The following is a 55577-nucleotide window of genomic DNA, read 5'->3' as shown; positions in this document are numbered from 1 at the left end:
GATACGCTCAACATCATTTCGCAGCCGGCCGAGCCGGACCGCTCCAAGCAGTCCGCCGCGAGCGGGCCCAGCGGCGGCGGCGCCTCTTGAACTTCTGACGCCGGCCGGCTCAGCGTTTCGCGGGCAGGCGGATGCGCGGGCCGGGTGTGGTGCGAACCAGCAGCGCTTCTTCCGCCTGGCGCAGAAACCGTTGGTTGCGCTCCGGTGTTTGCGAAGCAACGCAATCGCGGGGTGCCAGCGCTTCCAGGTCGCGCATGCCCGCATCGGCCAGCGTGGCCCAGATGCACTGGTCGCTGGCCACGCCGGTCACGATCAGCCGCCTTGCCTTCAGGTAGGCGAGCAGCAACTCGAGCGGGGTCGCGAAGAAGGCGGATTGCTTGGGCTTGAGCACAAAGTAGTCTTTTTCGCCCGGCAGCAGCGCCGATGTGATTTCGGCGCCGGCTCCGCCGGAGGCGAGCGACATCTCCACCAGTTTCGGAAAGTCGGAGCGCCAGCGTCCGCGGTTGTCGTTGACGTAGATGGTGGGCACCCCGGCGCGGGTGCATCGCGCCTTCAGGGCAGCGATGCGTCCGGCAATGGCGTGCGCGCCGGGCAATAATTTTTCCGCATCCGAAAAATCCCAGCAGCTGATCATGTCGATGATCAGCAGGGCGGTGTGACCGGCGGCGGGCGCGGAGGCGAGGGTGGGGGGCGGGGAGGAAGAAGACGAGGCCATGGGCCGGCAAAACTCCAGTCAGCGAGGAGGCCTCACGATTTCCCAAAGCGCATGGCCGAGCCCGTAGGAAAGCTGCGCGTGGCCGCGAAAGTCGCCGCCGAGTTCTCCGGTGCTTGGGCGGGCGCGTAGGAGGCCTCTTTCACAACGACGCGCGTTATCCCGCTCCGCCGGATCGCAAGGTGTTCGACCATGGGCGGGAGCTGTCGACATGCACGGTTTTGCTTCCGTGCGCCCCCGCCAATCGTTCACAAGGAGTTATTCCGATGAACACTTCCCCGATGAGCACTTCCGCTTTCACGCGGCCCTTCGCCATCGTGACCGGCGCTTCGTCCGGCATAGGGCTGGAACTGGCGCGCTGCTGCGCCAACGAGGGTTTCGATCTGCTGATTGCGGCCGATGAGCCCGAGATCGAGGACGCCGCGGTTCAATTGCGCAGATTGGGCGTGGAAGTGCAGCCCGTGCTTGCCGATCTTTCCACCACCGAGGGGGTCGACCGCCTGCTGGCGGCGGCTGGGCAGCGTCCGGTCAATGCGCTGCTCGCCAATGCCGGGCGAGGGCTCGGCCATGCCTTTCTCGACCAGAATTTTGCCGACGCGCGGCACGTGCTCGACACCAACATCACCGGCACGCTGTACCTGATTCATGCCATAGGCGGCGGGATGCGCGCGCGCGGGCAGGGGCGCATTCTCATCACCGGCTCCATTGCGGGCTTCATGCCCGGCAGCTTCCAGGCGGTCTACAACGGCACCAAGGCCTTCCTGGACTCGTTCTCCTTTGCGCTGCGCGAAGAGTTGAAGGACAGCGGCGTGACGGTGAGCTGCCTGATGCCGGGGCCGACCGACACCGAGTTTTTCGACCGTGCCGACATGCTCGACACCAAGGTGGGCCAGGACGACAAGAAGGCCGACCCGTCCAAGGTGGCGAAGATCGGCTTCGAAGCGATGATGAACGGCGAAGGCGACGTGGTCGCGGGCTGGAAGAACAAGCTCCAGGTCGCGGTTGCCAACGTCACGCCATCGGCGTTGCTGGCCAAGCAGCACCGCAGGATGGCCGAACCCGGAACGGCGGATCCACGCTAGGCCGGGAGCGCAAGCCATGGACACTTCTTTCAGCTCGGGAGTCGCCCTCGTGGACACCGTCCTCAAGAGCACCGGCGGCAGCGTGGTGGTGTGGAGCGCCGATCCGCAGGCCTACGGCAGCGAACACGAACGCGCCACGCGCAGCAACTTCGCCCAGCGCCTTGCGGCGCTGAAGCAGTTTCGCTTTGCCGGCGAATACGACGCCTCGCGCGCGCACGAGAACACGCCGCTGTACTTTGTGCCGAGCGACACCGTGCCCAGCACGCAGCAGGCGCGGTCGCTCGGCATCTCGACGCTGCACGACCTGTTCGGGGGCGTGGTTCCATACCCTTTCGTGGCCACCAAGGCCATCACGCATCCGCTGGTCGGACGGGCGGCCGCCTGCCCTGAAGGGTGGGCGCCCGGATTTGCGGCCGACATCTCGCATGCAGCGCTCGACGGGTTCTCGGCCTTCTCTGCCGAGGATGCGCGATGGGCCGGGCGCCGCCTGCTCGAGAACGGCCCGGTGCGGGTGAAGCCGGTATGCGCCACCGGCGGACGGGGGCAGACGATGGTCACCGGCGCCGATGCGCTGGACCGCAGCCTGGCCGCCATGGACGAGAGCGAGATCGCGCTGCACGGCGTGGTGATCGAAGAGAACCTCGAGCGGCCCGACACCTTCAGCGTGGGGCAGGTGATGGTCGACCACATGATCGTGAGCTATTTCGGCCGCCAGCGCATGACGACCGACAACGCAGGCCAGAGCGTGTACGGCGGTTCCGACCTGACGCTGGTGCGCGGCAACTTCGACGCGCTGCTTGCCAAGACCAGCCCCAGCCCGGCGCTGTGCCTGGCCATCGAGCAGGCGCGGCGCTACCACCAGGCGGTGATCGACTGCTTTCCCGGCTTTCTTGCGTCGCGCGTGAACTACGACGTGGCGCAGGGCGTGGGCGCCGGGGGCGCGTGGCGCTCGGGTGTGCTGGAGCAGTCGTGGCGGGTGGGGGGCGCAACCGGCGCCGAGATGATGGCGCTCGAGAGCTTCTGGCGCGACCCGGCGCTGGAGCGCCTGCGCGTCTCGTGCTTTGAGGCGTATGGCGCGGCGGCGTCCATTCCTTCGGATGCGGCGGTGCACTATCGTGGCATCGACAGCCAGATCGGCGCCCTGACCAAGTACGCATTGATCCAACCGTATGCCAGCGACACGACATAACGTTATCGATATTCCCGTAGACGGCCAGCACATTGCCGGAACGCTGGTCGCCGCTTCGACGATGGTGCCCGGCGTCCTGCTCGTGCACGGCTGGGATGGCAGCCAGGAGCAATACATTGCGCGCGCGCACGACATTGCCGCGCTCGGCTGCGTATGCCTCACCTTCGACCTGCGCGGCCACGCGCGCCACGCGGCGCTGCGCAAGGAGGTTACGCGGGAAGACAACCTGCGCGACGTGCTCGCGGCCTACGACACGCTGGTGAGCCACCCCACGGTCGATCCGAACGCAATTGCCATCGTCGGCAGCAGCTACGGGGGCTACCTGGCGGCGCTGGTCAGCGCCATGCGGCCGGTGCGCTGGCTCGCACTGCGCGCGCCGGCGCTCTACCGCGACCGCGAGTGGCTGGCGCCCAAGGGGCAGCTGAGCAGGTCCGACCTGGTGGCCTACCGCCGCACGCTGGTGGGGCCGCGCGACAACCGCGCACTGGCCGCCTGCGAGGCCTTCACGGGCGACGTGCTGATCGTCGAATCGGAGCACGACCAGATCGTGCCGCACCCCGTCATCGAGAACTACCTGGGCGCGTTCAAGCGCGTGCGTTCCGCCACCTACCGCGTCATATCGGGCGCCGACCATGCGTTGTCGAAGCAGTCGTCCCGCCAGGCGTACGGGCAGCTCCTGGTGTCCTGGATGACGGAAATGACGCTTGGCGCCAGGGCCACCGGCGCCATGACGCGGGCAGTTTCAGAAAGCCCTGCATAGAGGTTTCCACATGAACACAAGCAAACGACTCGTGCCGGTGCTGCGTACCGGCCTGATTGCCGGAACCTTCGCCAGCCTTGCCTCGACCGTCGCGCTCATGCTGTGTGGCCGGCGCGAGGCCGGCAGCGCCGTTGCGCCCACCAATGCCACCAGCCATTGGCTCTGGGGCGATCAGGCCCTGCAGGTGTACCGGCCCACGCTGCGGCACACGGCCCTGGGCTATGCCACCCACCATGCGAGCGCTATCTTCTGGGCGGTGCTCTACGCCTGGCTGCATGCCGAGCGGCGCCCGCCGCAATCGGTGCCTGCCGCGCTGGCCAGTGCCGGCGCCGCAACGGCGGTGGCCTGCACGATCGACTACACGATCACGCCGCGCCGGCTCACGCCCGGCTTCGAGCACCATCTTTCAAAAGGCTCCATGGCCGTGGTCTACGGCTTCTTCGCCCTGGGCATGGCGGCCGGATGCCTGCTCGCGCAGCGCGGGCGCGAGTAGTGGGCGCTGCTACGCGCACACAGGCAGCTTTCCTACGTCGCGGTGTTTCGAGTCCCCCCATCGTTCAGCTTCCACCAACCTTATTCGGAGCCCCACGATGCCCACCTCTACCAAGCGAGCAGCACCCGATGCATGCAGCCTTCTCGATACCGACCACCGCAACGTCAAGAAGTTGTTCAAGGAGTACGAGGAACTGACCCATTCGCGGGCCGCCAGCGCGCAGCAGAAGAAGCGCGAACTCGCAACCAAGATCTGCACCGAGCTGACCGTGCATGCGCAGATCGAAGAAGAAATTTTCTACCCCGCCTTGCGCGAGGCGCTCAGCGAGACCGATCTCCTGGATGAAGCTGAAGTCGAGCACGCCAGCGCCAAGGAACTGATTGCGCAGATCGAATCAGCCGCCGATGTGGACGACAAGTTCGACGCCAAGGTCATCGTGCTGGGTGAATACATCGACCACCACGTGAAGGAAGAGCGCAACGAGATCTTCGTCAAGGCGCGCGCCGCCAAGGGGCTCGACCTCGTGGCCATGCGCGACCAGCTTGCGGCCCGCAAGGAAGAGCTGATGGAAGAACTCACCGGCGCAACCGCCTGACCCGCCAGGGTTGCAGGCTGCCTAGCCACCTCAACGGCACCCGGCCGTCCGTCGGCCGGGTGCCACGCTTTTTCGATTGGCCTTGGAGGTCACCCATGACAAATTTAGTCTCCCGGCTTTTCCCCACGGCGACCAACATGATTCGCCTGGATCACACGCACGTGCTTTCCACCTTTCACCAGTACAAGGCGAGCGCGCCGAGCCGGGTGAAAAAGGGGCTGGTCAACACCATCTGCACGGCGCTCGAAATTCACGCGCAGCTCGAGGAAGAAATCTTCTACCCCGAGATGCGCAAGATCGACGATGAACGCATTACCGAAGCCATCCACGAGCATTCCGAAATGCGCAGGCTCATCGGCCTGCTTCGCACCATGGAGCCCGAGGCGCGCGACTATGACGAAACCCTGTCGGCGCTGATGCGCGACGTGATGCATCACGTGGCCGACGAGGAAACCATCTTGCTGCCCGCGGCCGAAAAGCACCTGGCAGACAAGCTGGGCGACCTGGGGGCGCAAATGACCAAGCGCAGGCTGCAGCTCGCAGGCCCGCGCACGGGCGAAATTGCGCTCGACATGGGGCGGGCCGCTTCGGGCAACACCGCGGCCATTGCCGTGGTCGGCCTGGCCGCGGCGGGGCTTCTGCTGGCACGGCGTTCCGGCCATCTGCGCTGGCATGCGCGCGCCTGACTTGGGGAACACGGCTTCATGCCAGAAGACACCAATATTCCGTTGCCGTCCGCGCCCGAGTCATCGCGCGCTGCTTTCCAGGCTTTGGCCGAGCGCGTGGGAGTGCTTGCGCCCGGGGCACCGCTTTCGGACGAGCTCATGAAGTTCGCCGAAGGCGTGTTGCAGCTTGCCGCCGAGGGCAAGGTTCCGCGCGGGCGCGAGGCTTCGTAGCCGGGCACCCCGGGCACCCGCCTGGGTGGATCTACAGCAGGTCGCGCATTCGGTAGTACATCATCCCCAGCACGAGCGCGGGGGTGCGAAGCAGTGTGCCGCCCGGAAAGGCCAGGTGCCCGATGCGGGCGAACAGGTCGAAGCGCTCCGCCTGCCCCGCAATGGCCTCGGCCGCCAGCTTGCCCGCCATGCCGGTCAGCGCCAGGCCATGGCCGGAAAAGCCTTGCAGGTAGTAGATGTTGCTGCCGATGCGCCCGAAGTCAGGCGCCTTGTTCATGGTGATGTCGACGAAGCCGCCCCATGCATGGTCGATGCCCAGGTCGGAGAGCTGCGGAAACACCGTGAGCATGCTCTTGCGGATTTTCTCGATCAGGTTGCGCGGGGTGCGGGCGCTGTAGCTGTCGCCCGAGCCGAACAGCAGCCGGTGGTCGGCGCTCAGGCGGAAATAGTCGAGCACGAAGTTCGTGTCCGAAGCGGCCGGCCGGCCACGCATGAGCGCATCCGCGCGCGCCTTGTCCATCGGCTCGGTCGCGATCATGTAGGTGCCCACGGGCATGATGCGCGACGACACTTCGGGCGCCACGTCGTCGCCGTATTCCGCAAGGTAGACGTTGCCCGCCAGCACCACGAAGCTGCACCGCACCTCGCCCTGCGCGGTCTTCACCACGGGCCGCGTTCCGCGCTCGATGACCTGGGCGGCCGAGTTCTCGTGCAGCTGCGCGCCAGCGGCCCGCGCCGCGGAAGCCAGGCCCAGCGAATACTTGAGCGGATGCAGGTGGCCCGAAAATGCATCGAAGGTGCCGGCGTCGAAGCGCTTGCTGTCGACCCATTGCGCGATTTCCGCGGGCCCCAGCCATTGCAGCGGATAGCCATAGACGCGGCCTACATGCTCCATCCATTCGCGAAGTGCACGCGACTTCGACGGCTTGACCGAAAGGTTCAGGTAGCCGGGCTGCCAGTCGCAATCGATGGCATGGCGGGCCATGCGGTCGCGCAGCAGGTTCAGCCCTTCGACCGAAACATTCCAGGCGCGGCGCGCGTCCTCGGGTGTGAATTGCTTCTCGATGGCCGCTTCGCCGTCGGAGCCGAAGCCGACGATGGCCTGCCCGCCATTGCGGCCCGAGGCGCCCCAGCCGACGCGCTGCGCTTCGAGCAGCACCACGGCATAGCCGCGAGAAGCCAGCTCCAGCGCCGCGGAAAGGCCCGCGAGGCCGCCACCCACCACGCAGACATCGGCGGTGGCAATGCCCTCGAGCGGGCGCGCAGCTTCGAACCGCTCGGCGCGCTGCACGCTCGCTTCGTAGTAGGAGTTCTCGACGACGCCGAGTTCTTTTCGCAGCAGCAATCAGGCCACCCGGAAGTTGAGAAACTGCCAGGGGTCTTCTTCATCCTTTTCTTCATCGAAGAGCGGGCTGCGGTCTTTGAGCGGCGTCCAGTCGCCGTACACGCCCGCCACCTCTCCCAGGTAGGGCGTTGCGGCTTCCAGAACCACGCGGTGATCGAGGTCGTCGGGCTCCACCAGCCCGGCATCGGGGTTGCGCAACGCCCAGAGCATGCCGCCCAGGATGCCGGCCACCACCTGCAGGCTGGTGGCGCTGTTGGCGGGCGCCAGTTCGCGCGCCTGATCGATGGTCAGGCGGGAGCCGTACCAGTAGACCCCCTTGGGATTGCCCATCAGCAGCACGCCGAGTTCGTCCATGCCTTCGGCGATTTCGTCGCGGATGATTTTCTGGCGGTGCTGCAGGCGCCAGTTCTTTCCGGCCACTTCGTGCAGCGAGAGCACGGCGTCGTCGCAGGGGTGATAGGCGTAGTGCACCGTGGGGCGGTACACCACCTCGCCGTCCTTGCGCAGCGTCAGGTGGTCGGCGATGGAAATCGATTCGGCATGCGTCACCAGAAAGCCGTGGTAGGGCCCTTCGAGCGGGGTCCAGCTGCGCACCCGCGTGCCGATGCCGGGCCGGCCGAGATAGATGGCCGCGTCGCTGCCGAAGCCGTGGCGCGCCGCATCGGCCGGCCAGTGCCGCTCGTGCGTGCCCCATCCCAGCTCGGCGGGTTGCAGGCCCTCGTCGACGAAGCCCCGCACCGACCAGGTGTTGACGAATTCGTTCCGCTGCTTGCGCTGCCTTGGCGCCTGGGTGTCGCGCTCGGCAATGTGAATGACCTTGATCTCCAGCTGCTTGGCGAGCGCGGCCCAGTCCTCGTAGCTCGTGGGCATCGATTCGAGCTGCGCATGCGTGTCGGCCGCGATGTTGAGCAACGCCTGCTTGAGCAGCGCGGACACCAGCCCCGGATTGGCGCCTTGCGTGATCACGGCCGTGGGCCCGCTGCGCTTGTCGAGGCGCCAGGCCAGCACTTCTTCGCGCAGGCTGTAGTTCGAGCGGCGGGAAGGCGGCACGCCGGGGTCGTCGTAGCGCCCGGGCCAGGGTTCGTTGCAGGTGTCCAGATAGAAGGCGCCGCGTTCGCGGCAGAGCTTGATGAGCGCAAGGCTCGAAACATCGACCGACAGGTTGACCAGGAAGTCGCCCTTGGCCAGCAGCGGCTCGAGCACGGCGGCGAAGTTGCCTTCTTCGAGGCGCGCAGGAATGACTTCGACGCCCAGTTCCTTTGCGAGGCCGCTTCGGTCTTCGCCCGGCTTCACGATCGTGATGTCGGAGGCCTTCAGGCCGAAATGGCGCAACAGCAGCGGCAGCAGCGCCTGGCCGATGGAGCCGAAGCCGACCATCGTGAGCCTGCCGTCGAAACGCGCCAGCAATTCATTCTTCTTGGTCATCCGCAACCTCGCTGAGTGGCACCGGCGCTGGCCGCCGGGCTGACTGCTACCTGGTTTTCCGTTCGTGTTCAAAAAATGTGGTGCCACCGGTTGCGTCCACGCGTCAGCTTGCCTTTGCCGATGGTGTAGGAGGACTCCATAAACGGTCGTTTTCCGCTGGCTCATGGTAGAAACCGGCCACCCTGCGCGCATCGCGCATCGCACCGTCCGATGGCAGAAAACTCCAACCCCAGAATTTCAGGAATTTCCGACAAGCCAGCCGGCACCGGCGTGCGCAACGCCTGGCCGCTTTGGCTGGTGCTGGGCATGGCGTTGCTGCTCCTGGGCGGCTGCGCGGGCCTGCCGTCGGGTGTGGAACGCAAGCCGTCGATGGCCATCACCAACGGCACGGACACGATGCTCGGGCGCCTTGTCACGGCGGCTTCACCGCCGGAGCGGGGCTTGAGCGGCTTTCGGCTGCTGCCCATGGCGCAGTTTTCGCTGCATGCACGCATCGAGCTGGCAAAGCGCGCGCAGCGCTCCATAGACGTTCAGTACTACCTGGTGCAGAACGACGAAACGGGCCGCTACCTGCTTCGCACATTGCGCGACGCGGCGGAGCGCGGCGTGCGCGTGCGCCTTCTGGTGGACGACCTCTACACCGCGGGTGCCGACCCACTGTTCGCTGGCCTGGCGGCGCATCCCAATGCCGAGGTGCGGATGTTCAATCCGTTTCCGGCCGGGCGCGAACGCCTGGGCACGCGCTGGGCCTCGTCGCTGCTCGACTTCGACCGCGTGCACCGCCGCATGCACAACAAGCTCTTCGTGGTGGACAACGTGATGGCGGTGATGGGCGGGCGCAACATCGCCAACGAGTACTTCCTGCGCGACGGCGGCTCCAACTTCATCGACATCGACACGCTGGTGGCCGGCACCGTGGTGCCGCGGCTTTCGTCGCTGTTCGACATGTACTGGAACAGCCCCTACGTGTACCCCGTTGAGTCGCTGGTGTCGACCGGCGGGGCCACGCCGCAGCAGTTGCGCGACCGCTTCGAGCAGCTGACCGGCGGGCCGGACACGCTGCACCCCGATCCGCTTGCATCCACCGACCTGCTGGGCAACAACGCGCTGGCCAAGGACCTGGACGAAGGCGCGCTTTCGCTCGTGTGGGCGCGCGCCGAAGCCTACGCCGACGCGCCCGCCAAGGCACTCGGTCCCACGGAGGAGGCCCGCGGGCTGCCGGCCGACGAGTCGACCGACAGCGTGCTCTACAACGTGCGGCGCTACATACGCGGCGCGGAACACGAGATCCTGCAGACCACGCCTTACCTCATTCCAGGCCGCGGCGGCATGGAGTCGATGCGCATCGTGCGGCAGAAGGGCGTGAGCTACACCATCGTGACCAATTCGCTCGCGGCCACCGACGAATCACTGGTGCACATCGGCTATCGGCGCTACCGGCCTGAGATGCTGCGGCTGGGGGTGGCGCTGTACGAACTGAGCCCCAAGCGCGTGGAAGAAACCAAGCGCTTCGGCATCTACGGTTCGGCGAGCGGAAGGCTGCACGGCAAGTCGGCCGTGATCGACCGCAACATCGTCTTCATCGGTTCGATGAACTTCGATCCGCGCTCGATGCTGCACAACACCGAGGTCGGCATTTTCATCTTCAGCCCGCAGATCGCGCAGCAGCTCACCAGCCTGATTGGCTTCATGCGGCTCGACGGTGCCTACCAGCTGCAGCTGGGGCCGCGCGGCGGCATCGAATGGGTGAGCCCGGCCTCGGGCGACGGCGCCGACACCATCCTGCACGTGGAGCCCGAAACCGATTTCTGGTCGCGCTGGAAGCTGGAGCTGTTTGCCCCGCTGGTGCCCGAGAGCCTGCTTTAGCGGCGCGCCTGCGCCGCCACCGGGTGCCTAGTGCTGCAGGCGCCCGCTCAGGTAGGGCTCGGGGTCGACGGCGGTGCCGTTCTTGCGGATTTCGAAATGCACCTTCACGCGGTCGGTGCCGCTCTTGCCCATTTCGGCAATTTTCTGGCCCTGGCGCACCACCGCGTTTTCCTTGACGACGATGTTTTCAGCGTGGGCGTATGCGGTGAGGAAGGTGTCGTTGTGCTTGACGATGACCATGTTGCCGTAGCCGCGCAGTTCGCCGCCCACGTACACCACGCGCCCGTCGGCCGAAGCCACGACCGGATCGCCAAGGTTGCCGGCAATGTCCAGCCCCTTGTTGCGCACGCCGTCGAAGCGGGCAATGGTGGTGCCGCTGGCGGGCCGGATGAACATGGCCTGCGGCTGCTGGACGGGCGGTGGCACGTTCACGCCGGCCCGGGGAGGCGGTGCGGGCGTGGTGCAGGCTGCAAGGCCGGCCGCTACGAGTAGCGCGGCGCCGGTACGGGAAACAAAAGTCTGAAGGTGCTGCATGGTTCTCTGTTGGAACGAATTCGTTGCTGAGGGTTCCTTCGGCTCGGCACGCCGGGCGAGTTACCGCCGGCATGCTAGCAAACTCGCAGGGCCGGCAGGTGCGGGCCGCGGGAGAAGGAGTGAAGGGCTGGCGGTGCCTGCTTTTTGTTACTTGAGCGGAATGGGCGTGCCGCGGTCGATCGGCACCGCCGTCACGCTGTTCTTCGGCGAGCCGTCGATCAGCAGGTCGGAGTAGGTGAGGTAGACGAGCGTATTGCGCCGGGCGTCGACCATGCGCACCACGCGCAGCCGCTTGAAGAGAATCGACAGCCGCTCGGTGTAGACCTCTTCGCGCTTGGGCAGCGGCTGCGTGATGCTCACGGGGCCGACGTGGCGGCAGGCGATGGAGGCTTCGGATTTGTCCTCGGCAACGCCGAAGGCCCCGGCCAGCCCGCCCGTCTTGGCACGCGAGACGTAGCAGGTCACGCCATTGACCTTGGGGTCGTCATACGCCTCGACCACGATCTTGTGGTCCGGGCCGATGAGCTTGAACGCGGTGTCGACGTCGCCCACTATTTCTGCCTGTGCCGCCGAGGCCAGCGCGAGGCCCAGGCCGACGGCAACGGTGGATGCGAGCGCCGCACGGAAGAGGGCAGTGGCCCGCAATGCCTGGATGGTCATGTGTTTCAAACGATGCTGAGTTCGTGCACGCGGTCGAAGCTGCCGCGCCGCCGGTCTTCGAAGAAGTGTTCCAGCGCCTCGCGCACAGTGCGAAAAGCGATTTCTTCCCAGGGAATTTCTTCCTCGGTGAAAAGCCGGGCCTCGATGGTTTCGTGGCCCGGGTCGAAGCGGTCGTCCAGCAGGCGGGCGCGGTAGAACAGGTGCACCTGCCCCACGCGCACCACGCTGATCACCGCGAAGAGGCCCTGCATTTCGTAGTGGGCGCCGGCCTCTTCGTCGGTTTCGCGCGCCGCGCCCTGGGCCGCGGTTTCGCCAAGCTCCATGAAGCCCGCGGGCAACGTCCATTTGCCCCAGCGCGGCTCGATGTTGCGCTTGCACAGCAGCACCTTGTCGCCGAGCACGGGGATGGTGCCCACCACGTTCAGCGGGTTCTCATAGTGGATGGTGCTGCAGGCGGGGCAGACGGCGCGTTCCTTGGTGTCGCCATCGTCCGGAATGCGGTAGACCACCGCGGTGCCGCAGTTCTTGCAGTGCTTGATGGGGACGCGCAGGATCATGAAGCGTGAGCGCAGGGCTTCAGACGATCTTGACCGTCAGCTTGGGCAGGCCGGCCACTTCGCCGACCAGCGTGTCGCCCGCCACCACCGCCGCCACGCCTTCGGGCGTGCCGCTGTAGATCAGGTCACCGGGCTGCAGCTCCCAGGCGGCCGAAAGATGCTCGATGGTTTCGGCCACGTTCCAGATCAGCTTGGCCACCGTGCTGCGCTGGCGATCGGTGCCGTTGACCTGCAGCGAGATTTCGGCGTTCTCGGCATCGCCGGCCTGCGCCACCGGCACGATGGGGCCGATGGGCGCGCTCTGCTCGAAGCCCTTGCCGATGTCCCATGGGCGGCCCTGCTTCTTCATCTCGCCCTGCAGGTCGCGGCGCGTCATGTCCAGGCCCACGGCGTAGCCGTAGATGTGCTTGTGCGCGTCGGCCGCCAAGATGTTCTTGCCGCCCGTGCCGATGGCCACCACGAGTTCGATCTCGTGGTGCAGGTTCTTGGTGAGCGTGGGGTAGGCCATGGTGCCGGTCTGGCCCGCATCGACCACCACGAGCGCGTCGGCCGGCTTCATGAAGAAGAACGGCGGCTCGCGGCCGGTAAAGCCCATTTCCTTGGCGTGATCTTCATAGTTGCGGCCCACGCAGTAGATGCGGTGCACCGGAAAACGGGCGGGCTGCCCGACCACCGGAACCGAAACGGTCGCGGGCGGGGCGAAAACAAACTCGGAAGCCATTGCGTCTGTCCTTTTCAGCGGAACGGAGAAAAACGGCAGTGTGCCAGAGGCAGGCCAGGGTTGTTCGCGAGCGCTATGCTTGCGCAATGATGAAGCTGCATAACTACTTCCGCTCCTCGTCGTCCTTCCGGGTGCGCATTGCGCTCAACCTGAAGGGCCTGGACTACGACTACGTGCCGGTGCACATTGCCCGCGGCGACCATCGCACGGGCCCCTATTCGGCCATTTCTGCCGACATGCTGGTGCCGCTGCTCGAAGACGAGGGCGAGCGCTTTTCGCAGTCGATGGCCATCATCGAATACCTGGACGAGACCCACCCCGAGCCGCCGCTGTTGCCACACGACCCCGTGGGCCGGGCACACGTGCGCGCGCTGGCCCAGTCGATTGCCTGCGAGATCCACCCGCTGAACAACCTGCGCGTGCTCAAGTACCTGGTGAAGGAACTCAAGCTCGACGACGAGGCCAAGAACACCTGGTACCGCCACTGGGTGCGCGACGGCATGCTGGCTTTCGAGCGGCAGCTTGCGCAGCACCCCGGCAGCACCTTCTGCTACGGCAACACGCCCACGCTGGCCGACTGCTGCCTGGTGCCGCAGATATTCAACGGCAGGCGCTTCGACTGCGACTTCAGCGGGCTCCCGCGCACCATGGCCGCCTTCGAGGCCTGCATGGCGCTCGACGCCTTCCAGCGCGCCCAGCCCTCGCAGGCGCCCGACGCGGAAGCCTGAGCGGCATGAACCCCGGCATGGACCCGCGCTGGCTCGTGCCCGACTGGCCGGCGCCGCAGAACGTGCGGGCGCTGTGCACCACACGTAGCGGCGGCGTTTCGGTGGGGCGCTATGAAAGCCTGAATCTCGGCGACCACGTGGGCGACGAGCCGGCCCACGTTGCGGCTAACCGCACGCGTCTGTGGCAGGCCATCGGCGTGCGGCCGGTCTTCCTGCAGCAGGTGCATGGCAGCGAGGTCGTGGAGCTCGAGGGCACCGGCAATTCGTTGCCGGATGGGGCCGCCGCCGACGCCTGCACCACCGGCGATAGCGGCCTGGCCTGCACGATCATGGTGGCCGATTGCCTGCCCGTACTTTTCACCGATACCTCAGGGCGCCGCGTGGCCGCCGCGCATGCGGGCTGGCGTGGCCTTGCCGGCGGCGTGCTCGAAGCAACGGCCGGGGGTTTTGCCCCGGAGCAGGGCAAGGTGCTCGCATGGCTCGGCCCCTGCATCGGGCCCAAGGCCTTCGAGGTGGGCGCCGAGGTCAAGGCCGCATTCGAGGCGCATGCGCCGGAGGCGGCGGGGTGCTTTCAGCCCTCCCAATCAGCCGGCAAATGGCTGGCCGACCTGCCGGCGCTTGCACGCCAGCGCTTGCGCGCGGCCGGCGTGGAAGCCGTGTATGGCAATGACGGCTCCGACGGCTGGTGCACCGTCGGCAACCCCTCACGGTTCTTTTCGCACCGGCGGGACGGCGTCAGCGGGCGCTTCGCCGCCCTGGTCTGGAAGGCCTGAATCCTTGCTCGCTTCCGCCGCTGCGGCGCGGCGTGCGGCCTCCTGCGCCTCGGCCTCGCGCTGCCTGATTGCGCGGCGGCGGCCGGGGGTTCCCATCAGGTAAACCACCAAGGCCACGGGCGCCAATCCGTACAAAAGAAATGTGAAGATGGCACCCAGCATGGTGCCCGTGGTGCTGGTGGCTTCGGCGACGGCCATCATCACGGCAACGTAGAGCCAGCCGATCACGATCAGGTGGATGAACACAACAAGTTTCAGTCGGTAAGTAGGTGGGCGGCGTTATGAAGGCCTTGTGAAATGCAGCATACTCAAAACACGAGCAGCCATCCGTACCGACTCAGGCGAGGACCAGGAGACACCATGAAGCAACAAGCCACGGGGGCCGATGCGTTCGCGCCCTTCCAGCAGGCACTGTCAGAGGGATGGAACAAGGCGCTGGAATCGTTCCAGCAATCCGCCGCGCAGGGGGCCTCGGCCTTCGTCGGCGGCACGCCGCTGTGGCAAATGCCGCAGGCGGCCAAGATGCCCGAGCTGCCCAAGATCTCCATCGACCCCGAAAAGCTTCAATCGATCCAGCAGCAATATGTTGCCGAGGCGACCGAGCTCTGGCGCCAGGGCTTTGCCGCCAAGCCCGAGGGCGACAAGCGCTTTGCGTCCGACGCCTGGGGCGGCAATCCGCTCGCTGCCTTCTCGGCGGCCGTGTACCTGCTCAATGGCCGCACCATGCTGAACATGGCCGACGCCATCGACGCCGACGAAAAAACCAAGGCCCGCCTGCGCTTTGCCGTGGAGCAGTGGATGGCGGCCTCGTCGCCGAGCAATTCGCTGGCGCTGAACGCCGAGGCGCAGAAAAAAGCCATCGAAACCCAGGGCGAGAGCATTGCCAAGGGCATTCAGAACCTGCTGCACGACATCAAGCAGGGCCACCTCAGCATGACCGACGAAAGCGCCTTCGAAGTGGGGCGCAACGTGGCCACCACCGAAGGCGCGGTGGTGTTCGAGAACGAGCTGTTCCAGCTGCTCGAATACAAGCCGCTCACGGCCAAGGTGTACGAGCGGCCCTTCTTGCTGGTGCCGCCCTGCATCAACAAGTTCTACATACTCGACCTGCAGCCCGAAAACTCGTTGATCCGCTATGCGAACGAGCAGGGCCACCGCGTGTTCGTGGTCAGCTGGCGCAACCCCGACGAATCGTTGGCCAACGCCACCTGGGACGACTACATCGAGAACGCCGCAATCAAGGCGATTCACACGGTGCAGGAAATCAGCGGCAGCAAGCAAGTCAATGCGCTCGGCTTCTGCGTGGGCGGCACCATCCTGAGCACCGCGCTGGCCGTGCTTGCGGCACGCGGCGAAAAGCCGGCGGCCTCGGTCACGCTGCTCACCACGTTCCTCGACTTCAGCGACACGGGCATTCTCGACATCTTTGTCGACGAGCCGATGGTGCAGTACCGCGAAATGCAGCTCGGCAAGGGCGGGCTGCTGCCGGGCGGCGACCTGGCCTCGACCTTCAGTTTTCTGCGCCCCAACGACCTGGTGTGGAACTACGTGGTCGGCAACTACCTGAAGGGCGAAACGCCGCCCCCGTTCGACCTGCTTTACTGGAACAGCGACGCCACCAACCTGCCGGGCCCGTTCTACACCTGGTACCTGCGCAACACGTACCACGAGAACAAGCTCGCCAAGCCCAATGCGCTCACGGTGTGCGGCCAGAAGGTGGACTTGAGCAAAATCGACATCCCGGCCTATATCTACGGCTCGCGCGAAGACCACATCGTGCCGATTGGCGGGGCTTATGCATCGACGCAGCTGCTGCCCGGCAAGAAGCGCTTCGTCATGGGCGCTTCAGGCCACATTGCCGGCGTGATCAACCCGCCCGCCAAGAAAAAGCGCAGCCACTGGATTCGCGAGGACGGCAAGTTTCCCAAGACGCAGGCCGAATGGCTGGCCGGCGCCACCGAGCACCCCGGCAGCTGGTGGACCGACTGGGCCCAGTGGCTCAAGGGCCATGCGGGCAAGCAGGTTCCCGCGCCGAAGACCTACGGCAACGGCAAGACGTACAAGGCCATCGAGCCGGCGCCGGGGCGCTACGTCAAGGCCCGCGCCTGACATAGCCCAAAGCAACAGCCGACAGCCGACAGCCGCACGCACAATCCCACGCACCCGCTTCATTCAAATCACTTCAACGGAGAACCTCATGGAAGACATCGTCATCGTTTCGGCTGCACGCACGGCGGTCGGCAAGTTCGGCGGCTCGCTCGCCGGCATTGCGGCCACGGAGCTGGGCGCCCTCGTGATCAAGGAAGTGATTGCACGCGCGAACCTCACGGCCGAGCAGGTTGGCGAGGCCATCATGGGCCAGGTGCTGGCAGCCGGCGCGGGCCAGAACCCCGCGCGGCAGGCGTGGCTCAAGAGCGGCGGCGCCAAGGAAACCCCCGCGCTCACCATCAATGCGGTGTGCGGCTCGGGCCTGAAGGCGGTCATGCTCGCAGCACAGGCCGTGGCCACGGGCGACAGCGAAATCGTGATTGCCGGCGGGCAAGAGAACATGAGCATGGCGCCGCACGTGTTGCCAAACTCTCGCAACGGCCAGCGCATGGGCGACTGGAAAATGGTCGACACCATGATCGTCGACGGCCTGTGGGACGTGTACAACCAGTACCACATGGGCATCACGGCCGAGAACGTGGCCAAGAAGTTCGGCATCGACCGCTCCGCGCAGGATGAGCTCGCCCTCGGCAGCCAGACCAAGGCTGCGGCTGCGCAAGATGCCGGCAAGTTCAAGGACGAAATCGTGCCGGTGAGCATTCCGCAGAAGAAGGGCGACCCGCTCGTCTTCGACAAGGACGAGTTCATCAACCGCAAGACGAGCGCCGAAGGCCTGGCGGGCCTGCGCCCCGCGTTCGACAAGGCCGGCGGCGTGACCGCCGGCAATGCCTCGGGCCTGAACGACGGCGCCGCCGCCGTGATGGTGATGACGGCCAAGAAGGCCGCCGCCCTAGGCCTGAAGCCGCTGGGCCGCATCGCAAGCTATGCCACCGCGGGCCTCGACCCGGCCATCATGGGCATGGGCCCGGTGCCCGCGTCGACCAAGGCGCTGCAGCGTGCCGGCTGGAAGGCGGCCGACCTCGACCTGCTCGAAATCAACGAAGCCTTTGCCGCGCAGGCCTGCGCTGTGAACAAGGAAATGGGCTGGGACGTGAACAAGGTGAACGTGAACGGCGGCGCCATTGCCATCGGTCACCCCATCGGCGCGTCGGGTTGCCGCATTCTTGTGACGCTGCTGCACGAAATGCAGCGGCAGAACGCCAAGAAGGGCATTGCGTCGCTGTGCATCGGCGGCGGCATGGGTGTGGCGCTGACTATCGAGCGCTGAGTTTCCTTCGGGGGTGCCTCGGTCGAGCGGGCGCTCTTGGTTTTGTGCGCTGCCTCCTGTTCGTTCAGGGCGGCGCCCCCGCTGACGGGGTACCTTTCTCCGCGAATGTCCCCCGGCCTGCGGCCTCCTCCTTTATTTCGCTGCGCAAGGCACCCCATCAGCGGGTGCGTTATGCGCGTCGGTGGTTGATCGGCGGAACACCAACAGCGTGTCCTAGTGCACAGGGCATCGGGTGCTCCCCGCAGCGAAATAAAGGAGGAGCCGAAGGCGGGGGACATTCGCGGAGGGGAGTACCCGGTGGCCTTTGCACCCGCCCTGAACGGCACCGCCCCGAACAGCAGCCCTGAACAGCAGCCCAAGCTTGTTCACCGCCCAAATTTTCAGCAAACTGACTATTTTCCTTATAAAACAACAACTTAAATCGCGTTTACAAGGAAGCACATCAGTTATCCCCAAAGTTGTCCACGGAAAATGGGGACGGCACCGGCTTCTTCACAATCCGCTTGCAAGTCCTTGTTTTATCGGCCCGCGGAGCCGGAATTCAGTCAAACAGCAGCCTCCCCCGCATAGTGCCGGCACAGCGTTTCGACCAGCGCCTGTGCATAGATCGGCAACGCCGCCCGGTCTCGCACCAGCAGGTACCGCTCCCGCACACACCACGCGTCGCTCAGGTCGATCAGTGCGAGCTGCATGCTCTCCTGATTGCGCCGTGCAGCCGACTCGGGCACCACGCCAATGCCCACGCCGCTGCCGATCATCCGGCACATCGCGTCGAAGCTCCCCAGCTGGATGCGCAGCTTCTGCCGCTTGCCGAGGTTGTCGGTAATTTGCGCAAGAAAAGTTTGCAACGTGCTGCCTTGCTGCATGCCGATCGCGTCTTCGTCCAGCGTCTCGGCAAATGAAATCTTTCGGCGCTTTGCGAAGCGGTGTTTGCGGGATGTGACGAGCACCAGCCGGTCGGTGCTGAAGTGGATGGCTTCAAGGCCCAACGTGTCGACGCGGCCGGCCACGATGCCGATGTCGGCGCGGCCGTCGAGCACGCCGCGCGGGATCTGAGCATTCGGTTTTTCCTGAAGGTCGACGTTGATGCGCGGGTTGTGCGCAAGGAAGCCGGGCAGTATTTCAGGCAGGAAGTCCGTCACCGCCGTGGTGTTGGCGAACACGCGCAGGTGGCCGCGCAGCCCGCCGCCGTATTCGAGCAGATCGGCGCGCAACTGCTCGGTCTGGTGGAGTACCAGGCGCGCGTGGTGCAGAAAGGCTTCTCCCGGCGGCAGCAAGCGGACGCCGCGTGCCTCGCGCTGCAGTAGTTGCAAGCCGGCCTGGGTTTCGAGCGCCTTGATGCGCGCACTGGCCGCCGCAAGCGACAAGTGCTGCCGCTCGGCGGCCCGCGTGAGGTTGCCGAGTTCGGCCGTGGCAACAAAAAGGCGCAGGTCGGTCAGGTCGAAAAGCATGGGCCATCGTACCCAAGCCTTCGGTAAATCAGAAGGCTGGGTTCCGAAATCGCAGATTGCGCGCGGGGGTAGGGCGGAACACCATGCGGCCATGGAGACAAAGACATGAGATTTCGCGCACTGGCCCTTCTTTCGTTCGCCGCCGCATTGATTGCCGCAGGCACTGCAACCGCGCAGCCGTACCCCTCGCGCCCCGTCACGCTCATCGTGCCGCAGGCCGCGGGCGGCACCAACGACATCGTCGGCCGCCTCGTGGGTCAGAAGATCGGCGAGGTGATGAATGCCAGTGTGGTCGTCGACAACCGACCTGGCGCCGGCGGCAACATCGGCACGCAACTGGTCGCCAAGGGCCCGAAGGACGGTTACACGCTGCTCATGACCATTAGCAGCAGCCAGGCCATCAACCCCGCGCTCTACAAGAACGCGGGCTTCGATCCGGTGCAGGATTTCAAGCCCGTGGGCCTGATTGGCGCGGTGCCCAACGTGCTGCTGGTCAACCCTTCTTTTCCGGCCAAGGACTTCAATGAGTTCCTGAAGCTCGCGCGGGAGAAGGGCGCCAACTACCAGTACGCCTCCGCCGGCAACGGCACGCTCAACCATCTGCTTGGCGAAATGCTCAACAGCATGGCCGGCATTTCCCTGCAGCACGTGCCGTACAAGGGCGTGGCGCCTGCGCTGAACGACGTGCTCGGCGGGCAACTGCCCATCGTTTTTGCCAGCCTGCCTTCAGCGCTTTCGCACATCAAGGCCGGCAAGCTGCGCGCATTGGCCGTGAGCGGCGACAAGCGTTCGCCGGTGCTGCCCGACGTGCCCACCATCGCCGAGGCGGTGCCGGGCTACAACGGCACGCTTTGGATCGGCCTGTTCGCCCCCGCGGGCGTGCCGGCTGACGTGCTGGCCACGCTGCAGGACGCCACGCGCAAGGCGCTGGCCGCCAAGGATCTGCGCGACAAGCTCGACCAGCAGGGCGTCGAAATCGCAGCGCCTACCACGCCGGAGCAGTTTTCGAAGCTGCTGCAGGACGACCTCGCCAAGTGGGCGCGCATCGTCAAGGCATCGGGCGCCGCTGTGGACTGATGGACTGACAAGAAAAGAACCATGAACAATCACGCGCCGGAAAACTCTTCTCCGCTGATCGGCGGCGACACACTCGCAAAGCTCCAGGCATGGCAAGGCCGCAGCGAAACGCTGGCCGACGAAGTCACCGCCGCGCCCGTGCGCGCACTCTCCGCCACGCTGGACCGTGACGATCCGCTTCCTGGCGCCGGCACTCGCCTGCCCGAACTCTGGCACTGGCTCTACTTTCTGCCGCACCACCGCCAATCCGAAATCGGCGAAGACGGCCATGCCAAGCGCGGCGGCTTCCTGCCGCCGGTGCCGTTGCCGCGCCGCATGTGGGCCGGCGGACGGCTGGCGTGGGAGCAGGGCAATCCGCTGCAAGTAGGTGACAAGGTCGAGCGCACTTCGACCATCGCTTCTGTCACTCACAAGTCGGGCCGTACCGGCGAACTGGTGTTCGTGCTCGTGCGTCACGAGGTGCGCAACGAACGCGGCCTCGCGCTCACCGAGGAGCACGACATCGTCTACCGCGCCGCGGCTGGGCCTGATGAGAAAACTCCGCCGCCCACACCCGCGCCCAAAGACGCCGCCTTCAGCCGCGAGCTCGTTCCCGACGACGTGCTGCTGTTCCGCTACTCGGCGCTCACCTTCAACGGCCACCGCATCCACTACGACCGCCGCTACGTGACGCAGGTCGAGGGCTACCCGGGCCTGATCGTGCACGGTCCGCTCATCGCCACGCTGCTGGTCGACCTGCTGCGCCGGAACGCACCGGGCGCGCAGCTCGCACGCTTCGAATTCCGCGCCGTGCGGCCGACCTTCGACATTGCGCCGTTCCGCGTGCATGGCAAGCCGGCCGAAGGCAGCACCGACGGCAAGACTTTCAGCCTGTGGGGCGAAGACGCCGGCGGCTGGCTCACGATGCAGGCCACGGCCGTGCTCGCATGAACACAGGGAGAACAAGCGCATGACAAGACCCCTCGACGGCATCACCGTCGTTTCGCTCGAGCACGCGATTGCGGCACCGTTCTGCACCCGGCAACTGGCCGACCTTGGCGCCCGTGTCATCAAGGTGGAGCGGCCCGGCGTGGGTGACTTTGCGCGCGCCTACGACGCTCGCGTGGGCGGCGAGGCCTCGCACTTCGTGTGGGTGAATCGCTCGAAGGAAAGCCTCACGCTCGACCTCAAGCGGCCTGCCGCTCTGGCCGTGCTGCAGGAGTTGGTGGCCGAGGCCGACGTGCTGGTGCAGAACCTCGCGCCCGGTGCCGCCGCCCGCATGGGACTGGGCGCCGAAGCGCTGCAGGCGAAGCATCCGCGGCTCATCGTGTGCGACATCTCGGGTTACGGCGAAGACGGCCCCTACCGCGACAAGAAGGCCTACGACCTCTTGATACAGAGCGAAGCGGGCTTCCTGTCGGTCACGGGCACGCCGGACGATCCGTGCAAGTCCGGCAACTCCATCGCCGATATTGCAGCGGGCATGTATGCGTACACCGGCATCCTCGCGGCGCTGCTGCAGCGTGGCAAGACCGGCAAGGGCTCGCACATCGACGTGTCCATGCTCGAGTCGCTCGCCGAGTGGATGGGCTACCCGATGTACTACGCCTACGAGGGCGCGCCACCCCCGCCGCGCAGCGCCGCATCGCACGCCACCATCTACCCCTACGGTCCGTTTCCCGCGGGCGACGGCGGCACGGTGATGCTGGGCCTGCAGAACGAGCGCGAATGGCGCGCGTTCTGCGAGAAGGTGCTGCTGCAGGCGGAGCTTGCCACCGATGCGCGCTTCGACAGCAACGCCCGGCGCAACGAGAACCGCGAAGCGCTGCGCACCATCATCGTGGAGACCTTCGCCGCGCTCGGCACCGCGCAGGTGCTCGAGCGCCTCGATGCCGCGCAGATTGCCAACGCGCGCATGAACGACATGGCCGGGCTGTGGGCGCATCCGCAATTGCAGGCGCGCGACCGGTGGCGGCAGGTGGGGTCGCCGGCCGGCGCTATTCCGGCCCTGCTGCCGGCGGGCCGCCAGAGCGCGTTCGACTACCGCATGGACCCGGTGCCCGCCGTGGGCGAGCACACTGGATCCATTCTGCGCAACCTGGGCCGGAGCGATGCCGACATTGCTGCCCTGCGAGAAGCGGGGGCGGTGTGAGCGCGATAGATGCGAACTTGCGGCTGGCGTTTGCTCGCACCTTCCTGTTCGTGCCTGCGGACCGGCCCGAGCGCCATGCGCGCGCGCTGGCCAGTGGCGCGGGCGGCGTGATCGTCGACCTGGAAGACGCCGTAGCGCCCGATCAAAAGGAGGAGGCGCGTGCGCAGTTGAGGGCTTCTTTCTCTGCCTTGAGCGCGGCGCAGCGGCAGCGCCTGCTGGTACGCATCAACGCCTGGGGAACACCGTGGCACGCCAGTGACCTCGCGGAGGTAAGCGAGCTCGCCGCCCAAGGCCTGATCGCTGGCGTGATGCTACCGAAAGCCGAACGTGCGGCGGACCTGCAGCGGCTCTCTGCCGCACTTGGACCGAAAGGCTTGCTCGTGCCGTTGATCGAATCGGCCGCGGGTCTGGAAGCCGTGCGCGAACTCGCGGAGGCGACGCAGGTGCTGCGGCTCGCCTTCGGCAATCTCGATTTCCAGGCCGACCTGGGGCTGGCCTGCGATGCGGGCGAAGCCGAGCTGGTGCCCGTGCGCCTGGCACTGGTGCTCGCCTCGCGCCGCGCCGGGCTTGCGGCGCCCATCGACGGCGTGACGCCCGATTGGCGCGATACGGCGCGGCTCGCCAACGACGCGGCACGCGCCCGGCGCGGCGGCTTCGGCGCCAAGCTTTGCATTCACCCGGACCAGGTTGCGCCCGTGCATGCCGCGCTCGGCCCAAACCCCGACGAGCTCGCATGGGCGCGCCGCGTGATGGACGCAACCCAGGCCGCGGGCGGCGGTGTCGTCAGCCTCGACGGACGCATGGTCGACGCACCCGTGGTGCGGCTCGCAGAGCGCCTGCTGGCACTCGAATCGCAAGCTCCGCCCTGAAGGCGGCGAGGCTTCGGACATACCAGATCAATAACCTCAAGGAGACAACGAAGTGAAAGCAACAAAGAACTGGAAGACACGCGCCGTAATCGCGGCATCGCTGGGCGCCTGCCTGCTGGCCGTTCAAGCGCCGGCCACCGCGCAGGCCCCCTGGCCCGACAAGCCCATCACCATGGTCGTGCCGTATTCGGCCGGCGGCCCCACCGACGTGGTGGCGCGCATGCTCGCGATTCCCATGGGCAAGTCGCTCGGGCAGACTGTCATCGTCGAGAACACCGTGGGCGCGGGCGGCACCATCGCCCCCGGGCGCGTGGCCAAGGCGGCGCCCAACGGCTACACCATCCTGATCCATCACATGGGCATGGCGACCGCGCCCGCGCTCTACAAGAAGCTCAGCTACGACCCGCTGAAAGACTTCGAATACGTCGGCCAGGTGATGGACGTGCCGATGACGCTGCTTTCGCGCAAGGACTTTCCGGCCAACAATTTTCAGGAATTGCTGGCCTACGTAAAGGCCAACAAGGACAAGGTCACGCTCGCCAACGCCGGCATCGGCGCGGTGTCGCAGCTGTGCGGCATGCTCTTTGCCCACCAGATCGGCGTGCAGCTCACCACCGTTCCCTACAAGGGCGCCGGCCCCGCGCTCAACGACCTCATGGGCGGGCAGGTCGACCTGCTGTGCGACCAGACCACGCAGACCGCCCCAGTCATCAAGGACGGCAACCGCGTCAAGGTGTTCGGCGTGACCACGCCCAAGCGGCTGTCGAGCATGCCCAACATCCCCACACTGGACGAGCAGGGCCTCAAGGGCTTCGACGTGAAGGTGTGGCACGGCATCTACGCGCCCAAGGGCACGCCGCCGGCGGTGATGCAAAAGCTCAACACGGCACTGCGTGCGGCGCTGCAGGACGACATGGTCAAGCACCGCTTCGCCGAGTTGAGCACCGAGGCCGTACCCATGGACAGGGTCACGCCCGAAGCCCTGCGCACCCACCTCGCGGCCGAGACCGAGAAGTGGGGCAAAGTGATTCGCGCGGCGGGCGTCCAGGCGGATTGACGAACGATTGATCGGCACTGGCGGGGCAGGCCGGCCCCGCAGCGTTTACGCCAGGTTGAAAGGCAGCTGGCGCAGCGGCTTGCCTGTGAGCCGCGCGAGGGCGTTGGCGAACGCCGGCGCCAGCGGCGGCAGGCCGGGCTCACCGATGCCGGTGGGCGCATCGGCGCTGGGGACCACGTGCACCTCGAACTCCGGCATGCTGGTGATGCGGGCCACGGCAAAGTCGCCGAAGTTGCTCTGCTGCACTTCACCGTCCTTCAGCGTGATGGCGCCGCCCGGCAGGCACATCGACAGGCCCATGACCGCGGCGCCCTGCACCTGTGCTTCCACGCTGCGCGGATTCACGGCCAGGTTGCAGTGCACGCCGGCGGTCGCCCGGTGCAGCACCGGCTGGCCGTCTTTCACCGAAGCCTCCACCACATAGGCCACCACCGACTCGAACGACTCGTGCACCGCCACGCCCCAGGCGCGGCCCTGTGCCAGCTGCTTCTTGCCGTAGCCGCTCTTGTCGACCGCCAGTTGCAGCGCGGCGCGATGGCGCGGATGCTTGTCGCCGAAGAGCTGCATGCGGTAGGCCACCGGGTCCTGCTTGGTGCTGTGCGCGATCTCGTCGATCAGCGTTTCCATCACGAAGGCGGTGTGCGTGGAACCCACGCTGCGCCACCACAGCACGGGCACGTTGACCTTGGGATGGTGCACGGTCAGGCGCATCGGCAGCGGATACGGCTCGCGCATGCCTTCGGTGGCCGAAGCGTCGATGCCGTCCTTGACCTGGAACGACTCAAACACCGTTCCCGTGAGGATCGACTGGCCCACGATGACGTGGTCCCACGCCAGCACCTTGCCGCGCTCGTCGAAGCCGATGCGGGCGCGGTGCAGGTGCATGGGGCGGTAGTAGCCGCCCTTGATGTCGTCTTCGCGGCTCCACAGCAGGCGCACCGGCGCGGTCAGGCCCGCGGTGCGCGCAGCCTTGGCGATCTGGCAGGCCTCGACCACGTAGTCGCTCGAGCCCACGAAGCGCCGGCCGAAGCCGCCGCCCGCCATTTGCACATGCACGCTCACCTGCTCGGGCTTGAGGCCCAGCACACGTGCCGCCGCGACGGCGTCCAGCCCGGCGCTCTGTGTGCCGACCCAGAGCTCGGCGCGGTCGGCCGACAGCTTCACCGTGCAGTTCAGCGGCTCCATGGGCGCGTGGGCCAGGTAGGGGAACACGAACTCGGCTTCGAGCTGTTTGGGCGCCTTGGCCAGCGGCGCCATGTCGGCATCGAACTTGCGCGGGCCGGGCTTGGCGGCCAGTTCGCGGTACTGCACCAGTTGCCTTTCGCTGTCGACCTTTTCGACGGCGGAGGTGTCCCACTGCAGCTTCAGCGCATCGCGGCCCATCTTGGCCGGCCAGTAGCCATCGGCCACCACCGCCACGCCTTCGGCGCCGCGATCGAGCGGCACGCGCAGCACGGCCTTCACGCCTTTCACGGCGCGCGCCGCGCTGTCGTCCACCGACTTCAGGCGCGCACCGAACACCGGCGGATGGGCCACCACGGCGGTGAGTTGCCCGGGCTGCTTGACGTCGATGCCGAAGTCTTGCCGGCCGCTGCTCTTGGCACGCGCATCCAGCCGCGTGGTGGGGCGGCCGATGATCTTGAAATCCTTCGGGTCTTTCAGCGTGACCTTCTCGGGCACCGGCAGCGCCATGGCGGCTTCGGCCAGTTCGCCATAACTCGCCTTGCGTCCGCCCGGGCCCAGCACCGTGCCGGCCTGCGTGCGCAGCGTGGCGACATCGACGTTCCATTTTGTGGCGGCAGCCGACAGCAACATGGCCCGCGCACGCGCGCCGAGCTCGCGGTACTGCGTGAAGCTGTTCTTGATCGAGTTGGAGCCGCCGGTCAGGTGCATCCCGAACGCGGGGTCGTGATAAGCGGCGTCGTTGGTGCCGCTCTTGCTGCGCACCAGGCTCCAATCGGCATCGAGCTCTTCGGCCAGGATCATCGGCAAGCCCGTCTGCACGCCTTGGCCGAATTCAAGCCGGTTGTGGGTCACGGTGACTTCGCCGTTGGGGGCAATCTGCACGAAGGCGAGCGGCTGCTGCGACGGCTTCAGTCCGCCAGCCGGCTTGGCCGCACCGTCGGCCTGCGCCATGGCCATGTGGGGAAACGCGCCGATTGCCAAGCCGCCGACGCCGGCCAGCTTCAGGAAGCTGCGGCGGGGCAGGGCGGCGGTTGCACCGGGCTGGCTTGCAGCCATCAGGCGCTGCAGGGCGCGCGGCAGTTCGCTCGGATCGATATGGGTAGGCAACATGTAGCGTGCTCCTTCAGGCCAGGGTCTTGGCGGCATCGGCCACCGCGGCCCGAATGCGGGCATAGGTGCCGCAGCGGCAGATGTTGCCGGCCATGGCCGAGTCGATCTCGTCGGTGCTCGGCTGCTTGCCGGGCGGGAGCGATTTGATGAATGCCGTGGCGCTCATGATCTGGCCGCTTTGGCAGTAGCCGCATTGCGCCACGTCGTGCTTGACCCATGCGGCGTGCACGGCCGCGCCCACGCGGTCGCTGCCGTCGGTGGCGGCTTCGATGGTGACGATCTTCTTGCCTTCGGCCGCCGAAATCGGCGTGATGCACGAGCGGATGGCCTGGCCGTCCAGATGCACGGTGCAGGCGCCGCACAGCGCGGCGCCGCAGCCGAACTTGGTGCCGGTCATGCCCAGCGTGTCGCGCAGGGCCCAGAGGATGGGGGTGCCGGGGTCGGCGTCGACCGTGTGTTCACGGCCATTGACGTGGAGCGCGCTCATGTTCTTTTCTCCGCAAGGTGGGGGGATGATTTCTTGTGACTACTTGGCGCCGTCGAGCAGCCATTGCGCGAGCAACTGTGCATCGGCATCGGGAACCTGTGCTTGCGCGGGCATCGGCATCGGGCCCCACTTTCCGGAGCTGCCGGCCTTGATGCTTGCGGCCAGCTGCGCGGCCGTTCCCTTGCCGTCGCCGTACTTTGCGCCGATGTCTTTCCAAGAAGGGCCCACTACCTTTGCGGTGGCCTGGTGGCATGCAACGCATGCGTACTTTTGGGCCAATGCCTGGCTGGCCGCGGCGGGTGCGGGCCAGGCAATGCCCGCGGCAATGCACGGCACAGCCACGAGCGAAGCCAGGAAGGCGTGCGGAATGGTGGTGGTGCGGCCAGGGCCGCGTTGCGGTTTCCGGTCTTCGTTCATTTCTCTTCAGGCCCCTTGTGTTGCGGCGCTCATCGTGTGTTGCGCGACTGTAGAGACGGGGGTCTGAAAGAGATAGTGGCCAATACAGCATGCCTTTTGAAGTCGAGCTTCAAAATGCAAGGACGAGCAACGGGGGCCGGGAGGCCCCCCGGGGAGTCAATTCCGCGGGCGCGCCGAGGCCACCCGCGGGAGCACGCTCAAAGGCCGCCCTGGCACAGGTATTTGGTGTGCATGTAGTCGTCCAACCCGTGCACCGAGCCTTCGCGGCCGTAGCCCGACTCCTTCACACCGCCGAAGGGCGCGGCCTCGGCGGCCAGCGCGCCTTCGTTGATGCCGACGATGCCGGATTCGAGCGCGTCGGCCACGCGCGAGATGCGGCGCACGTCGTTCGAATAGAAGTAGGCGGCCAGGCCGAAGGGCGTGTCGTTCGCGGCGGCCACCACTTCGGCTTCGGTTTCGAAGCGCGTGACCGGCACCACGGGCCCGAAGGTTTCTTCGCAGCTGCACTCCATGGACGAATCGGCATTTGCCAGCACGGTGGGCGCGTAGTAGTTGGGGCCGTCGCAGCGCGCGGAACGAAGGCGCTCGCCGCCCACCACGACGCGCGCGCCACGGGACACGGCGTCGCGCACATGGCGCTCTATCTTGTCGACCGCGCGGGCGTTGATCATCGGGCCAATTTGCGAATCGGGCTCGGTGGCCGGGCCGACCTTGAGCGCGCCCACGCGTGCCGCGAGCTTGTCGACGAAGGCGTCGTGCACCTTCGAGTGCACGAACACGCGGTTCGGGCTCACGCAGGTCTGGCCGCCGTTGCGGAACTTGGCGGCCATCAGGCCATCGACCGCGGCGTCGACGTCGGCATCTTCGAAGACGACGAAAGGCGCATTGCCGCCGAGCTCGAGCGACAGCTTCTTGAGCGTGTCCGCCGAGGCGCGCGCCAGATGCTTGCCCACCGGCGTGGAGCCGGTGAAGCTAATCTTGCGCACGCGCGAGTCGGCCAGCCACACGTCGACCACTTCAGGCGTGCGCTCGCGCGAAGCGGTCACGATGTTGAGCACACCCGGCGGCACGCCCGCTTCCTCGGCCAGCTTCACCAGCGCGAGCGAGGTGAGCGGCGTGTCTTCGGCCGGCTTGCACACCACGGTGCAGCCCGCGGCCAGGGCCGGCGCGATCTTGCGCGCGATCATGGCGGCCGGAAAATTCCACGGCGTGATGGCTGCGACCACGCCCACCGGTTCCTTCACGGCGAGCATGCGGCGGCCCGTGACCGGCGCGGGAATCACGTCGCCGTTGGCGCGCGTGGCCTCTTCGGCAAACCATTCGACGTAGCTGGCCGCATAGGCGACTTCGCCGCGGCCCTCGGCAAGCGGCTTGCCTTGTTCGCGCGAGATGAGGCGGCCCAGGTCTTCCTGGTGCGCCAGCATCAGGTCATTCCAGCGCTTGAGGATCTGTGCACGCTGCTTGGCGGGCACGGCGCGCCACGTGGGGAAGGCGGCGTGAGCGGCCGCCACCGCGGCGCGCGCGTCGGCGGCGGTGCCGTCGGGCACGCTCGCAAAGACGTTGTCGGTGGCCGGGTCGGTCACATCGAGGCGGCGGCCGTCGCTGGCGTCGCGCCATTCGCCGCCGATGAGCTGGCGGCCGGGCAGCAGGTTCTGGCGTTCAAGTGTCAGAGTCATGTTCGATGAAAGTGGTCGTAAATGGGGTTGTGAAGGCTCAGGCGGCGGCGACACGTTCGGCAATCGCCATCCCAATTTCGGTGGTCGAGGCCGTGCCGCCCAGGTCGCGCGTGCGCGGCCCGTCGCGCAGCACCCCCTCGATGGCGCCGAGGATGGCGTCGTGCGCGGCGCGGCCTGCGCCTTGTCCCTGCGTGAGAAAGTCGAGCATCAGCGCGCCCGACCAGATCATGGCGATCGGGTTAGCGATGTTCTGGCCGTAGATGTCGGGCGCCGAGCCGTGCACCGGCTCGAAGAGCGACGGAAACTTGCGGTCCGGGTTCAGGTTGGCCGACGGCGCAAGGCCTATGGTGCCGGTGGTGGCCGGACCGAGGTCGGAGAGGATGTCGCCGAACAGGTTGCTTGCCACCACCACGTCGAAGCGCGTGGGCTGCAGCACGAACCGCGCCGAAAGAATGTCGATGTGCTGCTTGTCGACCGTCACCTCGGGGTAGTCGCGGCCTATGACATCGGCGCGGCCGTCCCACCACGGCATGCTGATCGCGATGCCGTTGCTCTTGGTGGCCACTGTGAGGTGCTTGCGCGCGCGGCTTTCGGCAAGCTCGTAGGCATAGCGCAGCACGCGGTCGGTGCCGTGGCGCGAGAAGACCGATTCCTGGATCACGATCTCGCGTTCGGTGCCTTCGTACATCACGCCGCCGAGCGAGGTGTATTCGCCTTCGGTGTTCTCGCGCACCACCAGGTAGTCGATGTCGCCGGGTTTGCGGCCGGCCAGCGGGCAGGGCACGCCCTCGAACAGGCGCACCGGGCGCAGGTTGATGTACTGGTCGAACTCGCGGCGGAACTTGAGCAGCGATCCCCAGAGCGACACATGGTCGGGCACTGTTTCGGGCCAGCCGACGGCGCCGAAGTACAGGGCGTCCACGCCGCGCAACTGCTCTTTCCAGTCGTCCGGCATCATCTGGCCGTGCTCGGCGTAGTAGTCGCAGCTGGCCCAGTCGATGGTGCGGCAATCGAGCTCGAAGCCGAAGCGCTCGGCCGCCGCCAGCACCACGCGCAGGCCCTCGGGCATCACTTCCTTGCCGATGCCGTCGCCGGCAATCAGCGCAATCCGGAACGTCGGGATCATGCGTGCACCTCTCTGGTGGCGTGGGCTGCTGCCGCGGCCGCGTGGTCCATGTCGTCGAGCCAGCCGCGGCGCAGTTCGGGCACCGATCGCGCGAGCAGCTGGTAGTAGGGGTGGTGCGGCCCGCGGTCGTAGTCGGCGCGCGCCACTTGCGAGAGCTTGCGGCCGTGCTGCATGACCACGATTTCGTCGCACACCGAGCGCACGGTGTGCAGGTCGTGGCTGATGAAGAGGTAGGACACGCCCAACTCGCGCCGCAACTCGGCCATGAGGTCGAGCACCGCCGCCGCCACCACGGTGTCCAGCGCAGAGGTCACTTCGTCGCACAGGATGAGGTCGGGCTCGGCTGCCAGTGCACGCGCCAGGTTCACGCGCTGCTTCTGCCCGCCGGAGAGGCCGCCCGGCAGCCGGTCGGCCACCGTGCGCGGCAGCTTCACCAGGTCGAGCAGCTCGAAGATCCGTTGCTTGAGCGGCTCTCCGCGCAAGCCCTTGTAAAACTGCAGCGGCCGCGCCAGGATGCGCCAGATGGTCTGCGAGGGGTTCAGCGCCGTGTCCGCCATCTGGAACACGATCTGGATGCGGCGCAGCTCTTCGGGGGTGCGCTGCTGCAGCGCGGGCTTGAGCGCATGCCCGCCGAACATGATGCTGCCGTGGCACGGCTTGAGCAGGCCCGCAACGGCGCGCGCGAGCGTGGTCTTGCCCGAGCCCGATTCGCCGATCACGCCGATGGCCTGCCCGCGGTAGAGCTTGAGGTTGATGTCCTCGAGGATGAGCTTGGCCGGCTGGCCCTTGGAGTCGACGGCGCCGTAGCCGCACGAAAGCTCGTTCACGTGGAGCAGCAGCGCGGAATCGCCGGACGCCTGGCCCGAGGCGCGCACCGCAGGCCGCGCGGCCGCCAGCAGGCTCTTGGTGTAGTCGTCCACCGGGGCCGAAAGGATCTGCTCCGTGGCGTTCAGCTCGCTCATCTTGCCGTTGCGCAGCACCAGGATGTGGTCGGCCATCTGCGCCACCACGGCCAGGTCGTGGCTCACGTACACGGCGGTGGCGCGTCGCTCGCGCACCACGCGGCGAAAGGCGCGCAGCACCTCGATCTGCGTGGTCACGTCGAGCGCGGTGGTCGGCTCGTCGAGAATCACCAGGTCGGGGTCGCCGATCAGCGCCATGGCCGCCATCAGCCGCTGCAGCTGGCCGCCCGAAACCTGGTGCGGATAGCGCGCACCGATGTTTTCCGGATCGGGCAGCGCCAGTTCGCGGAACAGCTGCACCGCTTTCGCCTCGGCCTCGGCGCGCTTGCACAGGCCATGGATCACGGCCGGTTCGACCACCTGGTCCATGATCGTGCGCGAGGGATTGAACGACGCCGCCGCGCTCTGTGCAATGTAGGAGACCGTGCGGCCGCGCAGGCTTCGCTGCCGCGCCGCATCGAGTGCCAGCACGTCGGTGTCGCCGATCTGCACGCGGCCGGCCGAGATGCGGCAGCCGCTGCGTGCATAGCCCATCAGCGCCAGCGCGGTGGTGGTCTTGCCGGAACCCGATTCGCCGATCAGCGCCAGCACTTCGCCGGGCTGCACCGAGAAGCTCAGGTTGTCGACCAGCGTGCTGTTGCCCGCCACGATGTGCAGGCCCTGGACAGTGAGTGGTGCGCCCATCAGCGTGCTCCTCTTTCGCGCGCGGCACGGCCGGGCAGGTTGTCGATGACGAGATTGACCGCGATGGTCAGGCTCGCGATGGCCAGCGCCGGCACGATCACCGAGGCGCCACCCACGGCCAGCGCGCCGATGTTCTCGCGCACCAGCGAGCCCCAGTCGGCCGCGGGCGGCTGAATGCCGAGCCCAAGGAAGCTCAGGCTCGCCAGCAGCAGCACGACGTAGACGAAGCGCAGCCCCAGGTCGGCCAGCATCGGGCCCAGTATGTTGGGCAGGATCTCGCGCAGCATGATGTAGAGCGTGCCTTCGCCGCGCGTGCGCGCCACGGTCACGTAGTCGAGCGCGTTGATGTTGACCGCCAGCGAGCGCGCCATGCGGTAGGCGCCTGGCACGTAGATGATGGCCGCCGTGACCACCAGCATCGGCACCGAGGAGCCGAAGCCCGCCACCATGATCAGCGCGAACATCTTGCTCGGGATTGCCGTGAGCGTATCGAGCCCGCGGCTCAGTACCGCATCGATCCAGCGGCCGCTGGCTGCGGCCAGCAGCGCCAGCACGGTGCCGGTTCCGCTGGCCAGCAGCGTGGCCAGGAGCGCAACGCCGATCGTGTAGCGCGCGCCCTCGATGATCAACGCCAGCATGTCGCGGCCAAGGTAGTCGGTGCCCAGCCAGTGTTTCACGCTGATCGGCTCGAAGACGTTCGACGTGCCCGCGGCCGCCGTGCCGTGCGACAGCATCCAGGGGCCGAGCAGCGCCGCGAGCAGCCAGAACAGCAGCACCGCGAGCCCGAGCAGGCCGGATGGGCCGAAGCCGGCGAGCCAGCGCAAAGGCCCGCCTCGGCGTTCTTGGGGAACCGGCGCCAGCAAAGCCGCGGCGCTCGCGACCGTTGAAGTTGTGGACGTTTCCATGAAGCTTCCTTCCTTCAGCGGTGCCGCAGCCGCGGGTTGGCGAGGATGCCGAAGATGTCGGCTGTCGTCACCAGGATCAGATAGGCACAGCAGAAGATCATGGCGCAGGTCTGCACCAGCGGCATGTCGCGCTGCGAGACGCCGTCGACCATCAGCTTGGCGATGCCCGGATAGTTGAAGATGGTCTCGACGATGATCACGCCGCCGAGCAGGTACGACAGGCTCAACGCCACGGCGTTGGCAATCGGCCCCACCGCATTGGGCAGCGCGTGCGCCAGCACCATGCGCATCGGCGAGGCGCCTTTGAGCCGCACCATCTCGATGTAGGGCGCCTCAAGCTGGTCGATGACCGCGGCGCGCGTCATGCGCATCATCTGCGCCACGATCACGCAGCACAGCACCAGCACCGGCATTGCAAACGCGCGCAGCAGCTGGCCCATCGACTCGATGTCGTTGACGAACGAGAGCGCCGGCAGCCAGCGCAGCTTGACCGCGAACACCAGCACCGCCAGCGTTGCCACCAAGAACTCCGGCACCGACACCACGCCCACCGCCGTCGTCGAAGCCGCACGGTCGAACCACGAGCCGCGCCATACCGCCGAGGCGATGCCCAGCGCCAGCGCGATCGGCACCGAGAACAGCGCAGTGACGGCGGCCAGCAGCAGCGAGTTGGGCAGGCGGCTGGCGACCAGCTCGGCCACCGGCATCTGCGTGGTCGCGGAGCGGCCGGGGTCGCCCTTGAGCATGCCGACCAGCCACTTGGCATAGCGCTCGGGCGCGGGAACGTCCAGGCCCATTTGGGCGCGCAATGCAGCTACGGCTTCGGGCGTCGCGTCCTGGCCGAGCTGCTCCTGCGCGGCATCGCCGGGCAGTACCGCGGTGATCGAGAACACGACCACCGACACCGCCAGCAGCGACAACAGCGCCAGCGCGATGCGCTGGGCCAGAAGCTTCAAGATCACATGGTTCATGTCGATGCTCCTGGAGACGAGGCGGACGGCCGCGGACGCGTTATGCCTCCAGCCATACGTTCTCTGCGAAGTTGTAGCCCATGAGGCCGCCCAGCGGAATGGGCGACAGGCCCTTGAGCTTGGAGCTGTGGCCGTCGATGCTCGACAGGAACAGCGGAATGCCGATGCCGGCGTCCTGGTGGATCATGGTCTGCATGTCGGCATACATCTGCTTGCGCTTGGCCAGGTCGGTCTCGGCGCGCGAAGCCAGCAGCAACTGGTCGAACTTCTCGCTCTTCCAGCGCGATTCGTTCCATGCCGCGCCCGACTGGAAAAACTGCGTCAGCAGCACGTCGGCGCTCGGGCGCGGGTTCACGTTGCCGAAGCCCACGTGGCTGTTGAGCCAGTGGTTCGACCAATAGCCGTCCGCCGGCATGCGCTTGATGTCGATCTCCAGCCCTGCGCGCTGCGCCGTCTGCTGCAGCAACAAGGCCATTTCCACCGAGTACAGCGCCGCGGGCGACGCTACCATCGGCACCTTGCCCGTGATGCCGGACTTCTGCAGGTGGAACTTCGCCTTGTCGAGGTCGAAGGGGCGCTGCGGCAGGCCGGCGAAGTAGAAACGGTTGGTCGGGTCGACGGGCTGGTCGTTGGCGACCACGGCGTAGTCGAGCGCAATGGTCTTCTTCATTTGCTCGCGGTCGAACAGATGCTTCATGCCGAGCACGAAGTCCGGGTTGGCGCCGGGACCCACATCCTTGCGCATTACGAGGTCGGAGTACTGGCCCGACTGGGTGACGAATATGCCGAAGCCGGGCGTGTCCTTCACGCGCGCCACCGAACGCGGGTTGACCGAGCCGACCAGGTCCAGGCCGCCTGAGAGCAGCGCGTTGACGCGCGCGCTCTCGTCGCCGATGCCCACGAACTCGATCTCGTCGAGGTAGGGCTTGCCGGGCTTCCAGTAGGCGTCGTTGCGCACCATCAGCGAGCGCACGCCGGGTTTGAATTCCTTGAGCTTGTAGGGACCGGTGCCGATGCCGGCATTGAAGTCTGTGGTGCCTTCCTTGACGATGTGGAAGTGGAAGGTGCCCAGGATCACCGGCAGGTCGGCGTTGGGCGCGCTGAGCACGAAGGTGACCTCGTTGGCGCCGGTGGCCTTGGCGCTCTCGATCTGGTCGGCAAGGATCTTGGCCTTGGAGGCGGTGGCCGCATCCTTGTGGCGCATGACCGAAAACACCACGTCGGCGGGCGTGAGCGCTTTGCCGTCGTGAAAGGTCACGCCCTTGCGCAGCGTGAAGACCCAGGTCTTGGCGTCCTTGGTGGTGAACGATTCGGCCAGCGCGGGCTGCGGCGTGAGGCTGGCGTCCAGCGAGGTCAGGCCGTTGTAGATCATGTTGCAGCGCGAGTAGTCGGTCTGGTTCGACTGCTTGGCCGGATCGAGCGTGTCGGTGGCGGCGGCAGTGGCGCCCGCCACGCGGATTCGGCCACCCTTCCTGGGCGTTTGCGCGTGGGCGGACACCGCCATGCCGGCAAGGCTGCCGGCGAGCGTGGCCTGCATGCCGCCCGCCATCAGCATCGCCAGAATGTCGCGGCGCGATGCGCCGCGTTTGAGCGACTCCATCACGCGAAGGCTTTCGCCGGGACCGACGAGGTTTTCGAACCTCTTGTTGCTGCTGTCGCTCATGGTGGGGTACTCCTGTGGGCCGGTGGCTGAAGGTTGTGGAACAAACAAGAAACGGAAACGGCGGGCTTGCGGGCACTCAGGCCAGCTTGTCCTTGAGCGAGTAATAAAGCCCCACCGCCGGCAAGAACCAGGGCGGGCCGAAGTGGCCGGGAATGGCAGGCCAGTCGCGGCCCTGCCAGGGGTTGGCGCCGGCGTCGCCGTTCATCAAGGCGGCCATGCGCTCGCCCATGTGAACCGACATCTGCGTGCCGTGGCCGCTGTACCCCATGGCGTAGTAAAGGCCGTTGCGCTCGCCGGCGTGAGGCAGGCGGTCTTGCGTCATGTCGACCAGTCCGCCCCAGCAGTAGTCCAGCCGCACGGCGCCGAGCTGCGGAAAGGTTTCGGCCAGCCCGGCGCGCAGGATTTCGCCGCTGGCCATATCCGATTGGGGGCTGGAGACGGAGAAGCGCGCGCGTCCGCCGAACACCAGCCGGTGATCGGCCGTGAGCCGGAAATAGTGATGGATGTTCGCGACCGTGGTGTAGGTGCGCCGGGCCGCGAGCAGCGCCTGCGCGCGCTCGGCACCCAGCGGCTCGGTGACCACGATGAAGCTGCCGATCGGCACGATACGTCGGCGCAGCCAGCCGAAGCTGCCATAGCCGCCATGCCGCGTGGCGCCCGTGGCCAGCAGCACCTGCTGCGCGGTAACGGCGCCGCCGGCGGTGTGCAGCCGGTGCGCGCGGCTTTGGCCCAGCCGCTCGATGCGGTTCACCTGCGTGCCGGTGTGAATCTGCGCGCCGTGGCGCTCCGCGGCCGAGGCCAGGCCCTGGGCGAAGCGGCCCATGTGCATCTGGCCGCTGCGCTTGTAGAGGAGGCCGCCGTGGAAGCGCTCGCTCTGCACCTCGCTGCGCACCTGCGCCGCATCGAGCACTTCGACATCGGTGTCCACGCCGTCGCCTATTAGGCGCTGCGCACTGCGTTCGAGCGCGGCCATCTGTTGGGCGCGGGTGGCGAGCTTGAGCTTGCCGTGGCGCATGAAGTCGCAGTCGATGGCTTCGTCGCGCACCAGCCGCGCCACGGTGTCCACCGCATCGTCGTAGGCACGGTACCAGGCGCGGGCCTTTTCAATGCCGACCTTGGCGGCCACATCGGCATAGTCCACCGCCAGCCCGTTGTTCACATGGCCGCCATTGCGCCCCGATGCTTCAGCCGCCACGCGCGTGCCGGCCTCCAGCACCGCGACCCGGGCGCCGCGCTTGGCGAGCGCCAGCGCCGCCGAAAGGCCCGTGAAGCCGCCGCCCACGATTGCGACGTCGACCTGCGCCGGCAGTGCATGCACTGCGGGAGCGAAGGCCGGTGCGGAATCGGTCCAGTAAGAGTCGAGCTTCATGGCGTGCGGCATTTCAAGCTAGAAAAATCAGAGGCCGACGACGCCAGGAAGGCCGCCGATGTCCTTGATCTCGGTGTAGCGATAGGCCGGGTTGCCCGGGCCGTGGCCGCGGTTCACGAACACCTTGTTGACGATGCCGATGTCGTCGGCCGACATCAGGTCGTAGCGCAGGCTGGAGGACACGTGCAGCACGTCTTCCGGGTTGCAGCCGAGCGAGTCGAGCATGTATTCGAAGGCCTGCAGGCGCGGCTTGTAGGCCTGGGCCTGCTGCGCGGTGTACACGCGGTGGAACGGCGCGCCGAGCATGGCCACGTTCTTCTGGATCTGGTCGTCCGATGCGTTCGACAGAATGACCAGCGGAATTTCCTTGGCCACCTTGGCAAGGCCCGCGGCCACGTCGTCATGCGGGCCCCAGGTGGGCACGGCGTCGTAGTACTTCTGGCCGTCGCTGTCGAAGTACTGGATCTTCCATTTCCTGCACAGGCGGCGCACTGCATTCTTCAGCACCACCTCGTAGGGCTGCCACGCGCCCAGCACTTCGTCGAAGCGGTAGGCCGTGAAGTCGGTGACGAACTGCTCCATCTGCTCGGGCTTGATGCGGTCGGCGAAGAGGTCGACGGTCAGCTCCTTCATGCGGAACCGGGTGAGGGTGCCGTAGCAGTCGAAGGTCACGTATTTGGGACGGAAAGTCATGGTCTCTGTTCCTGTTCAAGGGGTGGCAAATGCGACAAACTCATTACGAAGTCATTACGAAGCGATTGCAGCACGCACTTGCTCGAGGTATGTAGGGAAAAACGGCGCCTGGCGAAACGAAGCTGCGGTTTGCGGTGCCGGCGACGGCATGGCGTGCGGTGTGCCCTGCGTGCGTGCGGCCATGCACCGTGGTGCGTCGCGGCAAAGCCGATCGGCACGCTTTTGAAGCGCGCATCAGCTTGGCGGATGAAAGGGCGTGCATGGCGTAGGTGGCAAGGAAGTGGCGGTCGATCCTAGGCACGATGGCTCAGCATTTGTGTGCGTATGCGGGCGCTGCGCCGCAGCGAATTGCAAAACCGGGGTGCTCTGCAACCGAAGCTTGCAAGTTGCGAAACGGGCTGATTTCGGTCTGGTGCGGGGCCGCAATGTCGTCCAAGATGGATGCGCCATTCCGCTGAAACCGAGAGTTTTCCCTATGCCTGAACCCACTTCGAACGCACCCGCCATGGACGGCGTGGTGCTCAGACCGATGACGGCCGCCGACCTTCCGCATGCGCATGCGCTCTCGGCCGAACTGCGCTGGCCGCACCGTCCCGCCGACTGGGAGCAGATGTTCTCGCATGCCGAAGGCGTTGCCGCCGAGCGCGACGGCGAACTCATCGCCACGGGCTTGCGCTGGCTATGGGGCAAGACCCACGCCACCATAGGTTTGGTGATCGTCTCGCCCGCCTGCCAGGGCCGCCGCATCGGGCACCGGCTCATGAGCGCCTTGCTCGACGGACTGGACGATCGCACGGTGCTGCTGCATGCCACGGCTGAGGGGCGGGGGCTCTATGAGCGGCTCGGCTTTGTGCGCACCGGTGAGATGCGGCAGCACCAGGGCCTTGCACAACCGGCCCCGCTGATTGCGCTGCAGCCCGGCTGGCGTCTGCGGCCCGCGGGCCTCAACGAATTGCCCGCGCTTCAATCGCTCGATGCGGCGGCACGAGGCATGCCGCGCGACGCGCTGATTGCCGAGCTGCTGCAAACCGCCGACGCCTGCGTGGTGCTCGACCATGACAACGAGCCGAAAGGCTTTGCCATGCTGCGGCGCTTTGGCCGCGGCCATTCCATCGGGCCGGTGGTCGCACCCGATGCCGAAGGCGCGAAGGCGTTGATCGCGCATCTCGCAGGCATGAACGCCGGCAACTTCACGCGCATCGACATCGACTTCGACAGCGGCCTGGCCGAATGGCTCGAGAGCATCGGCCTGCTGCGCGTGGATGCGCCGACGACGATGGTGCGGGGTGGGGCGGCTGCTGTGCCTGTGGGCTCGCCTTCATTGTTTGCCATCGTTACGCAGGCTGTGGGTTAGGTTGTTCGTTTCGTTCGTGGTGCGCACCCGCCGACGGGGTACCTTGCTCCGCGAATGTCCCCCGGCCTGCGGCCTCCTCCTTTATTTCGCTGCGCAAGGCACCCCGCCAGCGGGTGCGTTGCACAGAGCGGTTGTTGATCAGCGGTACACCAGCAGCGTGCCCTCGTGCACAGGGCATCGGGTGCTCCCCGCAGCGAAATAAAGGAGGAGGGCGAAGCCCGGGGGACATTCGCGGAGGGGAGTACCCGGTGGCCTTTGCACCCGCCCTGAACAGCAAGCTCAATCAAACGACGCGCACAAGACACACCTGAATCATGAAAACCACCTTCCTCTACAAATCAGACCCCGTACGCGGCCGTCAATGGGCCGAAGTGTTCAGCCAACGCCGCCCCGACATCGACTTCCGCATCTGGCCTGACATAGGTGACCCGGCGCAGGTGCGCTTTCTCGCAGCATGGGAGCCGCCGCAAGACATTGCCGAACTGTTCCCGAACCTGGAGGTGTTGTTCTCCTCCGGCGCGGGTGTCGACCAGTTCGACTTCACCGCGTTGCCGCCTGCATTGCCCGTGGTGCGCATGGTCGAGCCCGGCATCGTCAACGGCATGGTCGAGTACGTGACGCATGCGGTGCTCGGGCTGCATCGCGACATGCCGCAGTACCGCCGGCAGCAGCAGGAAGGTCAGTGGAAGCCGCTGCCGGTGCGGCCTGCGAACGAGCGGCGCGTGGGTGTGCTGGGACTCGGATCGCTCGGCCAGGCCGTGCTGGCACAGCTTGTCTCATTGGGTCTCGACTGCGCCGGCTGGAGCCGCTCGCGGCATGAAGTGCAGGGCGTGCAATGCCACGCCGGTGCCGACGAGCTGCCCGCGTTTCTTGCGCGCACCGACATCCTCGTGTGCCTGCTGCCGCTCACCGATTCGACGCGCGGTTTTCTCGATGCGAAGCTGTTCTCCATGTTGCCCGTGGGCGCTGGGCTGGTGCACGTGGGCCGCGGGCCGCATCTGGTTGAACATGATTTTCTGGAGGCACTCGCCAGTGGCCGCATCGGCGATGCCGTGCTCGACGTGACCGACCCCGAACCGCTGCCGCCCGCGCATGCCTTCTGGCGCCATCCGCGCATTCAGCTCACGCCCCACATCGCCAGCATGACGCAGCCACTGAGCGCCGCGCAAGCCGTGCTCGACAACCTGCGCCGCTTCGAAGCCGGAGAGCCCATGGTCGGCCGGGTGGACCGCGCCAAGGGCTACTGAGGACCGTTGAAAGGCCCGCCGCATGATGTGCTGTGGCAAGGCGCATAACCGCAGCGTGCTTTGCGCAGACCCCCCAAAGCAGCACCACGCCATGCGGCACGCCGCCTAAGCTGAGGGCATTCGAAAGCTTCCTTCGCTCTCGCTTAACCCACACCGCCATGACGCATCCCACCGCATTGCCGCACCTCGCCACGCTCGACGCCATCGATCGGGCCCACCTCATCCATCCCGTCTCGCCCTGGCGCACCCACGAGCAGCGCGGCCCCACCGTGCTGGCCTCGGCGCGCGGTGCATGGCTCACCGATGCGAACGGGCATGAACTGCTCGACGCCTTTGCCGGCCTCTGGTGCGTGAACGTGGGCTACGGCCAGGAGAGCGTGGTGCAGGCCGCAGCCGAGCAGATGCGGCGCCTGCCGTACGCCACCGGCTACTTTCACTTCAGCAGCGAGCCGGCCATTCGCCTGGCGGAGAAGCTGGTACAGATCACGCCCGCTTCGCTGACCCGTGTGTACATGACGCTCGGCGGCTCCGAAGCCGTCGATGCGGCCGTGCGCTTCATCGTGCAGTACTACAACGCCATCGGCAAGCCGTCGAAAAAGCAGTTCATCGCGCTGGAGCGCGGCTACCACGGTTCTTCGTCGACCGGTGCGGGGCTCACGGCCTTGCCGGCCTTTCATCGCGGCTTCGACCTGCCGCTGCCCACGCAGCACTACATTCCGTCGCCCAACCCGTACCGCCACACTGAAGGGGCTGACCCGCAAGCGTTGATCGCCGCTTCGGTGGCCTCGCTGCGCGCCAAGGTGGCCGAACTCGGCGCCGAGAACGTCGCCGCATTCTTCTGCGAACCCATCCAGGGCTCGGGCGGCGTGATCGTGCCGCCGAAGGGCTGGCTCAAGGCCATGCGCGATGCGGCGCGCGAGCTCGACATTCTCTTCGTCGTCGACGAAGTCATTACCGGCTTCGGCCGCACCGGCCCCATGTTCGCCTGCGAGGCCGAAGGCGTGGAGCCCGACCTGATGACCATGGCCAAGGGCCTGACATCGGGCTACGTGCCGATGGGCGCGACCATGATGTCCGAGAAGATCTATGCCGGCATTGCCGACGGTGCGCCCGCGGGCGTTTCGGTGGGCCACGGCGCGACCTACTCGGCCCACCCGGTGAGCGCGGCGGTCGCGCTCGAAGTGCTGCGTTTGTACGAAGAGGGTGGGGTGCTCGCCAACGGCCAGCGCGTTGCGGCGCATTTTGCCGCGGGGCTCGATGCGCTGCGCGCGCATCCGCTGGTGGGCGATTCGCGCCACCGCGGCCTGCTGGGCGCGCTCGAGCTGGTGAGCGACAAGCAGAGCAAGCGCGGCTTCGATGCATCGCTCGGGCTGGCCGACCGCATCTTTGCCGCGGGCTACCGCAACGGGCTCGTGTTCCGTGCCTTCGGCGACAACATCCTGGGCTTTGCACCGGCGCTGACTTTCACCGAAGACGAGTTTGCCCAGATGTTCGTGCGCCTGAAGAAAACGCTCGACGAGGTGCTGGACGCCGCCGACGTGCGCGCAGCGCTGGCGGGCTGACCGGGAAAGCACTGCCTCAGGGCTCCGCCGGCAAAGCAGAATCGGACTTTCTCTTCGTTACTCAGGACCGCTATGTCTGAAGCTTTCAAGATCGACCGACTCGACCTGCGCATCCTGGCCCAGTTGCAGCAGAACGGGCGCATGACCAACGTCGACCTGGCCGATGCGGTCGGCCTGTCGCCCAGCCCCTGCCTCATTCGCGTGAAGCGGCTCGAACAGGCCGGCTATATCGCCGGCTACGGCGCCCACCTGCGGCTCGAAAAGCTCGGTGACACGCTCACTGTGTTCACCGAAGTCACGCTGCAAGACCATCACCGCGAAGACTTCGTGCGCTTCGAGGCCGCGATCCGCGAGGTGGACGAAGTGCTCGAATGCCACCTGGTGAGCGGCGGCTACGACTACCTGCTGCGGTTTCTGACGCGCGGGGTGAACCACTACCAGGAAGTGATCGAGGAGCTGCTCGAGCGCAACATCGGAATTGCGAAGTACTTCAGCTACATCGTCATCAAGTCGCCGTTCATCAAGACGCACTGCCCGATCGAGCGGCTGTTTCCCCACCAGCGCTGATCGCGCCTGAAGGGCGGGGCTTGCCCTGGTTGCACCCCGGCCCGCACAAGCAGTCGTGCGCCCACACACAAGTGCGGCGGCGGCGCAGCTCCTACGCTCACATGGTGCGGTGCAGCAGGCTGGCGTGGTGCCAGCCGGTTTGCGCCGTCTCCACAGGAGCCTCGGACCATGCAAACCCTTCCCCTCCCGGCCGGACGCTGCGTCCGGCTTCGCGCGCTCGCACTGGCCGGCATGCGCGCTGCGGCCATCGCGTCGATCGGCCTCTCGGCCCTTGCGCTGACTGCCGCGCCCGCGCACGCCGAGGCCGCCAAGGCGCCGGCGGAGTGCGCGGCACTCCAGGCCAAGTACCCGCAGTTCAAGGGCAAGACGCTGGTCAACGCGATCAACCCGCACACGCCCGGCTACGAAACCATCGACCCCAAGGATCCGAGCAAGTACATCGGCTTCGATATCGACCTGGGCGAAACCATCGGCGGTTGCCTGGGCTTCAAGCTCACCTACAAGCCCGTGACCTTTGCGGCGCTGCTGACCACGCTGCAGGCGGGGCAGGCCGACATCGTCATCTCGGACATCTACGCCACCGAAGAGCGCGCTAAGGCGGCCGACTTCATCACCTATTCGAAGGTGTTCGACGGCGTGCTGGTGGCCAAGGGAAACCCGAAGAAGATCACCGGCATCAACACCTCGCTGTGCGGCACGGTGGCTGCCGAGAACACCGGCTATGTCGAGGTGCCGCTCATCCAGGCGCTTGCGCCGCAGTGCAAGGCCATGGGCAAGCCCGAGCCCGAGGTCCAGCTCTACGACAACAACCAGAACTGCATCCAGGCCATCCTTGCGGGCCGTGCGGACACCTACATCAACGACGTCAACACGGTGGACAGCGCCGTCAAGGCCTATCCGGACAAGCTGGAGAAGGCCGCCGCGGTGACGCTTCCGTACTCGGTGGGCATTGCCGTGCCCAAGGGAAAGACGGAATTCCGCGACGCGGTGATGGCCGCGCTGGTCGCCATTCAGAAGGCCGGGATTCAGACCGAGCTGCTCAAGAAGAACGGCCTGCCGGTCGAGAACCTCGAGGCGCCGCGCCTGCTCGTGGTGAAGTGAGATGGACCTGTTCCTCCACTACCTCTCCATGCCCTACCTGATCCAGGGCATCCTCTTCACGCTTGCAGCCACCGGCATCGGGCTGGCGGGCGGGGTGGTGGTGGGGCTGGTGCTTGCAGCGATGCAGCTCAGCCGCTTCAAGCCGCTGGCCGCGTTTGCCCGCGGCTATGCGGTGATCTTCCGTGGCACACCGCTGGCGCTGCAGATGATCTTCTTCTACAACGCGCTGCCGCATGTGGGCATTGTGCTGCCCGGGCTCCTGGCCGCCGGCTTGGCGCTGGCGTTCAACGAGGCCACGTTCATTGCCGAGATGTTCCGCTCGGGCGTTGTCGGCGTCGACCGCGGCCAGGTGGTGGCTGGCCAAGCGCTGGGCATGACGCCGCGTGTGCTCATGCGCCGCATCATCGCGCCGCAGGCCCTGCGATCGATGATTCCCGCGATGGGCAACGAGGCGGTGAGCACGCTCAAGAACTCCTCGCTTGCCTCGGTGATCGCGGTGCAGGAACTCACGCTGCGCAGCTCGCAGTTGGCTTCGTCCACCTTCGATTTCTTCTCGGTGTTCTTCGCCTCGGGGCTGATCTACCTGGTGCTGACCGGTGCGATCAGCCTGGTGCAGCTGGCGCTCGAAGCGCGCTTCGACCTGGACCGCCCGCAGGCGCTGCGCGGATTCGCGCCGTGGCTGCCGTGGCGCCGTGCCGCGGTACCTTCCGCCGGACCTTCAGCTTCGAAAGAAGAAGCGGGAGCAGAAGTTCCAGCGGTCGAGCCCGAGGAGGCGGCTCCCGCTGTTCAGCCGCTTGCCGCCGCATCGTCCAACGAACGCACGGCGCGCGCTTCCCGGCTGGCCGATGCACCGGTGGCCTTGCGCATCAACGGCGTGTCCAAGGCCTATGGTCAGCAGGCCGTGCTCAATGACCTGAGCCTGACGGTGCACGCCGGCGAAGTGGTCGCGCTGCTGGGCCCGAGCGGCTCGGGCAAGAGCACGCTCCTGCGCTGCATCAACCATCTCGAAACCTGGGACGCGGGGCAGGTCCATGTCGGCGGCCAGCGCCTGGGCTACCGGCCCGACGGCCAGCTCATGATCCCGAGCGACCTGGCCCGCGAGCGTGCGCGCCTGGGCGTGGGCATGCTGTTTCAGCAGTTCAACCTGTTCGCCCACCTGACGGCGCGCGAGAACGTGGCCGGCCCGCTGCGCTGGGTGCACGGCTGGACGGCGGAAGACGCCGACCGGCGCGCACGTGAGCTGCTGATGCGGGTGGGCCTGGCGCACCGCGCCGAAGCGCTGCCGCGCCACCTGTCCGGCGGGCAGCAGCAGCGCGTGGCCATTGCCCGTGCGCTGGCGCCGGGGCCGAGCGTGCTGCTGCTGGACGAGCCCACGTCGGCACTCGACCCCGAACTGGTGAGCGAGGTGCTGGAGGTGATCCGCCGCCTGGCCGTCGAGGAAGGGCTGACGATGGTCATTTCCACCCACCAGCTGCGGTTTGCGGCCGAGGTCGCCGACCGCGTGGTGTTTCTTTCCGGCGGCCGCATTGTCGAAAGCGGCCCCGCGCTCGAGGTGCTGCAGCACCCACGGCGGCCCGAAACCGCCCGATTCCTGCGCGTGATGTCGGCCGACGTGCTGCCGGCCGCATCGACACCCATGCCCGCCTGAGCCTGCCCCTATAGGACCCCATGAAACACCACATCCTGCCCGTCTCTCCCCAGACCATCCACTGGGGCTATTTCAGCAAGGCGGTCGCGCCGTCGCTGGTCGTGAAGTCCGGCGACCGCGTGACCATCGAGACCCTGACGCACCATGCGAACGACGATCACGAGCGCATGATCGCCGGCGACCCCGGCGCCGAATCGGTGTTCGCGTGGACGCGCGAGCACAAGGCCGTGCCGCGCCGCGGCGCCGGTCCAGTAACGGGGCCTTTCAAGCTCGGCGAGGGCGAAGGCGTGGGCGTGCACCTGCTGACCGGCCCGGTCGTGATTGAAGGCGCGGAGCCGGGCGACGTGCTGGAAGTGCGCATCCTCGACGTGCGGCCGCGGCCCAGCTGCAACCATTGCTATGCGGGCCGTTGCTTCGGCTCGAACGCGGCCGCGTCGTGGGGCTTTCATTACCGCGACCTGATCGAAGAGCCCAAGCCGCGAGAGGTGGTGACGATCTTCGAGCTCGACACCTCGGGCGAGCCCTTCGCACGCGCCGTGTACAACTACGTGTGGACGCCGCAGACCGACCCCGACGGCGTGGTGCATGCCACCATCGGCTACCCCGGCGTGCCGGTCGACCACACGCTGGTGCGCAAGCGGGAAGACATCTTGCGCAACGTGAAGGTGCCGGCGCGCCTGCATTTCGGCACCATGGGCCTCGCGCCTTCGGAGTCCGATTTCGTCAGTTCCATTCCACCCAGCTACACCGGCGGCAACATCGACGACTGGCGCATCGGCAAGGGCGCGCGCATGTACTACCCGGTGGCCGTGCCCGGTGCGTTCTTCTCGGTGGGCGACCCGCACGCGGCGCAGGGTGACAGCGAACTCGGCGGCACGGCCATCGAGACCTCGCTGACGGGAGACTTCGAATTCATTCTGCACAAGCAGTCCGAACTGGGCGGCACCTTGCTCGAAGGCCTGGACCATCCGCTGCTGGAGACCGAAGAGCAATGGTCCGTCTACGGCTTTACCTACCCCAACTACCTGGCCGCGCTGGGGCCGGACGCACAGACGGCGATTGCCGGCAAGTCGTCGCTCGACCCGGCCATGCGCGATGCCTTCCGCAAGCTGCGCCGCTTTCTGATGACGGTGCACCGCCTCAGCGAGGATGAAGCCATTGCATTGCTGTCGGTGGCGGCCGACTTCGGCGTGACGCAGGTGGTGGACGCTAATTGGGGCGTCCATGGTTCGATCCGCAAGAGCGTCTTCACGAACCGGTGACTGCGGGGCTCGGTGTGGTGTTTCATTAGGAACGGAATTCTTCACTGAGCTTGGAACTGCAGCTACTGCTGGCACCCCGCCACCCAGGGCGGTCCTCGACAGGAGCGCCCTGTACTCCAGTCGACCGCTGGACCGTCTCGGGGTGTCTTGCTCGCCGCATCGCTGCGCCAGCCGCTGCGCGTGCGTGCTGGGCTGGCCACCGGCGCGGGCCGCAGACACGGCAGAATGCGAGCGACAACTGCATTCGGCCGGAAGCGGGCGGTCATGTCCTCGGCACAAACCCGCCTCAGCCAGAATTTGCCCGCTCCGCATTCCAGCAGATTGCCCAAATGGAAAACATCGCCATCACCCCCGCCTCGCCCGAGGAACTCCGCTCTGGCGAACTCGGCCGCAAGCTGCGCCACTACAACTACGGCGTCGTCGGCGAGTATCCAGAGCAGCAGTACATCCGGCTCAGCGCCAGAGACGGGAACGGCCGATTGCTCGGCGGCCTGCGAAGTTTCGTGTTTCTCCGCTGGCTCAACATCGAAGTGCTGTTTGTCGAAGCCGACGTGCGCGGCTCGGGCCTGGGCAGCCGCCTGCTCGCCGAAGCCGAGCGGCAGGCCATCGAGTTGGGTGCCAGAAATGCGAAGCTCGACACCTTCGAGTGGCAAGCGCCCGAGTTTTACCGAAAGCATGGCTATGAGGAGTACGCGCGCATCGACGACTATGCGCCTGGCTTCTACCTGGCTTCCATGAAAAAATCGGTAGCGCGCTGAGCAGCGTTGCAAGCTTGCTTCGGCTGCCGGTGAAGAACGTCCCCCCGAGTAAACTCCGCGGCTTTTTCGTTTCTGCAGAGGAGCGACTTGCGATGGCTGTCTCGGACACCGGCCCTTACTTCCACGGCACGCGGGCGGACCTCCAGGTGGGCGACCTGCTCACCGCAGGCTTCCGCTCGAACTATGACGGGGAGGTCGTCATGAACCACATCTACTTCACCGCTTTGTCAAAGGGCGCCGGGCTGGCCGCCGAAATGGCGAAGGGCGACGGCCGTTGCCGCGTCTACATCGTCGAGCCCACGGGCGCCTTCGAGGACGACCCCAACGTCACCGACAAGAAGTTTCCGGGCAATCCCACGCGCTCGTACCGCAGCCGGGAGCCGCTTCGGATCGTCGGCGAACTCGAGAGCTGGGAACCCTTCGACGCGGAGTACATCCGGCAGCTCAGGGAGCGCGTACGCGCAGGCATGGGAGAGATCATTAACTGAATCCGGCCTGCCGATACCGCGTTGGGTAGCAATCGGAAATGGACGCGGATGTTGGCCGCTTTGGGCATTGCGGCTGTGCGGCAGAATTCGGCCAAGACCGGACGTTCATCGCTGCGTGATGGTTCGTTCGGTATCGTCTCTATAGCGATACCGGCAACGTTGCAGGAACTAGGAGGGGAAAATGGCCGCCCATGAATGCACGATGTACCCCGACGATCAGACGTGGGAGGTGATCTATGACGCAATGGATGAGGAGCGGGCGCCACCTTGGCCGGAGATGACACTTCACCTTCAGCCACAGGACACTACCTTGGCGGGCTGGCGACTGCTCTTGGAGCTTGTCGATGAAGCCGTGCACGATCGCCGAACAGTCTTTGCACCGAAGAAGGAGTTAGGTCCTGAACTCTGGAGCCAAGTGCTCACGTTGCCGGCTTCTATAGCAGGGCTAAAGCACGTCGAAAAACTCGACCTATACGGCAGCAACCTTCTTCGGCTCCCGCCGGAGATTGGCGAGATGGAAAGTCTCACGCATTTCGTTCCCTATACCTCATATGGGCTCCACTGGTTCCCGTATGAAATCACTAGGTGCAAAGCCTTACGGTCGAGCACGGTGAGCACCAGAGCGCTGTATGGCAACTACAAATATCGGCAACCCTTTCCGTCGCTGGCGCAAGTAGTCGCGGAGCTTGTCCCGAAGCGTTGCGGTGTGTGCGACGGGCCGATCGATCCGGAAAGCGCAGAGCAAGTGTGGATCTCCCTCGGGGTAGCGGCCGACGTGCTGCCGCTGCTCGTTAACGCCTGTTCCATCGGGTGCGTGGAGAACCTCCCTCCGGCTGCTCAGGGCTACGTGCAAGGGCCGCATAAAGGAGGTCTCTCTGTGCGACAACCTATGCCGGATTGACGCAACCGCAATCAAGTGTTCGCAGGTGACGCGTCAGAATCGCTTTTGACTGGAACCGGCCAAGAGCGGACATTGCGAGGCTAGTGCATGGACCGCGGTTTCGAACTCCGAAGAAGTCATCCGCCTGACTCGCGAGCAGAACTACCGCCAATCAAGGTTCAGGCAAATTACCCCGGCCACAACGAAGGCAAGGCCGATCAGCCGTGTCGAATGGAAAGACTCGCCGAACCACAGCATGCCCACCACCGCCGTGAGTGCGGTGCCACCCCCGGCCCACACCGCATAGGCCAGGCCGACTTCCAGATGACGCACGGACAACGACATCAACCAGATCGCCAGCGCATACAGCGACCCAACCGCCAGCGACGGCCACAGGCGGGTGAAGCCATCGGCATAGCGCAAGGCGATGGTGCCGACCACTTCGGCGGCGATGCTGGCTGCAAGCAGCAGCCAGGCGAGTGCGTGGTAACGCATGGGAACCCCTGTCTGTGACCCTGCGCTGTACCGGGCAGGATCGGGAGGAAACAGAAGCGGTACCCCGAACCCGCAAATTGTAGAAAGAAGTCGTGACGGTTCAGCTATCGAGGGTGCGCTATGCCTGTCGCTCGGCCCCTGCCAGGTAGCCCATCGGCACCTCGACGATGGAGTGTTCGATAGCGCCGGGCGTGAGCTGGTCCGGCGCATCGATCAGTAGCCGTCGGTGACTGCTTTCGGGCGACGCGAACTTCGGCTTCGGGTCCGAAGCTCCATTTGGAATGCGTCGGTGCAGAGTCGTCGAACCTCACAGTCCACGTGCCAAGACGGGCCGCCCGCCTTTTGCCATCGAAACGATGCGGCGCATTCACTGCCTGACTCTCGATTTCTGTGTGTCCGAGTGCGCACTTCGTCGCAAGCGGGTTTCACCCGTTTACGCGGCGCGCATACATGGGAAGGATTTGTCTTCTAACCAAACAGATGGAGACAAAATGACCGTTACACGGCGCCAGCTTGCCTTGTCCGCCTTTGGAACCGCCTTCCTCGCCGGGTGTACAAGCGTGCCGACCATGCCACGTCCTGCAGTGTCTTCGGACCGACTGAGGCGCATCGCTCCGGCCCTGAACGCGCAGGTCGGCATCGGCACTTTTCCAGGCGCCGTGTCCCTTGTCTCGCACGAGGGAAAGCTGGTGCACCATGACGCGGTTGGCTTCCTTGACGCTGCCAAGACCAAGCCCATGCCGCGCGACGCCATTTTCCGCCTCGCCTCCATGACCAAGCCATTGACCTCCGTCGCCACAATGATGCTGACGGAGCAGGGTGTGATGAAGCTCAACGACCCGGTCACGAACTGGCTGCCCGAGCTCAATAATCTGAAGGTCGAGACACCGGCGGGCGACGTGCCGCTGTCTCGTCCAATCACCGTGCAAGACCTGCTCATGCATACGGCAGGCTTCGTCTATGGTCCAGCCAGCCCGTCGCCGCGCATCGGCAAGATGTACGCAGACCTGGGTATCGAATCGCTGGAGACCGACATCACCGGCGACGAGATGCTCAGACGCCTGGGCACCATCCCGCTGGCATACCAGCCGGGCACGACTTGGTTCTATTCGATTGCTACCGACGTGCTGGGCTTGCTGTTGGAGCGTGCGACAAAAAAACGTCTGGATGTGCTGATGCAGGAGATGCTGATCGGCCCGCTGGGAATGACCGACACCGCCTGGTGGGTGCCACCGGCCAAACGCAGTCGTCTGGCAGAGGCGCTGGAAAGTGACGCGCAGAAGGCATCGATGCTGCGCGCCTACCGCCACGACACCGACCCAGCGCCACGCACCTACCTCAAAGGCGGCGCCGGATTGGTTGGTACGGGCGCTGACTACCTGAAGTTCGCGCAGATGGTGCTGAACGGTGGAACCGACGGGCAGACCCGATACCTGTCGCGCAAGACCGTGGAATTCATGCTGTCCGACCATCTGATCGGCAAGGCCGGTGTGCCCAATGCGACCACTGGCCCGGGATATGGCTTCGGGCTGGGATGGGGCGTTCGCCTGTACGACGGCGTGGGCTGGACGCCTGGCAGCGTGGGCGATGCAATGTGGGCCGGCGCCTGGGGAACGAGCTTCTGGATCGACCCGCGCGAGCAGCTGGTCGGCGTGCTGATGGCGCAATGTCCCTCCAACCGGATTCACACACGGATGTTGTACAAGAATCTGGTCTATGGAGCTGTGTCTTGACGGGGGCGACCAGGCTAGCCAATAGCTGTTTCCGCAGCCCGTCGGATCACCGGCGCTTCGGCTGAATATCAAGGGCGTGGGCCAACGCGCGCGTTCAGTCTATTGCGTCGCGCCATAAGCCTGTATCGGTGATTTGCTGCAGCTGCGAAAACTGCATGCCAACTCAAATAAAACAGCGGCCCCAAGCGCAGTGATTGATCAGCCCGTATCACCCAGCGGCCGTTGCCGGCCGGCAAACAGTGCCTTGCGGATGACCGCGTGCACGCCCCAGTTGCCATCGACGACTTGCGTCACGCCAAAGTCGACGGCCACCGACATCAGCGAAATCGCCTCGTCTTCGCTCAGCCGCATGGCGGTCATCAGGAAGCGCCGGGTCTTGCGGAAGGCATCGCGCATGGCCGGGTCGAGCGAAGACTTTTCGTAGATCGCGCTGCGTGCCTTGTCGCCGAATTCCTTCAGGTAGTTGGGGTGGCTGAAGCCGTGGATCACCCACTCGTCGGCAGTTTCCACCAGCGGGTAGTCGATGTCGGCATAGGGTTCGCCCTGCAGCTGATCGGCCTTGTGCAGCACGATCTGGAAGACGCCGGTCAGCGAGCATTCGATGGCCGTGCCGCACAGTTCGCTGTCGCCCTGCGAGGCGTGCGGATCGCCCACCGACAGCAGCCCGCCGTCGACTCCCACCCGCAGGTAGACGGTGGCGCCCTTGGCAATGCGCCAGTTGTCCAGGTTGCCGCCGAAGCATGAGGGAGGCACCGAGTCGACGAGGCCCGTCTCTGCGGGCGCGACCGCGATCACGCCGAAGTGCGGGCGCACCGGGATGGTCACGCCCTGCAGCACCCCGTGGTTCTCGACGATCGATGCGCGGTCGACCGGAATGCCGGGGTAGTCGATGGTGGGGTGCAGCACGCCGTTCGGGTCGAGCTGCGGCGTCCAGCGAAAGTTGTAGACGGCGTGGGCGCACGCATGTCCCTGGCTGCAGTCGACCTCGTAGATGGTCACTACTTCGCGCTGCCGGGGCTCCTCGATCAGGTCGTCGTAGTGGAAGCCCCACCAGGCCGCGGCATTGCTGCCGAAGGCTCGGCCCTCGTACTTGGCATCGGCCGCCAGGCGCGGCGCAAGGTCGAGGATGCGTACCTCCAGCACGTCGCCGGGCTGCGCGTCCTTCACGTAGATGGGCCCGGTGCAGATGTGCACGCCAAAGCCCTCGCCGCTACCCCGGCCGTAGATCGATGCATCGGTGGGACCGGCGCCGCGGCGGTCTACGGCCTTGTGCTCGCGCGTCCAATGAAAAACGCTTTCGGCGCCGGAGTCGCCCTTGATCATTCGCTCGTGGTCGTCGTAGGCATGCTGGGTCAACGTCTCGATGGTCACGATGTCGCCGGAGGCAATGGTCAGCACAGGCGGAATCGAGCGGCCGAAGTAGCCCCAGTGAATGGTTTGCGCGGTGGCGGGTAGATGGTGGTGATGGCCTGTCGGGGCGCTGGTGTCGTGCGGCGCGGCCGTTGTTGCTTGCGCGGCAATTCCGGTAGTGCCAGTTGCATCGCCGGCCGTTGCACGCGCGTCGATGCGCGCGGTGAAGGGCACCGGGTCTTCGGCCGGAGACTCGAAGTAGCCCGAAGGCCAGCCGCGCCGGATGCGCTTGCGCAGCGACTGCTGGCTGACCTCGTTGGCCTGCTGCCGGTATTGCCGTGGCGACATGCTGTAGCGGTCGCGGAAGCAGTGGCTGAAATGCGCCGGGTCGTTGAAGCCCCAGCGAAAGCAGATGTCCGAGATCGACAGGTGTCCGTACTGGCGGTTCGCGAGGTCGGCGCGGCATCGTTCGAGGCGGCGCTGGCGCACATAGGCGGTAAAGGTCTGGCCAAGGCCCTCGAAGAGCTTCTGCACCAGGCGCTCGGACACGCGCCCGTGGGCCGCCACTGCCGCCAGCGACAGCGATGCATCGCTCAGGTTGGCATCGACGTACTGGCAAAGCCGGTGCACCGTGGCAGCCTGGGTGCTGCTGATGGCGGGCAGGGCGGTGTCCCGTTGTGCGGCCAAGCTCGTTGCAATGAACTCCGACAAGGCGGACTCCACCGGCGCGACGTCGTCATCGCTCAATGTGTCGAAGGCATCGGCCAGCGCAGTCAGCGTGCCCGCGAACATGCGGCCCAGGCCCGCCCGGCCCGGCAGGTGGCCGAGCGCAAAGCCGGGGTTGCCGGGCAGCCGCGCCTTCAGGCTGGCGCGCGGCATGGACACCATGAACTGCCGGAAGTTGGAGCGGAAATCCAGCCCCGCCTGCGCCTGGGCCGGTCCGAAGACGATGTCGCCCGGAGCCAGTTCGATGGTCCGCTGGCCGTCGTGCAGCGCGGCTTCGCCGCTCAGGTGCAGCGCGAGCCAGATGGCGTCGGCCGTGTCGCCAAGCCGCTGGATGGTCTGCGGCGACGAGATGATGCGTGCCATGCCGACGCCGCGTGCGGTGCGGCCCGCCGTCAAGGTGCCGTACAAGGGAGCCGCTGCCGGTGCCATTTCGGGCCTGAGACGGTGCAGATGCAAGGCATCGCGCCAGGCGTGGGGCCGCTGGTGCACCGGGTAGGAGTCGGTCGAGAACTGTTCGAACTGCACGGCGGCGCTTTCTGGTTGCTTGCGCAGGGTGCGCAAGACACGTGCCACGCGCCATGCCCGACGTTGGCACGCTACTGGCTTGCCGCAGGTGCATGTCGAACTCCGGAGCCCGGGGCGGCAGCCGCATTGACAACGGCTGCCGCGGCCGCCTCAATTTGCCGCGATGTCTCCCATCTTTCACATGATTGCCGGTGCACCAGAACCGGTCGCTCCTTTCAGCCACGCGGTCGAAACCGACGGCTGGGTCTTCGTTACCGGGCAGATGCCTTTTGCGGGCACCTCGCTGGATGAGCCTTATCCAGAAGGCATCGAGGCGCAGACGCGGCAGGTATTGAGGAACCTGCAGACGGTTCTGGCCGGTTGTGGGCTCGGCTTGGAACACGCGCTTTCAGTTCGCGTGTATCTGACACACTTCGACGAGGACTACGAGGCGATGAACGCGGTCTACGCCAGCCATTTCGCGAATGGCCGAAGGCCCGCCCGCACCTGCATTGGTGTGACCGGCCTGGCCAAGAGCGCGCGCATCGAGATCGATCTCGTGGCGCGGCGCGGTTAGCGCGCCGCGTCGACCGCGTCCGCCAGTTCCGCGAGCGTGCGGAAGTGGTAGTCGGGTTCGGTGCGCTTGGATTCGATGGTTCCGCCCGAGCCTTTTTGCGCATGGCGCCGCTCGATCCAGCAGGTGGCAATGCCCAATTCCTTCGAGATGCCGATGTCGTGGTACTGGCTTTGCGCCACGTGCAGGTTGTCGGCCTGCTTGTAGCCCCAGGCGCCTTCGAAGCGGCCGCGGGCGTAGGCGAAGTAGCGCGCGTCGGGCTTCTCGCACAGCGCATCGTCGCAGCTCAGCAGCATGTCGAAGGGCAAGCCCAGCGTCTTGTCGAAATGGGCGAGCGCCCAATGCTGCGCGTTGGTCATCGTGACCAGCTTGAAGCGCTTGTGCAGCCGCTTGAGGGCTTCCACTGAATCTGGAAAAGCAGGCCATTGCGCGACCGAATCGCGCAAGCCTTGCGCCAGCGCGTCGGTATCGGGCAGTCCCAGCTTGGGTGCAATGACATGCCAGCAGCGCTCCAGGTCGTCGGGATACCAGCCGGCGTTGCCGTCGGCGCGAGCGCTTCGGTAAGCGGCCAGGAATTCGTCGTCGCTCACGCGCGTATCGGGCACCGCCGAGCGAAGGTAGGCGAGCATGCCTCCCTCGAAGTCGATCAACGTGCCGACGACGTCGAACGTAAGAACCTTGAAATCTTGCAGGGACATGCGAATAGCTCCAATCGGTGCGGACAAGGCAAGAGATGCCGTTCGTCGATGAGCATAGGAGCGCTATCGGCCTTGTCCGAACCGAAGTGGGCGGGTGAATCAGCACGGTATTTCGCAATCGATGCCGTGCCGGCATCTTCTTTCGCAGAGGCGTCCAGACGCTTCCTTTCCTTGCCGAAACACTAATTACATCTCGACGCAAGCTTGGGTATTTGGCTGCGTTTTTTCCTCCGCCGCGGCGCGATTTGCGTGCGGTTGCCTTTGTTGATTGAGGCGGCGCGGTGCGTTCCGCCGCTCGCTGACCTGCCTCAAACGAGGTACCCGATGGGGTATGTCACGAGTTAGTACGTCTGTTTACATTGACCCTGCGGAACGGGATCCGGGTCAGTGGAGGCAACTTTTCAAAACGCCTGCCTGGATGCGGTCGCAAGAACTTAAGCATTAAGGATGAGGCTGTGAACAAGACTATTCGCGTTTTTTGGAATTCCCCAGTCGGCACGCCCTCCGTGCGAGCCGTGACCGACCTTCCCCTGCACGCCATCGCCCTGTCTGTGCTGCTGCTGGGCGTGGCCCTGGCCTCGCCCGCGGGCGCGGCCGGCGGCACCGGTGGCCAGCCCGTGGGCGAGACCGTGTTGCACGGCGGTAATGGCGGCAGCGACGGCCAGGGCGGCAGCGGCGGGCTCAACGACACGACTTTCAACTCCTACGGCGGTGATGGTGGTGCCTCCACCGAGAGCGGCCCCACCGCCGGCAGCGCCGCCGACATCGGCAGCTTCGCCGGCGCCACCCCCGGCGCGGGCGGTGCCGCCGGTGCCTCCACCACCGAGCTCTCGCCCGGTGTGTGGCAGGGCGACGCCGGCATCGCCGGCCAATCGCAGACCGGCGACTTTGCCAATGGCAACGGCTATGGCGGCGGCGGCGGAGGCGGCCAGATCGGCAACGCCATGAGCCCGGCCACCACCACAGCCAGCTTCTCCGCCACCGGCGGTGCGGGCGGCGCCGGCGGCCACGGCTACTGGGCCGCGGGCGGCGGCGGCGCAGGCGGCCACGGCGCCACGCTGCTCGACCCCCTGGCCGATGTCGCT

At 66.3% G+C, this 55577-nt stretch carries 52 protein-coding genes and 2 pseudogenes (1 of these 54 running past the window's edge); 31 read left to right on the top strand and 23 right to left on the bottom strand.

All coding sequences use genetic code 11. The annotated features are described in order from the left end of the window. Positions 1–90, top strand: partial view of a CBS domain-containing protein gene (locus tag V9L20_RS00270; RefSeq protein WP_337295037.1) — the 3' end only. The gene continues 384 nt to the left of window position 1, outside the view; the window shows 90 of its 474 coding nt (coding positions 385–474); its start codon lies beyond the left edge, outside the window; it ends in the stop codon at positions 88–90. 19 nt (positions 91–109) lie between these two features. On the opposite strand, the gene V9L20_RS00265 is transcribed toward V9L20_RS00270, so the two are convergent. After that, complete coding sequence (locus V9L20_RS00265) at positions 110–715, bottom strand: isochorismatase family cysteine hydrolase (RefSeq protein ID WP_337295036.1); 606 nt, start codon at positions 713–715, stop codon at positions 110–112. Between the two features lie 263 nt (positions 716–978). On the opposite strand from V9L20_RS00265, the gene V9L20_RS00260 reads away from it, so the two are divergent. From V9L20_RS00260 to V9L20_RS00230, 7 genes are all read left to right on the top strand, one after another. Further along, positions 979–1794 carry an SDR family NAD(P)-dependent oxidoreductase gene (locus V9L20_RS00260; RefSeq protein WP_337295035.1) on the top strand — a complete coding sequence of 272 codons (816 nt, stop codon included), beginning with the start codon at positions 979–981 and terminating at the stop codon, positions 1792–1794. 16 nt (positions 1795–1810) lie between these two features. After that, positions 1811–2983: a DUF3182 family protein gene (locus V9L20_RS00255; protein WP_337295034.1), complete on the top strand. Its 1173-nt coding sequence runs from the start codon at positions 1811–1813 to the stop codon at positions 2981–2983. Next, positions 2964–3743, top strand: coding sequence for an alpha/beta hydrolase family protein (locus tag V9L20_RS00250; RefSeq protein WP_157613341.1), 780 nt, complete (start codon positions 2964–2966; stop codon positions 3741–3743). The genes V9L20_RS00255 and V9L20_RS00250 overlap by 20 nt, the downstream gene beginning before the upstream one ends. Before the next feature lie 10 nt (positions 3744–3753). Next, entirely contained in the window at positions 3754–4236 is a 483-nt protein-coding gene (locus V9L20_RS00245; RefSeq protein WP_337295033.1) for a hypothetical protein, read from the top strand. Between the two features lie 97 nt (positions 4237–4333). Further along, positions 4334–4831: a hemerythrin domain-containing protein gene (locus tag V9L20_RS00240; RefSeq protein WP_337295032.1), complete on the top strand. Its 498-nt coding sequence runs from the start codon at positions 4334–4336 to the stop codon at positions 4829–4831. Between the two features lie 95 nt (positions 4832–4926). Beyond that, entirely contained in the window at positions 4927–5517 is a 591-nt protein-coding gene (locus V9L20_RS00235) for a hemerythrin domain-containing protein (RefSeq protein ID WP_258505640.1), read from the top strand. Between the two features lie 18 nt (positions 5518–5535). After that, complete coding sequence (locus V9L20_RS00230; protein ID WP_258505641.1) at positions 5536–5727, top strand: aminoglycoside phosphotransferase; 192 nt, start codon at positions 5536–5538, stop codon at positions 5725–5727. A 31-nt stretch (positions 5728–5758) separates the two neighbouring features. Here V9L20_RS00230 and V9L20_RS00225 read toward each other — a convergent pair whose 3' ends face one another. After that, a complete protein-coding gene (locus V9L20_RS00225; RefSeq protein ID WP_337295031.1) occupies positions 5759–7072 on the bottom strand; it encodes an NAD(P)/FAD-dependent oxidoreductase in 1314 nt (437 codons plus the stop codon). Continuing rightward, the gene (locus V9L20_RS00220; RefSeq protein ID WP_337295030.1) at positions 7073–8497 is read right to left on the bottom strand and encodes a homospermidine synthase; all 1425 of its coding nucleotides are present in this window, start codon (positions 8495–8497) and stop codon (positions 7073–7075) included. 210 nt (positions 8498–8707) lie between these two features. Between V9L20_RS00220 and V9L20_RS00215 the strand changes: the two genes are divergently transcribed. Beyond that, entirely contained in the window at positions 8708–10363 is a 1656-nt protein-coding gene (locus tag V9L20_RS00215) for a phospholipase D family protein (protein ID WP_337295029.1), read from the top strand. A gap of 27 nt (positions 10364–10390) precedes the next feature. Here the strand turns inward: V9L20_RS00215 and V9L20_RS00210 are convergent, their stop codons facing one another. From V9L20_RS00210 to V9L20_RS00195, 4 genes are all read right to left on the bottom strand, one after another. Further along, positions 10391–10897, bottom strand: coding sequence for a murein hydrolase activator EnvC family protein (locus tag V9L20_RS00210; protein ID WP_157613350.1), 507 nt, complete (start codon positions 10895–10897; stop codon positions 10391–10393). Between the two features lie 147 nt (positions 10898–11044). Continuing rightward, positions 11045–11557: a CreA family protein gene (locus tag V9L20_RS00205; RefSeq protein WP_337295028.1), complete on the bottom strand. Its 513-nt coding sequence runs from the start codon at positions 11555–11557 to the stop codon at positions 11045–11047. Positions 11558–11562: 5 nt separating this feature from the next. Further along, positions 11563–12114: an NUDIX hydrolase gene (locus V9L20_RS00200; protein WP_337295027.1), complete on the bottom strand. Its 552-nt coding sequence runs from the start codon at positions 12112–12114 to the stop codon at positions 11563–11565. A 19-nt stretch (positions 12115–12133) separates the two neighbouring features. Continuing rightward, on the bottom strand, positions 12134–12835 hold the full coding sequence (locus V9L20_RS00195) for a fumarylacetoacetate hydrolase family protein (protein WP_337295026.1): 702 nt from the start codon (positions 12833–12835) through the stop codon (positions 12134–12136). Positions 12836–12924: 89 nt separating this feature from the next. On the opposite strand from V9L20_RS00195, the gene maiA reads away from it, so the two are divergent. Beyond that, the gene (gene maiA, locus V9L20_RS00190) at positions 12925–13563 is read left to right on the top strand and encodes a maleylacetoacetate isomerase (RefSeq protein WP_309953680.1); all 639 of its coding nucleotides are present in this window, start codon (positions 12925–12927) and stop codon (positions 13561–13563) included. Between the two features lie 17 nt (positions 13564–13580). Next, positions 13581–14336 carry a peptidoglycan editing factor PgeF gene (gene pgeF / locus V9L20_RS00185; protein WP_337295664.1) on the top strand — a complete coding sequence of 252 codons (756 nt, stop codon included), beginning with the start codon at positions 13581–13583 and terminating at the stop codon, positions 14334–14336. Here pgeF and V9L20_RS00180 read toward each other — a convergent pair. Continuing rightward, positions 14268–14582, bottom strand: coding sequence for a hypothetical protein (locus tag V9L20_RS00180; RefSeq protein WP_337295025.1), 315 nt, complete (start codon positions 14580–14582; stop codon positions 14268–14270). The genes pgeF and V9L20_RS00180 overlap by 69 nt on opposite strands. A 114-nt stretch (positions 14583–14696) precedes the next feature. On the opposite strand from V9L20_RS00180, the gene phaC reads away from it, so the two are divergent. Next, positions 14697–16445, top strand: a complete 1749-nt coding sequence (gene phaC, locus V9L20_RS00175; RefSeq protein WP_337295024.1) for a class I poly(R)-hydroxyalkanoic acid synthase — start codon at positions 14697–14699, stop codon at positions 16443–16445. 88 nt (positions 16446–16533) lie between these two features. After that, positions 16534–17712: an acetyl-CoA C-acetyltransferase gene (locus V9L20_RS00170; protein WP_157613354.1), complete on the top strand. Its 1179-nt coding sequence runs from the start codon at positions 16534–16536 to the stop codon at positions 17710–17712. Positions 17713–18257: 545 nt separating this feature from the next. Here V9L20_RS00170 and V9L20_RS00165 read toward each other — a convergent pair. Next, on the bottom strand, positions 18258–19163 hold the full coding sequence (locus V9L20_RS00165; RefSeq protein ID WP_337295023.1) for a LysR family transcriptional regulator: 906 nt from the start codon (positions 19161–19163) through the stop codon (positions 18258–18260). Between the two features lie 105 nt (positions 19164–19268). Between V9L20_RS00165 and V9L20_RS00160 the strand changes: the two genes are divergently transcribed. From V9L20_RS00160 to V9L20_RS00140, 5 genes are read left to right on the top strand one after another with little or no spacing between them, the layout of a single operon-like run. Further along, the gene (locus V9L20_RS00160; RefSeq protein WP_337295022.1) at positions 19269–20240 is read left to right on the top strand and encodes a tripartite tricarboxylate transporter substrate binding protein; all 972 of its coding nucleotides are present in this window, start codon (positions 19269–19271) and stop codon (positions 20238–20240) included. A gap of 21 nt (positions 20241–20261) precedes the next feature. Beyond that, complete coding sequence (locus V9L20_RS00155; RefSeq protein ID WP_337295021.1) at positions 20262–21170, top strand: FAS1-like dehydratase domain-containing protein; 909 nt, start codon at positions 20262–20264, stop codon at positions 21168–21170. Between the two features lie 19 nt (positions 21171–21189). Next, positions 21190–22371, top strand: coding sequence for a CaiB/BaiF CoA transferase family protein (locus V9L20_RS00150; protein WP_337295020.1), 1182 nt, complete (start codon positions 21190–21192; stop codon positions 22369–22371). After that, a complete protein-coding gene (locus tag V9L20_RS00145) occupies positions 22368–23240 on the top strand; it encodes an HpcH/HpaI aldolase/citrate lyase family protein (protein WP_337295019.1) in 873 nt (290 codons plus the stop codon). Before V9L20_RS00150 ends, V9L20_RS00145 begins: the two co-directional genes overlap by 4 nt. Positions 23241–23292: 52 nt before the next feature. Then, positions 23293–24297, top strand: coding sequence for a tripartite tricarboxylate transporter substrate-binding protein (locus V9L20_RS00140; protein WP_337295018.1), 1005 nt, complete (start codon positions 23293–23295; stop codon positions 24295–24297). A gap of 45 nt (positions 24298–24342) precedes the next feature. Here V9L20_RS00140 and V9L20_RS00135 read toward each other — a convergent pair whose 3' ends face one another. From V9L20_RS00135 to V9L20_RS00085, 11 genes are all read right to left on the bottom strand, one after another. Next, positions 24343–26592: a xanthine dehydrogenase family protein molybdopterin-binding subunit gene (locus tag V9L20_RS00135; RefSeq protein ID WP_337295017.1), complete on the bottom strand. Its 2250-nt coding sequence runs from the start codon at positions 26590–26592 to the stop codon at positions 24343–24345. A 13-nt stretch (positions 26593–26605) separates the two neighbouring features. Further along, positions 26606–27079, bottom strand: a complete 474-nt coding sequence (locus V9L20_RS00130; protein ID WP_258505656.1) for a (2Fe-2S)-binding protein — start codon at positions 27077–27079, stop codon at positions 26606–26608. A gap of 39 nt (positions 27080–27118) precedes the next feature. After that, positions 27119–27496, bottom strand: a complete 378-nt coding sequence (locus V9L20_RS00125; RefSeq protein ID WP_337295016.1) for a c-type cytochrome — start codon at positions 27494–27496, stop codon at positions 27119–27121. Positions 27497–27693: 197 nt separating this feature from the next. Beyond that, positions 27694–29172 (bottom strand): NAD-dependent succinate-semialdehyde dehydrogenase, encoded by a 1479-nt coding sequence (locus V9L20_RS00120; RefSeq protein ID WP_337295015.1) that lies wholly within the window; start codon positions 29170–29172, stop codon positions 27694–27696. A gap of 37 nt (positions 29173–29209) precedes the next feature. Beyond that, positions 29210–30298, bottom strand: a complete 1089-nt coding sequence (locus tag V9L20_RS00115) for a tartrate dehydrogenase (RefSeq protein WP_337295014.1) — start codon at positions 30296–30298, stop codon at positions 29210–29212. Continuing rightward, positions 30295–31944 (bottom strand): ABC transporter ATP-binding protein, encoded by a 1650-nt coding sequence (locus tag V9L20_RS00110; protein WP_337295013.1) that lies wholly within the window; start codon positions 31942–31944, stop codon positions 30295–30297. Before V9L20_RS00110 ends, V9L20_RS00115 begins: the two co-directional genes overlap by 4 nt. Continuing rightward, entirely contained in the window at positions 31944–32849 is a 906-nt protein-coding gene (locus tag V9L20_RS00105; RefSeq protein WP_337295012.1) for an ABC transporter permease, read from the bottom strand. Before V9L20_RS00105 ends, V9L20_RS00110 begins: the two co-directional genes overlap by 1 nt. Before the next feature lie 14 nt (positions 32850–32863). Continuing rightward, the gene (locus V9L20_RS00100) at positions 32864–33820 is read right to left on the bottom strand and encodes an ABC transporter permease (RefSeq protein WP_337295011.1); all 957 of its coding nucleotides are present in this window, start codon (positions 33818–33820) and stop codon (positions 32864–32866) included. A gap of 40 nt (positions 33821–33860) precedes the next feature. Continuing rightward, positions 33861–35483 carry an ABC transporter substrate-binding protein gene (locus V9L20_RS00095; RefSeq protein ID WP_337295010.1) on the bottom strand — a complete coding sequence of 541 codons (1623 nt, stop codon included), beginning with the start codon at positions 35481–35483 and terminating at the stop codon, positions 33861–33863. A 76-nt stretch (positions 35484–35559) separates the two neighbouring features. Next, entirely contained in the window at positions 35560–36852 is a 1293-nt protein-coding gene (locus V9L20_RS00090) for an NAD(P)/FAD-dependent oxidoreductase (RefSeq protein WP_337295009.1), read from the bottom strand. 27 nt (positions 36853–36879) lie between these two features. Beyond that, entirely contained in the window at positions 36880–37545 is a 666-nt protein-coding gene (locus tag V9L20_RS00085) for a haloacid dehalogenase type II (RefSeq protein ID WP_337295008.1), read from the bottom strand. Between the two features lie 475 nt (positions 37546–38020). Here V9L20_RS00085 and V9L20_RS00080 point away from each other — a divergent pair, with 475 nt between their 5' ends. From V9L20_RS00080 to V9L20_RS00035, 10 genes and pseudogenes are all read left to right on the top strand, one after another. Then, positions 38021–38899, top strand: a complete 879-nt coding sequence (locus V9L20_RS00080) for a GNAT family N-acetyltransferase (RefSeq protein ID WP_337295007.1) — start codon at positions 38021–38023, stop codon at positions 38897–38899. A 314-nt stretch (positions 38900–39213) separates the two neighbouring features. After that, positions 39214–40146 (top strand): 2-hydroxyacid dehydrogenase, encoded by a 933-nt coding sequence (locus tag V9L20_RS00075; RefSeq protein ID WP_337295006.1) that lies wholly within the window; start codon positions 39214–39216, stop codon positions 40144–40146. Between the two features lie 158 nt (positions 40147–40304). Beyond that, complete coding sequence (locus tag V9L20_RS00070) at positions 40305–41708, top strand: aspartate aminotransferase family protein (protein ID WP_337295005.1); 1404 nt, start codon at positions 40305–40307, stop codon at positions 41706–41708. 72 nt (positions 41709–41780) lie between these two features. Further along, complete coding sequence (locus V9L20_RS00065) at positions 41781–42275, top strand: Lrp/AsnC family transcriptional regulator (RefSeq protein ID WP_307701599.1); 495 nt, start codon at positions 41781–41783, stop codon at positions 42273–42275. Positions 42276–42443: 168 nt separating this feature from the next. Beyond that, positions 42444–43376 carry an ABC transporter substrate-binding protein gene (locus tag V9L20_RS00060; RefSeq protein ID WP_337295004.1) on the top strand — a complete coding sequence of 311 codons (933 nt, stop codon included), beginning with the start codon at positions 42444–42446 and terminating at the stop codon, positions 43374–43376. 1 nt (position 43377) lies between these two features. Next, positions 43378–45024, top strand: a complete 1647-nt coding sequence (locus V9L20_RS00055; RefSeq protein ID WP_337295003.1) for an amino acid ABC transporter permease/ATP-binding protein — start codon at positions 43378–43380, stop codon at positions 45022–45024. Positions 45025–45047: 23 nt separating this feature from the next. Continuing rightward, positions 45048–46286, top strand: a pseudogene (locus V9L20_RS00050) (acetamidase/formamidase family protein); the annotation flags it as partial. Between the two features lie 329 nt (positions 46287–46615). Beyond that, positions 46616–47044, top strand: a complete 429-nt coding sequence (locus V9L20_RS00045) for a GNAT family N-acetyltransferase (protein ID WP_337295001.1) — start codon at positions 46616–46618, stop codon at positions 47042–47044. Positions 47045–47136: 92 nt separating this feature from the next. Then, a complete protein-coding gene (gene arr, locus V9L20_RS00040; protein WP_258505671.1) occupies positions 47137–47532 on the top strand; it encodes an NAD(+)--rifampin ADP-ribosyltransferase in 396 nt (131 codons plus the stop codon). Between the two features lie 181 nt (positions 47533–47713). Then, positions 47714–48433, top strand: a complete 720-nt coding sequence (locus tag V9L20_RS00035; protein ID WP_337295000.1) for a hypothetical protein — start codon at positions 47714–47716, stop codon at positions 48431–48433. A 141-nt stretch (positions 48434–48574) separates the two neighbouring features. Here V9L20_RS00035 and V9L20_RS00030 read toward each other — a convergent pair whose 3' ends face one another. Next, complete coding sequence (locus V9L20_RS00030; protein ID WP_337294999.1) at positions 48575–48907, bottom strand: DMT family transporter; 333 nt, start codon at positions 48905–48907, stop codon at positions 48575–48577. 491 nt (positions 48908–49398) lie between these two features. Between V9L20_RS00030 and V9L20_RS00025 the strand changes: the two genes are divergently transcribed. Continuing rightward, positions 49399–50640: a serine hydrolase domain-containing protein gene (locus tag V9L20_RS00025; protein ID WP_337294998.1), complete on the top strand. Its 1242-nt coding sequence runs from the start codon at positions 49399–49401 to the stop codon at positions 50638–50640. A gap of 198 nt (positions 50641–50838) precedes the next feature. Here the strand turns inward: V9L20_RS00025 and V9L20_RS00020 are convergent, their stop codons facing one another. After that, positions 50839–53241: an acetamidase/formamidase family protein gene (locus tag V9L20_RS00020; RefSeq protein WP_337294997.1), complete on the bottom strand. Its 2403-nt coding sequence runs from the start codon at positions 53239–53241 to the stop codon at positions 50839–50841. A gap of 163 nt (positions 53242–53404) precedes the next feature. On the opposite strand from V9L20_RS00020, the gene V9L20_RS00015 reads away from it, so the two are divergent. After that, on the top strand, positions 53405–53797 hold the full coding sequence (locus V9L20_RS00015) for a RidA family protein (protein WP_337294996.1): 393 nt from the start codon (positions 53405–53407) through the stop codon (positions 53795–53797). Here the strand turns inward: V9L20_RS00015 and V9L20_RS00010 are convergent. Then, a complete protein-coding gene (locus V9L20_RS00010) occupies positions 53794–54492 on the bottom strand; it encodes an HAD-IA family hydrolase (RefSeq protein ID WP_337294995.1) in 699 nt (232 codons plus the stop codon). The two genes, V9L20_RS00015 and V9L20_RS00010, sit on opposite strands and share 4 nt — an antisense overlap. 515 nt (positions 54493–55007) lie before the next feature. Between V9L20_RS00010 and V9L20_RS00005 the strand changes: the two are divergent. Continuing rightward, positions 55008–55577: pseudogene (locus tag V9L20_RS00005) on the top strand (autotransporter outer membrane beta-barrel domain-containing protein); the annotation flags it as partial.

It is taken from the genome of Variovorax sp. CCNWLW225, assembly GCF_037204045.1.
In the GTDB taxonomy this organism is placed as follows: Bacteria; Pseudomonadota; Gammaproteobacteria; order Burkholderiales; family Burkholderiaceae_C; genus Variovorax.
The sequence above is the reverse complement of the archived record's forward strand: the minus strand, read 5'-3'. Positions and strand labels throughout refer to the sequence as shown.

Bases quoted from the DNA above. Each gene is read 5' to 3' on its own strand.
- V9L20_RS00265 (WP_337295036.1), bottom strand. From the start codon at position 715: ATGGCCTCGTCTTCTTCCTCCCCGCCCCCCACCCTCGCCTCCGCGCCC.
- V9L20_RS00260 (WP_337295035.1), top strand. From the start codon at position 979: ATGAACACTTCCCCGATGAGCACTTCCGCTTTCACGCGGCCCTTCGCC.
- V9L20_RS00255 (WP_337295034.1), top strand. From the start codon at position 1,811: ATGGACACTTCTTTCAGCTCGGGAGTCGCCCTCGTGGACACCGTCCTC.
- V9L20_RS00250 (WP_157613341.1), top strand. From the start codon at position 2,964: ATGCCAGCGACACGACATAACGTTATCGATATTCCCGTAGACGGCCAG.
- V9L20_RS00245 (WP_337295033.1), top strand. From the start codon at position 3,754: ATGAACACAAGCAAACGACTCGTGCCGGTGCTGCGTACCGGCCTGATT.
- V9L20_RS00240 (WP_337295032.1), top strand. From the start codon at position 4,334: ATGCCCACCTCTACCAAGCGAGCAGCACCCGATGCATGCAGCCTTCTC.
- V9L20_RS00235 (WP_258505640.1), top strand. From the start codon at position 4,927: ATGACAAATTTAGTCTCCCGGCTTTTCCCCACGGCGACCAACATGATT.
- V9L20_RS00230 (WP_258505641.1), top strand. From the start codon at position 5,536: ATGCCAGAAGACACCAATATTCCGTTGCCGTCCGCGCCCGAGTCATCG.
- V9L20_RS00220 (WP_337295030.1), bottom strand. From the start codon at position 8,497: ATGACCAAGAAGAATGAATTGCTGGCGCGTTTCGACGGCAGGCTCACG.
- V9L20_RS00215 (WP_337295029.1), top strand. From the start codon at position 8,708: ATGGCAGAAAACTCCAACCCCAGAATTTCAGGAATTTCCGACAAGCCA.
- V9L20_RS00210 (WP_157613350.1), bottom strand. From the start codon at position 10,897: ATGCAGCACCTTCAGACTTTTGTTTCCCGTACCGGCGCCGCGCTACTC.
- V9L20_RS00205 (WP_337295028.1), bottom strand. From the start codon at position 11,557: ATGACCATCCAGGCATTGCGGGCCACTGCCCTCTTCCGTGCGGCGCTC.
- V9L20_RS00200 (WP_337295027.1), bottom strand. From the start codon at position 12,114: ATGATCCTGCGCGTCCCCATCAAGCACTGCAAGAACTGCGGCACCGCG.
- V9L20_RS00195 (WP_337295026.1), bottom strand. From the start codon at position 12,835: ATGGCTTCCGAGTTTGTTTTCGCCCCGCCCGCGACCGTTTCGGTTCCG.
- maiA (WP_309953680.1), top strand. From the start codon at position 12,925: ATGAAGCTGCATAACTACTTCCGCTCCTCGTCGTCCTTCCGGGTGCGC.
- pgeF (WP_337295664.1), top strand. From the start codon at position 13,581: ATGGACCCGCGCTGGCTCGTGCCCGACTGGCCGGCGCCGCAGAACGTG.
- phaC (WP_337295024.1), top strand. From the start codon at position 14,697: ATGAAGCAACAAGCCACGGGGGCCGATGCGTTCGCGCCCTTCCAGCAG.
- V9L20_RS00170 (WP_157613354.1), top strand. From the start codon at position 16,534: ATGGAAGACATCGTCATCGTTTCGGCTGCACGCACGGCGGTCGGCAAG.
- V9L20_RS00165 (WP_337295023.1), bottom strand. From the start codon at position 19,163: ATGCTTTTCGACCTGACCGACCTGCGCCTTTTTGTTGCCACGGCCGAA.
- V9L20_RS00160 (WP_337295022.1), top strand. From the start codon at position 19,269: ATGAGATTTCGCGCACTGGCCCTTCTTTCGTTCGCCGCCGCATTGATT.
- V9L20_RS00155 (WP_337295021.1), top strand. From the start codon at position 20,262: ATGAACAATCACGCGCCGGAAAACTCTTCTCCGCTGATCGGCGGCGAC.
- V9L20_RS00150 (WP_337295020.1), top strand. From the start codon at position 21,190: ATGACAAGACCCCTCGACGGCATCACCGTCGTTTCGCTCGAGCACGCG.
- V9L20_RS00135 (WP_337295017.1), bottom strand. From the start codon at position 26,592: ATGTTGCCTACCCATATCGATCCGAGCGAACTGCCGCGCGCCCTGCAG.
- V9L20_RS00130 (WP_258505656.1), bottom strand. From the start codon at position 27,079: ATGAGCGCGCTCCACGTCAATGGCCGTGAACACACGGTCGACGCCGAC.
- V9L20_RS00125 (WP_337295016.1), bottom strand. From the start codon at position 27,496: ATGAACGAAGACCGGAAACCGCAACGCGGCCCTGGCCGCACCACCACC.
- V9L20_RS00120 (WP_337295015.1), bottom strand. From the start codon at position 29,172: ATGACTCTGACACTTGAACGCCAGAACCTGCTGCCCGGCCGCCAGCTC.
- V9L20_RS00115 (WP_337295014.1), bottom strand. From the start codon at position 30,298: ATGATCCCGACGTTCCGGATTGCGCTGATTGCCGGCGACGGCATCGGC.
- V9L20_RS00110 (WP_337295013.1), bottom strand. From the start codon at position 31,944: ATGGGCGCACCACTCACTGTCCAGGGCCTGCACATCGTGGCGGGCAAC.
- V9L20_RS00105 (WP_337295012.1), bottom strand. From the start codon at position 32,849: ATGGAAACGTCCACAACTTCAACGGTCGCGAGCGCCGCGGCTTTGCTG.
- V9L20_RS00100 (WP_337295011.1), bottom strand. From the start codon at position 33,820: ATGAACCATGTGATCTTGAAGCTTCTGGCCCAGCGCATCGCGCTGGCG.
- V9L20_RS00095 (WP_337295010.1), bottom strand. From the start codon at position 35,483: ATGAGCGACAGCAGCAACAAGAGGTTCGAAAACCTCGTCGGTCCCGGC.
- V9L20_RS00090 (WP_337295009.1), bottom strand. From the start codon at position 36,852: ATGAAGCTCGACTCTTACTGGACCGATTCCGCACCGGCCTTCGCTCCC.
- V9L20_RS00085 (WP_337295008.1), bottom strand. From the start codon at position 37,545: ATGACTTTCCGTCCCAAATACGTGACCTTCGACTGCTACGGCACCCTC.
- V9L20_RS00080 (WP_337295007.1), top strand. From the start codon at position 38,021: ATGCCTGAACCCACTTCGAACGCACCCGCCATGGACGGCGTGGTGCTC.
- V9L20_RS00075 (WP_337295006.1), top strand. From the start codon at position 39,214: ATGAAAACCACCTTCCTCTACAAATCAGACCCCGTACGCGGCCGTCAA.
- V9L20_RS00070 (WP_337295005.1), top strand. From the start codon at position 40,305: ATGACGCATCCCACCGCATTGCCGCACCTCGCCACGCTCGACGCCATC.
- V9L20_RS00065 (WP_307701599.1), top strand. From the start codon at position 41,781: ATGTCTGAAGCTTTCAAGATCGACCGACTCGACCTGCGCATCCTGGCC.
- V9L20_RS00060 (WP_337295004.1), top strand. From the start codon at position 42,444: ATGCAAACCCTTCCCCTCCCGGCCGGACGCTGCGTCCGGCTTCGCGCG.
- V9L20_RS00055 (WP_337295003.1), top strand. From the start codon at position 43,378: ATGGACCTGTTCCTCCACTACCTCTCCATGCCCTACCTGATCCAGGGC.
- V9L20_RS00045 (WP_337295001.1), top strand. From the start codon at position 46,616: ATGGAAAACATCGCCATCACCCCCGCCTCGCCCGAGGAACTCCGCTCT.
- arr (WP_258505671.1), top strand. From the start codon at position 47,137: ATGGCTGTCTCGGACACCGGCCCTTACTTCCACGGCACGCGGGCGGAC.
- V9L20_RS00035 (WP_337295000.1), top strand. From the start codon at position 47,714: ATGGCCGCCCATGAATGCACGATGTACCCCGACGATCAGACGTGGGAG.
- V9L20_RS00030 (WP_337294999.1), bottom strand. From the start codon at position 48,907: ATGCGTTACCACGCACTCGCCTGGCTGCTGCTTGCAGCCAGCATCGCC.
- V9L20_RS00025 (WP_337294998.1), top strand. From the start codon at position 49,399: ATGACCGTTACACGGCGCCAGCTTGCCTTGTCCGCCTTTGGAACCGCC.
- V9L20_RS00015 (WP_337294996.1), top strand. From the start codon at position 53,405: ATGTCTCCCATCTTTCACATGATTGCCGGTGCACCAGAACCGGTCGCT.
- V9L20_RS00010 (WP_337294995.1), bottom strand. From the start codon at position 54,492: ATGTCCCTGCAAGATTTCAAGGTTCTTACGTTCGACGTCGTCGGCACG.